The sequence below is a fragment of the Calothrix sp. UHCC 0171 genome (genome assembly GCF_034931845.1).
In the GTDB taxonomy this organism is placed as follows: domain Bacteria; phylum Cyanobacteriota; class Cyanobacteriia; order Cyanobacteriales; family Nostocaceae; genus Brunnivagina.
In genome coordinates, this window is record NZ_JAYGHN010000038.1 from 1 (window position 1) to 50,665 (window position 50,665).

Consider the following 50,665-nt stretch of genomic DNA (forward strand, 5'->3'; position numbering starts at 1 on the left):
CGATAATGGCAAAAAACTTCGGGTTCTAGTTGTCGAAGATGATGATAATCTCGCTCAAATGTTAGCAACACTACTCGAAAGTCGGGGAATTGAAACTGTGATAGCCAAAACTGGCAAAGAAGCGATTCGTCAAAGCCAGGAAATTAACCCCGATTTAATGATTCTCGACTTAATTTTGCCTGAATGTACTGGTTTCGACGTTGTGGAGTGGTTACAGCAACACAATCGTCTCTGTAATATTCCATTATTGGTTTATTCTGCCTGCGATTTAAACGACACTGAACGCACTAAACTGAAATTAGGACATACCGAGTTTCTCACCAAAGGACGGACTACTACCCAAGAATTTGAGCAAAAAGTAATGGAGTTAATCACACGCATTACCCAAAATCGCCAGTCGGGGAATCAGGAATGATATCAGGTTCGCTTGAATAATGACGATAAAACCGAGGCGGAGATGGAGGGATGGGGAGATGGGGAGATGGGGAGACACGGAGACACGGAGATGGGGAGACACGGAGATGGGGAGACGCGGAGATGGGGAGACATGGAGACACGGAGATGGGGAGATGGGGAGACGCGGAGATGGGAAGATGGGAGAAAAATTAATCAATTAATAATAACTGATTAGCTGGACTTGATATGACAAAACGAATTTTAGTTGTTGACAACGAAGAATATATCCAAGAAGTTACCAAAATTTGCTTGGAAACCGTTGCGAATTGGGAAGTATTAACCGCTAGTTCCGGGAGAGAAGGTATAAATAAGGCAACTAACGAACAACCAGATGCAATTCTTTTGGATGTAATGATGCCAGATATGGATGGTATCACTACCTTTGAGAAACTTCAGGCAAATCCCATTACTCAGAATATACCAGTAATATTTTTAACAGCAAAAATCCAATCTAGCGATAGAAAGCGCTATACAGAACTGGGAATCAAAGATGCGATCGCCAAACCGTTCAATCCTACAGAGTTGGCGCATCAAGTTGCAACAGTATTGGGGTGGAGATCATAAATTCTAAGAATTTGAGGTGCCACCACTCAAAACACGATGCAAAGAAGTTAATAATTCCTGTGCTGTAAAAGGCTTTAACAAAAATTGTATGACTCCATTGCGTGCGGCTTTTTCCACCATCTGAGGCGAACCTAATCCACTCATTGCAATAATTTGAACTTGGGGGTTGAGTTTTTGCAAAGTCCGAATCGTATTTTCCCCATCCATAAGCGGCATCATCATATCAATGAGGACAAGATTAATTTCATTTTTATTTTGAACATAAGTGGCGATCGCATCAATTCCGTCACTGGCTTTTAATACTCTATAATTATAGTTTTCCAAAGTAGATTTTGTGGTCTCCGCAATGACAGTTTCATCATCTGCCACGAGAATTAATTCACCTTTTCCTACTGGCAATTTCCACTGTTCTAATGTTGGGCTAATGTAACTGTTACTAGCTGGTAAGTAAACTTGAAATCGGCTACCTTTGCCTAATTGACTGGATACATTCACAAATCCACCGTGATTTTTAACAATTCCAATCGTAGTTGATAATCCTAAACCAGTACCTTTCCCCACCTCTTTGGTGGTAAAAAATGGTTCAAAAATGCGATCAATAATTTCCGGTGCAATCCCCACTCCCGTATCCGCAATTGTCACGACAATGTAGTCACCAACTTTTGCCTCAATATTCATTTTGGCATAGTAATCATCAACATAAAAGTTTTCCGCCGCAATGGTAATTTTGCCCTCATTGAGGATAGCATCACGGGCATTAACAACTAAATTCATAAAGATTTGATGTAACTGAGTGGCATCCGCAATGACGATTCCTAAATCATCAGGTAATTGGGTCTCAATAGTAATTGACTTGGGAAATGTGCCTCTGGCAATACTTTCAATTTCCGTCAGCAAATACTTAATTTGAATCGCGATTCGTTTACCTTCCGCACCACGGGCAAAAGAAAGAATTTGTTTGACTAAATCTGCGGCACGCTTGGCATTTGTTTCCTGCATTTTTAGCAATTCAACCATGCGATCGTCGAGATTTGTCAACTTTAAAGGCAACAGTTGCGAAACTGCTAAAATTGGTGTAAGTATATTGTTTAAATCATGAGCAATCCCACCAGCCAAAGTGCCAAGACTTTCTAAACGTTGGGCACGATAAAATTGTTGTTCCAGTTGTTTTTTCTCAGTAATATTAGTATTGACAGTGAGAATCGATTTGGGATTTCCGGTCTCATCACGCATTAACGTCCAACTACTCGCAACAATGACTTCTTTCCCGTCTTTTCGCAAATTCGTAAATTCACCCTGCCAATAACCAGATGCAACTGTTGTTTGAATTGCCATTGCTAACAAGTTACTATCTTTGTGCAAAAGCTGGTTGGCATTTTTACCAAGTATTTCATCCACAGAAAAACCATATAAATTTTCTGCACCTTGGTTCCAAAATAAAATACGGTTGTCTAAATCACAAACACAAATAGCATCTGTAGCAATATTTAATAATGCTGCTTGCTCATAAATTTTTGCTTCTGACTGCTTACTTTTCGTAATATCAAAAATCACGCCATCGATATGTAATAATTCACCATCAGCATTTTCAATTGGTCTACCCTGTTCCCAGCAATAGTGAATTTTTCCATCTTGATCATACAAACGATATTCGATTTGAAATGGCTGATTGTTCTTGATGGCATCTTGGACAGTAGTGGCAATTTTTTCCCTATCTTCAGGTATGATTAGAGAATTTATTGAACAGATTTCGCCAACACATAAATCATCATTTTTGTAACCAAACATGGTCTCTACCATGTTGTTAAAAAACACCATCGAGTTATTCGCATTTGGAAATTTTCGATAAACAATCGCCGGTAGATTTTCCGCTAAAGTGCGATATGACAATTCACTTTTTTTGAGTGCAACTTCCGCCTCTTTTCGTCTACTAATATCCGAAAATGAAACAACCACAGCATAGGGATTACTTTCTCCGGGTTGAAACAAAGGCTGAGAATTAATTAAAATCCAGCTTAATTCCCCATTCGGCTTATAAACTCCCATCACCACATTTAAACAGGGTGTACCTGTACGCAATGTCACTATTGCGGGGTGACTTTCATTGGCAAAGGGAGAACCATCTTCATGGATTGTCCGCCAGCGCGAATCGTGAGAAGTTCGCCCCATGATTTGCTCTTTTGTTAGCCCCAAAATTCTTTCAGCACTGGCATTACAGGTAATAATCCGACCTTCTGCATTATGAACTACAATTCCCTCTCGTATAGCTTTAATTACAGAACGGTAGCGTTCCTCACTATCTCGCAGGGCGGCTTCTGTACGTTTGCGTTGAGTGATATCCCGACTGAGAAACACGAAAGCCCCAATATCATCATCATTCAAACAGTTAGTTGCTACACACTCCAGCCATACCCAGAAACCATTTTTGTGTCGCAGTCGATATTCCAGAACTAGGGGAATACCTGGATTCGCCAGCATATCTGCCATAATTGCTTGGATGTTGGCTAAGTCGTCTGGATGCACAGACGTTAAAGGTTGTTGCCCCAAAAATTCTGCTGGTAAATATCCCAAAGTTCTCTCTACAGATGGACTTTGGTAGAAAACATTCGCTTGGGGATCGCAGAGAGTGATAATATCAGGCGAAGTTTCGGTAAGTGCCCGGAAACGTGCCTCACTTTGGCGGAGGCTAGCTTCTGTTCGTTTGTGTTCGTGGATTTCCTCTTGCAGATGTGCATTGGTGGCAGCTAGTTCTTCTAATTCTTCGCTTTTCTCTTGTAATTTCGCTGCTAGTTTTTGGCGATCGCTTTTTTCTTGTTGTAATTTTTGATACAGTTGGCTGAGTTCTGTGTTTTGATTGGCGATGTTTTGCTGTAGCTCGGCAATCATGTTTACCATTTCTACGGTGTCAAATAATTGCCAGAAGCTACTCTGAGTCAGAATTCCCAAAAATTCTCCTTGATTGCCAACTATTACTGATTGCCCTAGCTTTCTCACCTGCATTTGCTGATGGGCAAACCATAGGGAATCTACTGGATTTAGACAAAATAGAGGTTTATTAATCACACTTGCGGCGGTAATTTGGGCAAGATTCCAGCCTAAAGCTTGAAATTGCACAATATCTGCTTCTGTAATTATGCCAATGGGGATGAGAGATTCGCCATTCGCGACTTTCTCTCTAACAATGACTACACAACTTGTGAGATTGTCAGCCATTAATCGAGTTACATCTAAGATTGATGTCGTTGGGAAAGCATAAATTACCTGGGTATTCATGACATCACCAACCAGACGCATTTTCAAGATATTTGCTGGTGGCAAAACCTGGAAAATACTACTTTCTGTAACAACTCCCAATAATTCCTGGCGATCGCCTAAAATTGGTAAATGCCGAATTCGCTGCTGTCGCATGAGTATCATTGCAGTCAAGACATTTTGTCTATGAGATGGAGTCAGGGAAATAATTTCTCGTGTCATTACTTCCGCAACCGTAAGTGTCGCTAAATTTAGTTGTTGGGAGCTGAGTCTAACTACATCTTTCTCTGTAATAATGCCTAATAAATTCCCAAACTCGCCCACCAAAATATAATCGCCATGTGGTTTAGCAGACGGATGTGATGCAGGGTTTTGACATTCATTCCCATTGACTTGAGCCATCAAATCAATGACTTTGCTAACTAACGTATTCGGTGTCACGAGCAAAGGGGAATATTCGATAACTTGCTCTAGCTGCGGCAAGCCAATCATGCTGCTGAAGTTGGCATTTGAAGCATTTGCATCTGTCATGCTTGTTGCCTGTAAATATCATGATTTAATGCTTTTGATACTCAGGATAGCGAAACCCAGGTTTGGGTTATGCCTTTCGTAATATACCGAAAGATTCAAGCTGGCACAACAATTTGCCTTCAGGATAATTCTGGGATTAGGAATCATCTAAAAATAAGTAGTGCAAGCGTCTCGCTTGCTATTTCCTAAAGCTGGGCTTTCCGGCTCCGGAGTTTTCCGTGAAGAACATCTCCCCGGAAACTCCTCTCCACACTACTTGTTCAATTACTGTTCAATTTATTTGGGTACGAATACTTAAGCAACTAATCTTGTTTGGCTGCTTATTCTTCGCAACTGATATTGCTGCAATAATTTCGTTGCTTCTTCAGCCGATAAGGCACAACTAAAAAGATATCCCTGCATCATTTCGCAGTTGAGAATCCGCAGTAAATTACGCTGTTCTTCGGTTTCTACCCCTTCGGCAACAACAGTCAGGTTCAATCCATGTGCTAAGGTAATTATCGCAGTAGTGATGGCGGCATCATGGGTACTTGTCGTCAAATCGCGTACAAACGAACGATCTATTTTTAAACTCTGAATTGGGAAATTTTTGAGATAGCTTAATGAGGAATATCCAGTTCCAAAATCATCAATTGAGATGGCAACACCCATTTGATGTAATTCAGTTAAAATCTCCTTGGTAAATTCTACATTTTGCATGGCTGTGCTTTCAGTAACTTCTAACTCCAAACACTCAGGAGATAATCCAGTTTCTGCTAACACTTGCTGTACCATTTCGACTAGGTTTAATTGTTGAAATTGACGTGCAGACAAATTGACTGCAATCGACAGTGAAGGTAATCCTAATAATCTTTGCCAAAACTTCGTTTGCATACAAGCATGACGCAACACCCATTCCCCAATTGGCACAATTAACCCTGTTTCTTCTGCGAGGGGAATAAATTTTGCTGGGGGAATTAGCCCTAATTGTGAATGCTGCCAACGTAGCAGAGCTTCCATTTTGGTAATTTTACCAGTATTAATATTAACTTGGGGTTGATAATAAATTATAAATTCTTCTTTTTCTAAGGCAGAGTACAAACTGTTTTCTAATATGAATAATTCAGTTGTTTGTAATGTTATATCCGAATTATAAAATAAATATCTATTTTTCCCTTGCGATTTTGCACTATACAGTGCTGTATCGGCATGTTTAATTAATGTTTCCGTATCTTCTCCATCGACAGGATAGAGGGCGACTCCAATACTAACACTAATATGTAAACAATAATTTTCAAGATGAAATGGGGCTTTAAAGGCGGCAATTATTTTTTCTTGGATGTTTGCAGCATTATTCACATCCTGAATATTCGGTAAAATGATAGTAAATTCATCACCTCCCCAACGGGCAATAGTGTCTCCTTCCCGCAAACATTGACTAATTCGTTGGGCAACATTTTGTAATAATTGGTCGCCAATTGCATGACCTAATGTATCATTAATAGTCTTGAATCGGTCTAAATCTAAGAAGCATACAGCTAATTTTTCATTATTGTCACTAGCTTGTCTCACCGCTACTTCTAATCTATCCTTAAAGAGGATGCGGTTAGGTAAATCTGTGAGTAAATCATGTGAAGCCTGATGGCGAATTGTGGCTTCTGCGAGTTTAGATGCAGTAATATCGCGGAAACTCCATACCCTACCAACTATTTGCCCACCTACCCATTGGGGTTGGGAATATCGCTCCAGTATCTTACCATTTTTAAATGCGATCGCATCGTGAATTTGCTTGCTCGGCTCCGCGTGCAATGCACGAATAGTTGCAAAATATTCTCGAGGGTATTTGAGTTGGTTAAGTGCTATTTTTAAAGTCTGCTTGTCATTTCTAGTTTTGAGGGCATGTTCCGAAATGCCCCACATTTGGATGAATTTACGGTTATATCCAGTGACTTTTCCTTGAGTATCAACCACTAAAATTCCATCGGCTGTTGATTCTAGAGTTGCTTGTTGTAGCGATCGTGTTTTTTCTAGTTCAATTTGAATTAAACTAAACTGTGAATCAATATCTTGTTGTACTTCCTGTTTCTGCACGTTACTTTGACAGTCTAAATCTTTCCAATTCGTGGTGACAATTTGATTTTCTCTGCTATAGCTATCAATAACATGAGAATTAAAATCTTCTAAATGGGATATTGATGAAGGTGCTACATATCCAATTGAAACATAGTCAGATTGTGATTCTAAAGGTCTAAAATCACTGATAACATCGCTGCTAGCACCCTGTAAATCGAGTCTACTTTTCAAGCTTGTAGTCTCAGAAACCAACTTCTGTCTTGCTCTAGAAAAATTAATTAATCCCCAAACAAAGAGACAGAAAGCGACTATTTTTGCTTTCAAAGAGATGAGTAAAACAACCATTAAATGTATCATGGTAGTCTCGGCGATCGTCAACCATTAGTGTTATGATATTTTTAATTTGAAAGCAATTCTGCAAATCTGATAGTTTTAGTTATTCTAGTTATCAAATTGCCCATATATTCAGAACCGATAATATGCAAATTCTTATCTTTAACTAAGAGATTAACAATATCTTTTGATAATTAGATTTACATTGCCCATGCACTTTATCAACTATCATCCTTGTTCTTATTGTCATATTTTTCGTCATGATATTCATAGATAAATATTGGTGAATAGGTGGCTAATAAATGTTAATTCCATAAAAATATCCCAATATTACTAGTAATTGTCTTCTCTAAGCAGTTATACTCAAAAATTTATTTTTGGGAAGCTTATTGACATACTACCAGAACTGAAACGATGCCAAGGTATTAGACTGCAAATATTAAAGGGAATGAAGCATATTTTTGAAACACTAGCAGAAGTGTAACAAAATACTATACCAGTGTATAGGTAGAAACTACGGATGTCGAGTGTCTTGAGTCTTAGCTAAAAAATTAAAAAATTATTAAATAGGTGCTCAAGTATTCTAACAATAAATATCGGTATTTTTGTCAAAAATTATACAGAAATTACAAAAAAATGTGAATTTATTTACGTCCATCAAGACTCTTGGCAGAGCATTCTATTCTCCATATAATAGTCTTTGTCGCTAATTAACCCAATCACAATCACTGAATTTCTCAGGTGCGTAAGTCCTATTTACAATCAAACTTATGAACACCTTCAGATTGATATTTTCACTGATGAAATATGTTTATTTTAAATAAAAATATATTTCAATAATCCAAATTACTTTTTGAAAACTAGTTATAGATAATACAAGTACAAGTATAAGTGAAGCAATAAATCATCCTTAATTACGCATTTACCGCTACAATAGCTTGGCGTTGTGCAAATGTACAAATAAAAACAATGACAGAAGCTAATATTGGGATTATTGGCGGTAGCGGTCTATACAAGATGGACAGCCTCAAAGATGTTGAAGAAGTGCATATCGAAACACCATTTGGCTCGCCTTCAGATGCATTAATCCTGGGAAATTTGGATGGGGCACGAGTAGCATTTTTAGCACGTCATGGTCGAAATCACACGTTATTGCCCTCAGAGTTGCCTTTTCGCGCCAATATCTACGCGATGAAAAAGCTAGGAGTTGAGTATATTATCTCCGCCAGTGCAGTCGGTTCTCTCAAAGCAGAAGTCAAGCCCTTAGATATGGTGGTTCCAGATCAATTTATTGACAGAACAAGAAACCGAATTTCAACTTTTTTTGGTGAAGGAATAGTCGCACATATTACATTTGGTGACCCTATATGTAAAAATTTAGCTCAAGTAGTTGCTGATGCGATCGCAGAACTAAATCTCCCTGATGTCAGTTTACATCGTGGTGGTACATATGTTTGTATGGAAGGACCAGCATTTTCGACAAAGGCTGAATCGAATTTGTACCGTAGTTGGGGTGCAACGGTTATCGGCATGACGAATTTACAAGAAGCAAAACTGGCGAGGGAAGCGGAAATTGCCTATGCAACAATGGCGTTGGTGACAGATTACGATTGCTGGCATCCTGACCATGATAATGTGACTGTGGAGATGGTAGTTGCGAATTTACATCGTAATGCTGTGAATGCTCAAAAGGTGATTCAACAAGCTGTACGAAGTTTGAATGCGAATCCACCAGAGAGTGAATCTCATTCGGCTTTGAAATATGCAATATTAACTCGCTTGGATAGTGTCCCTGTAGCCACAAAACAGAAGTTGGAAGCGATTTTGCAAAAATATATTTAAGTCATTCTTGACACTCTGCCCTCTGAAGAGAGGCAGATTCTTTAAGACTTGCTTAAAAGGGATAGTCAAATATCCCCCTAGACGCTCAAAACAACTACCTTTAAAGATGCTGCAATTGCGCTTACTTTTTAAATTTCGTTGCGTTCCGAGTCCATCACCATGCCAGTTTGGTACGCTCAACATCCTGCCATTGCTTGTTTACCCAGGGCTGAACTTGTTCAGGAACGAGGTAAATCAGGGATTTCACCTTACTAGGGTGTTTCATCACGTAGATGGTTATTCCTACTTGCTACAAGTAGTTTAGCATTTTTGAATGCAGATAAATCTGCACGAGTCGTTTTTCCTCCCTGGGCTGAAGCCGCAGGGCTTCCAAACTCCCAGGTATTTTACGTGAAGTAATCTCTGGTTTTGCATATCTTTTGGAAAAGTTAGCTTGATACTAATTTCCTTAACACGATATGGAGACGCGGAGATGGCGGGATGCGGAGACGCGGAGACGCGGAGACGCGGAGATGGCGGGATGCGGAGACGCGGAGACACGGAGACGCGGAGACATGGAGACGCGGAGACAAAGAAGTTTCTTTTATTAATCTCCCACTCTCCCACTCTCCCACTCTCCCACTCTCCCACTCCCTCACTCCCTCACTCCACTTGATAAACAAAATTGAAACTTGCCCAATTATTCACATCCCACATGTAAACATCGCTAATATCTTTTTTAGATGTACTTGCATTGTGCAAATCTTGGAGTAATGCCAGGGTGACTTCGCTTGGATTTGCTAAAGCCATAATCCGGGGTTGTTCGACAGGGGTTAGCTTAGTAGTTGTTAGTGCGGCGATGGTTTGGGTAAATGGTGCGGTGCTGAGGATTACTTGAGTTTCACAAAGCTCACTAACTCCCTGTAATACCCATTCAACACTAGGAGTAATTTGGGGAATGGTAATATTTGCACCTGGTTCGATAATAATATTTTGTAATGATGGTTGAGTGGTTGAAGTGGTGGTTTCAGTATTTTTTTCCAGAGGATGGATTTGCCAAGAATATAATGCCAAAGGGTTTTTACTGCTATCTACACCGAATAGCATTAGATAGAGAATTTGTGAAGTTTTATTTTCGACTCGAAATTGTAGGTGAGTACCTGTAGAAATAGAACTGAGGCTGTGGGATTGTCTGTAGGGCTTAGTTTCACGCTGCATAATAATTTGCGGTGTGTTGCTATTGGTAGCCTCTAGTGCCACTTTGACACTCAATTGTGATGATGCTTCGTTGTTGGTAATCCGCCACAATTTTGCTGCTAGTAATGTTTGTAATTTAGGGTTTAACCTTTGTGCTGCCAGTTTTGCGGCTTCTCCCACCTCTCCTGATGTATTGGGGATAAATTCTCCAGTTAGGCTAAATAAACCGTAGCGACTCTGAGATAGTAAATCTTTGGTTTTAGTTTCTGGTAGCTTGCCAAATATGTAATCTGCGGGTTGTTCTCCAACAACGACGCTAGAAACGCGATTCACGGTAGCAAAACCACTGGTGGCATCAACCCGTTCAATACGTTCTAAACTATTATCGATCGCAATATTTAAATTGATATTCCGAGGTATTACCCGTACCACTTCTTGAATTAGTTGTCCGACTTGGGGAGTGAAGGAAGTGTCAAGGATTGTGGCTTTGGCGATTAAACCAGAACGCGATCGCAGTACAATTTCTGGGGAAACTCTATTTTGAGCAATTATATCTTGGGAATTATTAATTGGCGATCGCAAATTCGAGAACTGTAAGTGGGAATTGTCGCTAGGGATAATTCGGAAGCGCGAATTGACACCATAATATTCGAGAATTAGCGGTGAAATTCCTCCCAACCACAATTGCACTGTTTTACCTGTGTCTTCAATGGCTGTAACTGCACCTTCAACACCAATATCACTGTTTGCTAGCAAAGTATCGCTAAAATTCAAGCGCAGAGAGGTTTTCTTGGCATTAAATAAATTTGGTGTTTGGTTACTACCTAACTGGCGTATGGCATTTTCAATTCTTGCCAAGCCAATATTAATTGTAGTTGTAGGGGTGTTTTCCCACAAATATTGCGTTAGGGCATAAGTGAATATACCTGCACTAAACCCTGTCATTTGTATTTCTTGTGCAGACTGCTTGGCATTCGCTGTTGCAGATACAACCAAAGCAGGAGGAGTAGTGGCAATTTTATTTTTAAGTTCTTTTTGTAAATCTATCTCACTGGTGGCGATATTAATATTGGCATCCGTGAGGTGAGTACGAATCGCTAACCCACGATTTTGGAGATTCGCGGTACTCGCAGCATTGTAGCTGGCATCTACCACCGCAAACACCTTTTCAGTCGGCAACGACCTTAACATTAACAATAAAGTATCTTCTAATAAATAATTCGCGACTTGATTATTTTCGACATTGGCAAAACCATCTACAGGAATCAAGGCATTTTCTGACTTGATGCGACTACCATAACCACTAAAGTGGAAAAACACCACATCACCAGGTTTACATTGGCTAGCAAGATGCTCAAAAAAAGCCTTCTCAATTAAATCCCGACTCGCAGCATCATCCGTCAAACACAAAATATCCGATGGTTGAAAACCAAAACGATGAATCAAAAGCTCCCTTTGTAATTCCACATCTGTCAAACAACCAGTTAAAGCTGGGATTTTTAGGTAACTATTCACACCAATCAACAAAGCTAACTTCCGGGGATTCGATTCTGCCAATGCTTGATAGTCGCTACTTCCAGGCAATAGCCACCCAATCTCACTTGCTTTGAAAATAGCAAGTATGCTACCAAATTGCTGCAAAAAAGTCCGCCGTTTCATTCAGTCTATCCCCTAGCCCTTTTTTGGATTAGATATCAGATTAAAGGGCTGAAATCCTGATTGTAAAGCTATTACCATCACTGTTTTGGAAGTCTTTACGAATTTAACAATATTTCTCAATATTAGCGATAATTGTCTGTGAAACTCAAAATACCTATTACTGAATCCACTTCCAGAGAGGATGTGTTTCTCCTTGTTCTCTGATGCGACAAACCGTTTTTTCTAGACGTTGCCTTTCGGATTCTGGTAAACCAAAAATAATATTCCGACTTTGCCAAATTAAAATCGCTAACATTGAGCCAATACAAAAAGCTAAACCAATAGTGGCAAATGGATGGTAGTAAAGCCCATAGCGCACAGCCACCCAAGTAAAATATTGTCTCCACAAACTAATTTCCGAGCGTAAACTCCACAGGGAAACTGGTATAATTAGAACCCATAATAAAGCCACAAATATCCAGCGACCATAAATAGTTAAACGGTGTAATTTTTGCACTTGTTCCACAAACAATTGGTCTTTTTCAAATTCTTCCATAAATCACTTAGCTATGGAAATTGGGATATGGGAATTGGGATATGGGAATTAGGTAATAGACATCTCCAGAAATTAATTATGTGTTGGTGATATCCTTTATACCCCATACACCGATGTCCTATCCCCATATCCAGTTAATTTGCTACCGATTCAGTATTTTCCGGTAAAGTTGGTTGTTCGCTACGTTCTCTCCACCATGCAAGCAACGTACTAGCAACAAAGATACTAGAATAAGCTCCCATTGTGAAACCAATAATTAGCGCCAGGGAGAAATTTTTTAAGGTTTCCCCACCGAATAAGAATATGGCAAACAACGTCAGTAAGGTTGTAAGGGTAGTATTAATCGATCGCCCTAGGGTTTGGTCAACTGCATCGTCTACAATGTCTGTAATGGTGCGATTAGAGTTGCTTTTTAAGGTTTCACGGATGCGATCGTAAATAACTACAGTGTCGTTGACAGAGAAACCAACAATTGTTAATAGTGCCACCACGAATAAGCTATCTGCCTCGATACGTGTCGGTGCTAAACCCAGAATTGAGAAGATTCCCATTGTAATTAAAACATCGTGGAACAATGCAACGATCGCAAAGATGGCATAATCCCATTGAAAGCGAAATCTTAAGTATATTAAGATACCACCTAATGATAAACCTAAGGCGAGCAGACCCTTAGTAAATAGTTCTCTTCCCAGAGTCGGACCAACACTATCAATTGAAGTTTTATTGGGGTCGAAAACGCCAATTTTTTCGCTTAATGTATTCAGAAGTTGATTACGTTGTTCGGGATTTAAATTTTTGGAGCGGATGGAGATACCGTTATCTTGTTGTGTTTCCCTATCTGCCACCAGTTGAATGCTAGCGTCTCCCAGTCCTTGACTTTTGGCAACATCGCGGACAAGGTTAATATCGATCGCTTGATCGCAATTTCCTGGTTTTGTACAGTCTCTTTCCACCTGTAACCTAGTACCACCAATAAAATCCAAACCAGGGCGGAGAGGAGCCTGGATATCCGGGTTCAAAGTGGAAATTACCATCGATATCACACCGATCGCAATAATAACCAAAGAAATAGCCCACCAGAGCGAGCGCTTTTTATTTACAGCTAGTTTCATTGCGCCACCTCCGGTTTTTTGCTCTTGCTCGCTGATAAGTTGGGACAAAAATATTCTGGTTTTTTGAAAGCGGGAATTGCGATCGCTATAAACATTAAGGTACGGCTGGCAGTAATTGCTGTAAACATACTAATTGCCACACCAATACTCAAAGTGACAGCAAAACCCTTAACTAAACCAGAACCAAAGATAAACAGGAAGAAACAAGCAACCCATGTGGTGACGTTGCCATCTAAGATACTGGAAAATGCTCGGTAAAAACCAGATTCAACCGAACGGAAGAGGGTTTTCCCAGCCCGCAGTTCTTCTCTAGTACGCTCAAAAATTAACACATTGGCATCCACTGCCATGCCAATACTGAGAACAAATCCAGCAATACCAGGTAAGGTCATTGTGACTTGCAACAACCCAAATGCTGCCCAGGAAAACAATGCATAAATAATTAAGGAAATATCTGCCAGAACACCTGGTAGCCTGTAATACACAATCATGTAAATAAGCACAAGTGCCAGACCGCCAATCCCTGCATAAATACTGCTTTGAATACTATCTTGACCCAAGGTTGCGCCGACAGTACGATTTTCCACAATCTCCACAGGGACAGGTAAAGCACCACCCCGCAACTGCACGCCTAAATCAATGGCTTCTTGAGCGTCAAAGTTACCAGAAATGGAGACATTCCCCCCTGTAATTCCTGTTGCTGCGTACTCAGGTCTAACTGTGGGATAGCTAATGATTGCATTATCAAGGAAAATACCAGTAGTGCGTCCAGTTCCAGCAACTTCCTTACTCAACTGGGCAAAAAGTTCGCCACCTTGTTTGTCGAAGCGAATATTAACTTCCCAGTTTTGACCTTGAGTGGGGGCACCTTGAGCATCTTGAAGGAATTTACCAATTAAAGGTGGATTGGTACTTTCAAACAATTCCCCTATTTCCTGATTAGATTTTTGTATATCTGCTTGAATTTTGTCAATAGCAGCTTGATCTTTAGCTTTTCGAGCTGTTTTGAGTTGCTCTTTGAGCAGGTTATAGGGAGTAACTAACTCAAAAAATTTGGCTTCTGTACCAGCTTTTTGCTTCTTAAATTCTAACTGTGCTGTACCACCTAATACCCGTTCGGCTTGTTCGGGGTCTTTAACACCAGGAAGTTGCACGAGGATTTTATCCTCACCAGCTTTTTGGATTACGGCTTCCGCAACCCCTAAACCGTTAACCCGTAATTCCACAACCTGCAAAACATCTTCCAGATTGCGCTCGGTAATTTTGGGAATATCCTTAGTGGGTTTGAGTTGAATTGTCAATTGGGAACCACCTTGTAAATCTAAACCAAGGGGTACACGTAATCCAGGAGTAGCAATCACCGCGATGGCGGCGATTACCATGACTAATATTAGAGCTAATAGCGATCGCTGCTTTTGCATACCATAACGGGAGTGCGACAAACGATATAATAACCCTCTTTTGGAGAGTTATGAATTTTGCAGTCACATATATTTGGGTATCTTGAGGATACTTGAGGAGAAAAAGTTAAAATAGAGCATTAAAACAATTCGCAATTCGCAATACTCGCTCCGCGAGAAGCAAGCTACGCAATTCGCAATTGCGTTTTGTGTCGGGGTAAAATCCCCATCACAAAACAAGCTGTCTGTAGAGACAGGGGAATTAAACCTCCAGACTTTATTAAACATGCCTTCCACGAAAAGCCATGATTATGCAATCATCACCCTCGACAGCAGAGGATATCATCTACCCTGAGAGCGATGGACAACCAATGGCAGATAACACCAAGCAGTTTGAGTTGATCGTTCTGATCAAAAAAAACTTGGATTTATTATTTGCTCACGAGCCAAATGTGTTCGTAGCCGGAGATTTGTTCTGGTATCCCGTTCAGGGAGATAATAGTATCCGTCGGGCACCTGATGTGATGGTGGTTTTTGGCAGACCAAAAGGCGATCGCGGTTCCTATTTACAATGGCAGGAAGAAAATATTATTCCCCAAGTTGTGTTTGAAATTCTTTCTCCTGGTAATACCCACCGAGAAATAATTGCCAAATACAAATTTTATCAACGTTACGGAGTCGAAGAATATTATCTGTATGACCCAGAGACGGGAGAATTAACGGGTTGGTTACGTGAAAATAATGAACTACGGGAAATTGGCGAAATAATTGCTTGGGTTAGTCCCCGTTTAGGTATACGCTTGGAAGTTAATAATGGCGAATTACAAATATTTCGTCCAGATGGACAAAAATTTTTGACCTATTTGGAATTAGACCAAATTCGAGAACAGGAACGTCAACGATATGAACAAGAATATCAACGAGCGGAACAGGCAGAAACCCAACTCCAAGCATTACGGGCTTTACTAAAATCAAAGGGAATTAATCCAGAAGAAATTTAGCCACATCGCAATTCAAACAGAGGATAAGAGGGAGGAGACAGCGAGACATATCTTCCTGCTGCCCCTGTCCCCACCTCTCTTACCTAAACCCGCATTGCCACCATTTTTTGCACAGCTTCAACAATTTGTTCGGGTTGGACAATAGTTAATCTTTCCAACGAACCATTGTAGGGAGTGGGAATATCCTGGGAAGATAGCCGCAATACAGGTGCATCGAGTTCATCAAACAGGCGATCGTTAATTGAGGCTGTTAATTCCGCACCAATTCCCCCAGTTCGCATACATTCTTCCACAATAATGACGCGGTGGGTTTTCCGTATGGATGCACCAATGGTATCAAAATCTAATGGTTTCAGCGAAATTAAATCTATAACTTCTGGGTCATAACCCTCTTTCTCTAAACCTTTCATCGCCTGCATCACATGGTGACGCATCCGAGAGTAAGTAAGAATAGTTACATCTTTCCCTGAACGAACAACCTCAGCTTTATCAAGCGGTAATAGGTATTCTTCTTCAGGTAAATTTTCTTTTAAGTTGTACAGCAATACATGTTCAAAGAACAAAACCGGATTATTATCGCGAATAGCAGCCTTTAACAACCCTTTGGCATTGTAAGGAGTCGAACAAGCAACGATTTTTAAACCGGGAACCGCTTGGAAATAGGCTTCCAAACGCTGCGAATGCTCCGCACCCAACTGTCTACCCACACCACCGGGACCACGAATGACCATGGGAATTTTAAAATTACCACCGGAGGTATAGCGCAACATTCCCGCATTATTGGAAATCTGGTTAAACGCTAACAACAAAAATCCCATATTCATACCCTCGATAATTGGTCTTAAACCAGTCATCGCGGCACCGACAGCCATCCCAGTAAAGCTATTTTCGGCAATAGGTGTATCTAGAACCCGAAGTTCACCATACTTTTTGTAGAGGTCTTTAGTCACCTTGTAGGAACCGCCATAATGTCCTACATCCTCTCCCATAACTAGAACCGTAGCATCACGCGCCATTTCCTCATCGATGGCTTCCCGCAGAGCGTTAAAAAATAAAGTTTCTGCCATTAGACCTTGTAATATGCAATATGCGATCGTTGTTCTAGAATCTTATCGTGACTGGGGAGCAAATACGGTAGCAGAAATACGACTTCGCAATGTAGCGTTGAGTAAATCGCATTTTTGACATCAGACTAACACCATACGGATGAATTCAAATAACTGAAATTTTAGAAAATTGGCTTTCTTTACCATACAAAACCCAAATAAGCTCATATTCTCAGGAATATTAGCTTGATATTAGGGAAAATGTTGGGCGAATTAAGTGGTAAAGTTTGATACAGATAGGGAAATATTGAGGCGATCGCGATCGGCAGTACATCAAAATAGTCATGTTGATTTAAAAAGAAACCCGATTTTTGCCAATACGGTTCTATTCAGCTTGAAGGTGTGTTGATTATAGAATTAAGTCACTTATTAAATCAGCGAAATACAGAGTTAAGTATATTTTGCTCAAAATATTCTTGATAAATTTTTCGTTGAAATGCAAATGTAACGCTACAACCAACGCTGTTTTTTAGCGAATGTAATACTACTAAACACAATTAGTATTATTATACTAATAACAGCCGGATAAGCCCAAGATTGCTCTAATTCTGGCATATATTTAAAATTCATGCCATAAAATCCCGTAATAAAAGTGATTGGTAAAAATATAGTCGAAAGAATAGTCAAACGATTAATTCTTTCACTGGTTTTGCTAGCAATATTATCGCGTTGAATTTCCATTAATTCCGACATCCAAGCTCGTAAAGCTTGATATTCTTGCCAGAGATTATCAACTTGATGAACTAACTCTTGGTTGAATAATACTTTTACTGGCTGACTAATCCATTGAAAATCTTCATAATTCATCAGAGCTAAAAGTGACCTGATATTTTGAAAATTACGCCGTCCAGAGCGAGTTGATTGTCTCATTGCGGCAATTTTTCGGTACGTTATTTCATTCCCAGAATTTGCTAAAACTTCGTCTTCCAAATCATCAAGGCATCTAGAAATATAATCAAAAACACTATGATAATTGTTTAAAATACTTTTAAAAATTAGATACAAAATATAATCAACATCCCATTCTTGAATATTGACAATTCGCTTATTAATATTATTAATTAGTATAGTGAGAACTTTAATTTCTGTTATTTCAAAGGTAATGATAAATTTCCTACCTAATACAATACTACCCTGTGCTACTTGAAACTCTCGATTTTTGATTTGATGAGTTAGGATTTCATAGCCATCAAATAGACAATCTTCCATATCGTCATCAATCCCAGTCAGGGAGCGGTTAAATATCATATCAATTCGTGATGGATCGATTTGAAAATGGTTAATAATTTTTGCGGTTCCAGTGCGATCGCGAAAGTTAATACAACGTAACCAAATATTATGAGAAACATCAATCTTTTTTAGCACTGTATCAACATCTCTACTTGAGAATAATTCTAAGTGATTCTGAGAAAATATCAGCAGAATTAGCATATAAGGTAAACTAGTTTGATTTTGAGGTAGACATTTGTATTTGTTAAAACTATAAAACTATAAAAATAAAAATAATACTTCTGATGTCCAATTCGCTATTTTTGCTGAAACGTTGCTGATACAATACTTAACTGTGACGAGAAACCCAGTTTCTTGAGCGTCTCGCTATCCCAGGAAACCCAATTTCTCCCACATAACCGAATCTCAGCGACACCAAAATTCGGTACAGGGAGAAACCCAGCTTTTTGAATATTTAATCAATTACGAATTATCTTGCCCAATTTGCAGCATCAATCCATATTCCAGACCTTCCACTACAGCTTGATAGGATGCCTCAAGTATATTTACTGATACACCAACTGTTGTCCAACGCTGTGTAGAATTGCGCGACTCTACCAAAGCCCTTGTAATTGCATCAGTTCCCGCATGTCCATTGAGAATCCGCACTTTATAATCGCTCAACTCAAATTCGTGGATTTGAGGGTAAAAATTTACTAAAGCCTTACGTAAAGCTGCATCTAAAGCAGCCACAGGACCATTACCTTCAGCAGCTTCTAAAATATCCCTCCCATTGACGGCTATTTTAATTGTCGCTAATGCCGGGTTTTTACATTCCTTCCCTTGTGCCAAATTACTGTGAACTTGAAAACCTTTGATTTCAAAGAACTTTTGCCGAGTTCCCAAAGCATCACGCATTAATAATTCAAAACTCGCTTCGGCGGCTTCAAACTGATAACCCTCACTTTCCAATACCTTGAGACGTTCTAAAATGACTCGCGTGGCGGGGTTTTGTTTGTCGAGTTCGATCCCAAAGGTACGGGCTTTTGCCAGCACATTACTGACACCAGCTTGTTCGGAGATGACAATGCGGCGACTATTTCCCACCTGTTCGGGTTGGATATGTTCGTAAGTCAGGGGGTTGCGTTCAACTGCGGAGACGTGAATACCACCCTTGTGGGCAAAAGCCGATCGCCCAACAAAAGGTGCATGTTCGTCGGGGGCAAGATTAACGACTTCGCTCACAAAACGACTAGTTTCCGTGAGTTGGGAAATTTGCCCATCTTCAATACAACTAAAACCTAATTTCAGTTGCAGATTCGGGATTAATGAGCATAAATTTGCATTTCCGCAGCGTTCCCCATAACCATTGATTGTCCCTTGAACCATTGTCGCACCCGCCATCACAGCTGCGATCGCATTAGCAACGGCGGTATCAGCATCGTTATGGGTATGGATACCCAGTTGGGGCAATGGCTGTTTTTCCCCATTAATTAATAACAAATCTCGATTTAATCCAGATAAATGACTATTTACAGATTGAACAATTTGAGTCACTTCATGGGGTAAAGTTCCACCATTAGTGTCACATAACACTAACCATTCAGCCCCAGCTTCTGCGGCTACTGTCAGGGTTTTCAAGGCATATTCGGGATTATTTTTGTAGCCATCAAACCAATGTTCAGCATCATAAATTACACGCCTACCTTGATTCTTAAGATAGGCGATCGTATCACCGATCATGGCAATATTTTCCGCTAAAGTAGTCTTTAGACCTTCGGTGACGTGTAAATCCCAAGATTTGCCGAAAACTGTCACCCAACGAGTACCAGCAGTAATAATTGCTTGTAACATGGGTTCAGTGGCGGCGGATGTATTCGGACGACGAGTTGAACAAAAAGCAACAACTTCGGCTTGTTCGAGCGGTTCTGCTTGCAACTGCAAAAAAAACTGGACATCCTTGGGATTAGCTCCGGGCCAGCCACCCTCAATAAATGGAATGCCTAACTGATCTAACTTACGGGCGATGCGTAATTTATCTTCTGTCGATACCGATAAGCCTTCACGTTGAGTACCGTCCCGAAGTGTAGTGTCGTAGAGCCAAACATGAGATGGGGAAATTACGGTCATAATACGGGAAAAACAAGACAAGATTTGAGGCGATGTGTCAATATACAGCAAAAGCCAATTGATGATACGACATGCCAAAGGTACTAGCTCAGGGTAAAACAATAGAGTGCAAAGTGGGAGCAAACTTAAGAAAAGTTTTGCTGCAAAATCATGTTGACCTCTACAATGGCGGTGCGTTGGTGATTAACTGTCGAGGAATTGGTAGTTGTGGAACTTGTGCAGTCCTTGTAGAAGGCGAAGTTAACGAGCCTAATTGGCGCGATACGACTCGACGTTCCCTACCACCGCACTCACCTGGCAACAACCTACGTTTAGCCTGTCAAACTCAGGTTCTAGGCGATGTCAAAGTAACAAAATATGATGGTTTTTGGGGACAAAATCCTCAAATAGTTTGGACAAGTGAAGGTTAAATAAGGAGAAAATAATATGGGCAGATGGACACCACTTATTTTGATGGCTGGCGGTTTGGCAATTTTACTAGGTACCCTGATTGGTACTTGGTTCCCTATGAACGGACAGAATGCCCAAGCGCCCAGACAAAACTCGAATCGGGCTTCGAGCGTTTTACCAGCTAATATTAATGTTAATAGTACAGCTACAGGTTCTTCTCCAAACTCTGAAAATCGTGACAAGGTAGCCCAAAACGAAACCACAATCGATAACAGTACCAATGTAGACCAAAGTCAATCCACAAACTCTTCGGGTTCAACAACGACTGATTCTGGAAATTCCTCCGGTTCTACCTCGACTGGTTCTGGTAGCAATGACTCACCAATTCGGGCTTTGTGGTAGTTTTTGGGATTCAGGCAAAAGGGCAAAAGTGGAAAGGGTAATTGATATTTTATATAGCTCTCCCTTTCTTTTTTCCCATCAACCACAAAAATTCATCGCAATTTCTCCAACAAGGAGATAGAGGCGATAAACCCTGACTACATTAAGTCTTTGTTATACTTCGAGCGGTTAGCTATTAACTATTAGCGACTAGCGGTACTCTGCGAGAAGGCTACGCCCATAGCCAAAAGCTAATAAAAGAAAGGCTAAGAGCTATTTGAAAAGTTTAGCTTTTAACCGTTTTTAGGAATGTGAATTAAATAAAGTGCAAAAGTAGGGTGTTGTTAGCGCAGCATAACGCACCATTTCATATTCGTTCAGAATTGCAAGTTATTAAATTCCTGTTCCTGAGTATAGATAGTAATATTCTTTATTTCTCCAAAATCTGGCAACATCTAAAATCTCCGTGTCTCCCCGTCTCCACCTCGCCGCGTCATCAATCTGTTACTTTCTTTTGGAGAACTGGTATAACATGCGATCGCATTGTTTGCAGCTTTGTGAACTTATCGTCATGATTTTAGATGTAGATTAGTCAGTATGGGAACGCTATTAAATTGAAGATGATTAAGCTAATCGCTATTTTTCTGAGTTTGTTTTTAGTATTGGGTTGGGGTGAACCTGTTTTTGCACAGTCGCCACCATCTAATTTGACTCCCGAACAGTTACAAATCCGGGATGAGTTGGGAGATAAGGCTTTTGCCGCAACAGATAGGGGTGATTTTGAGACGGCTGAGAAGTTTTGGACACAGGTTTTGGAAAAAGACCCGACAAATGCAGCAGTATGGAGTAATCGTGGGAATTCGCGGGTAAGTCAAAATAAGTTAAATGAAGCTTTAGCGGATTATAATAAGGCGGTTGAACTGGCTCCGAATGTCACAGACCCTTATTTGAATCGCGGTACCGCTTTGGAGGGTTTGGGAAGATGGGAAGATGCGATTAGTGATTATAACCATGTTCTTGAACTCGACCCCAGTGACGCAATGGCTTATAATAATCGCGGCAACGCGGAAGCTGGTTTAGGAAAATGGCAACAAGCGATCGCAGATTATCAAAAATCAGCAGATATCGCTCCTAACTTTGCCTTTGCCCGTGCTAATTATGCGATCGCACTATACGAAACTGGTGAGAAGGACGAAGCAATTCACCAAATGAAAAATATTCTTCGCAAGTATCCCAAATTTGCCGATGTTCGTGCTTCCTTGACTGCTGCCCTGTGGGCGAAAGGTGAACAGGGAGAAGCTGAAAGTAACTGGGTTGCGGCTGTTGGACTCGACCCACGTTATAAAGATATAAATTGGGTTAAGAATATTCGCCGTTGGTCACCAAGTATGGTAAGTGCGTTGGAGAAATTTTTGAAGTTGCAGTAATAGGGATTTATTTTCATTCTCCGATGGCAAATAATCTCATATTCTAGATATGGAGACGCAATATATTGCGTCTTTTTATTTTTGTCCCAATATCCAGAAATTATCTGGTATAAACAATACCTTCGCCAGATTTCTGAGTCAGAACGTAGTATAAACGCTTGTAGAATTAAGGTTTTTTCGTATAAGAGAAACAATCACTATAATTTCCAGACTAATTAAAAACTCTATCCCGTTATTCCACACCAGGTTTTTAGATTAAAAAGCTTGATGTATAAAGACTCTAGGGTCAACGTCTAGCAGACAGATTCAATATTTTATTTAACTGGAAACCTTGACGGCAAAAGCATTTTTGCCAATCATATTTTTGGCGAAGGTATTGGAACTGGACATGATTTGACAAACCCATGACGAATTGACATGGGCTAATATCTGCTGTTTCGGAGGTTCAGCGATCGCACCCCAACAGCACAGGTAAAATATCTGACAGTGAATTTTGTGAGCAGATTTAGTTTTTAACTAATGGGATTCCATAATAAATTAGATTTGTGATGCGATCGCGATTGTCACTCCCGGAGGTACGCCCACAGATTTTAGGCTTGAAAAGCCATCAAAAGTATTTTCCCAGTCAAAAAATTTATTAATCTTAAGCGATGACAAAACTAGACATAATTTAGTTTTTCTCAGGATTTCTCAGAATATTAAATTATATCAAGTGTGATTGCTGATTCCGGAAAGTATAAATTGAGTACAACGGTGTCAAACCTACAAGATTGACTAAAAAAATTATGCAAGAAACTTTGATGAAACAAAGTCCGACATCCCCTAATAGTCTTCCAGTCCTCTACAAAAGGGATAATTTACAGCCTGTAGATCATAATCCGATTCAAGGAGCTATACAACTATGGGCTACTCTCTCAGATAAAGATACGGGAGTTGTCTATCAACAAGCAGCTGGTAAAACTTGGCTAATTTTTAAACAAGCGATCGCTGTTATCTTATTTTTATTGACTTTAATTATTGCCTTGACTATTTGGGCATTTGGTATTGCTTTTCAAAGTGGTCAGAAGTTCCGGAATTGGTTGGAGATTAAACAACCCAATCTAGATGAGGTTGCGTCTGTATTATTTAAATTTCTTGTGTGGCCACTGGAACGTGCATATGAATGGGCTACCTCATTTATTAAAGAATATTTGGGATGGGAAATTAAATTTGACCTATCGAAATTAGAATCACCACCAGAAGAGACAAATACTACTCATTTATAATTTTAACTAATTGTTAAGGTGACTTCGATGGTAGTTTTTCACACTCCCCTGTCTGTGAGGGTTTAAGGCTATCTTCGATATCTGTTAAAAATCGATAGAGTCGATATTTTCTTGTCGATAACTCTAGATTATCTGCCGATTCTTCCCAGGCTTCACACCTGCTGCCATCTGTCACCAACCAATCTTCACTTAAGTGACTGCTAAAGCTGTTGTTATATAGTTGTTTAAAAATGATTATATCAAAATGTTAATTTTTGTTTATTTTATATAAATTTAAAATAGATAGTTTAAATATTAACTTTTATATAAGTTTGGGAAATTCTTATTGTTTAAATAAAAGCTTGAATTCCTCTATATATAAAGCTTGTAGCGATTAATAGGTGTAAATTACTATTAATTACTACTTCTCTGTAGCAGCAAGTTTTGCGAGAATCAGAAACGTTAATAAAGTGCCGTTATTTGTCATTTGTCATTTATTTGTTTGACTTTTGTTTAACCAATACTCAATGACCAGTAACTAATCAAGAAATTATTTCGCTACATTTCTACTGGAGAATCATTCTTATGAAATTGGCTTATTGGATGTATGCTGGACCCGCACATATTGGTACACTGCGAATTGCGAGTTCTTTTAAAAATGTTCATGCGATTATGCATGCACCATTGGGGGATGATTACTTTAATGTTATGCGCTCGATGTTGGAACGCGATCGCAATTTTACTCCTGTAACTGCTAGTGTTGTCGATCGCAATGTGTTGGCAAGGGGTTCTCAGGAAAAGGTGGTGGACAATATTACCCGTAAGGATACAGAGGAACACCCCGATTTAATTATTCTCACCCCCACTTGTACTTCGAGCATTCTCCAGGAAGATTTAGCCAACTTTGTGGAAAGGGCGCAAATTGATGCCAAATGTGATGTCATGTTGGCAGATGTTAACCATTATCGCGTGAATGAGTTGCAAGCGGGCGATCGCACTCTCCAACAAGTGGTGCAATTTTACATTGAGAAAGCCCGCAAAAAAGGCGAACTCCCTCAAGGAAAGACGGAAAAACCATCGGTAAACATTATTGGGATTTCTACCCTGGGTTTCCACAACCAACATGACTGTACTGAATTGAAGCGGTTAATGGCGGATTTGGGCATTGAAGTTAATGCTGTAATTCCTGAAGGTGCTTCGGTTCATGAGTTGAAAAATTTACCTCGTGCATGGTTTAACTTATGTCCCTACCGCGAACTTGGTTTAATGACTGCGAAGTATCTCCAAGAACAATTCGGGACACCTTACGTAGATATTACACCCATGGGAGTAGTTGAAACTGCTAGATGCATCCGTAAAATTCAGCAGATAGTTAATGCCCAAGGTGCTGATGTTAATTACGAAGACTTCATTAACAATCAAACACTGTATGTATCCCAGGCTGCATGGTTTTCCCGTTCCATTGACTGCCAAAATTTAACTGGGAAAAAAGCGGTTGTATTTGGTGATAGCACCCATGCAGCAGCGATGACGAAGATTTTAGCCAGGGAAATGGGTATTCACGTCGTTTGGGCGGGTACTTACTGCAAGTATGATGCTGAATGGTTCCAGGCTGAGGTGAGCGAATACTGCGATGAAGTGATTATAACTGAAGATCATGGACAAATAGGAGATGCGATCGCACGGGTTGAACCATCGGCTATTTTTGGCACACAGATGGAACGTCATGTTGGTAAGCGGTTGGATATTCCCTGTGGAGTTATTGCTGCTCCAATTCACATTCAGAATTTCCCAATTGGCTATAAACCGTTTATGGGGTATGAAGGTACGAATCAAATTACCGATTTGATTTATAATTCTTTCACCTTGGGAATGGAAGACCATTTGTTAGAAATTTTCGGTGGGCACGATACTAAAGAAGTTATTACTAAAGGGATTTCGGCGGAATCTGATTTGAGTTGGACAAAAGATGGTTTAGCTGAGTTAAATAAAATTCCCGGTTTTGTACGGGGAAAAGTAAAGCGCAATACTGAAAAGTTTGCACGGGAAAGAAGAATCCCAGAAATTAATGCTGAGGTGCTTTATGCTGCCAAGGAAGCTGTAGGTGCTTAGTTGCCCTAGCTGAGTTGCCCAATTTCTGAATTAACTAACAAAAAGCCTTCTGTTTCTATTGGAGCAGAAGGTTTTGAGGTAAATGAACTAGATTCTTATTTACATCACACATACATAGAATTATCGTTTCTCCAATCAATCTCCCCATCTCCCCATCCCCCTGTCATTTTTATTTCTCTATATATACTCCTCTCCTTTGTAACAAAATTAACAATTTACCTGTCTTAATCAGCAAAAATAAGTAAATTAAATAAATACGAGAATTTATATTCAGTAGAAATTCCGAAGCAAAAAAGCGTTACAATTTCTTACAATTCAATCAATCTCATGGTTTACACACGTAATTACTAAGTCCAAATACTCGATTTATTCATGTAGGAATACCATTTTTCTTTGCAGTTCTGGTTTATTCTATATACCTGATTATTTCGACGTAATTTGGGCTTTTTGCTTTTCTATCATCCTGCGAATATTTCGTATCATATTCGGCTAATTACTTAGAATTAAAATTTCTCCATATCCCTGTCTCTTTAAGTCTCCGTGTCAGTCTTAATCATAAGTATTCAAACGGACATCATAGTCAGTCTGAAAAAACATTAGCTAAATCCAAACTCCACCCCGGTAAAACATCCTCTCTCGACAAACTCAACAGAAAAATCAAAACTCAAACAATAAAACTAGCTTCTTCCCCTAGCGAAGCTTGCCAACTACGGGCATCATAATAAAGGTCCGCCAGAGTAATACTATATAGAGCCTCCTTGAGTTTTTGATTCAGCCTTCGCCACAAAGTGATTGTCACCCAATCTTCAGCATGTGTTGGCGTTGAAGAATGTTGAGGTATGTGGGTAATATCTTCTCCCACAGCTTCTAAAATTTCTCCTACCGATATTTGGGCAGGGGATTTTGCCAGTTCATAACCTCCAACACTACCGCGAGTTGATTTTACTAATCCAGCACGACGCATTTCTATTAATAACTTTTCTAAGTATGGTGCGGGAATATCTTGTCGTTCGGCAATAACTTTCACAGACACAGGAGAACCGATCGGTTGTAAGCTTAAATCTAGCAATGCCTTGACACTATAGTGCCCGCGAGTTGTGAGTTTCATGATGGGAACACCAACTATCACTTATTAGTTATTTACTCTTATTTGCGATCGCTTGTCACATTTCTAGGGTGAAACCCTATCTATAGAAGAGTTAGCGATAAATATCGATGAATAATAAAACTGTAACAATAATAATTGGTTGCTTATCATTATTTGTGACGACGATATCAAGTCAATAAGTAGATAACCTTTGCGCCATGCTGTAGATTTCTGAAACAATCTCTAGTATACGCAGCCAAAAACAGTGCGATCGCACTCTCCAACATCTATATATTATCTATATATATAGATAATATATAGATATATGGGGTAGATATATTGATGAACAGAGGCGATATCAACCACAAATGTCACCCCCAAGGATGTAAATTACCTCTCCCCCTTTTACTGATTTACAGCTAGACAGAACTCTTTGAATCGACTCAAACAGAACCAATATTTTCGCGACTGTAATTAGATGCTCACCACTAACCGCCTCAATCCAAATTACCTCAATCCATTTATAAACCTCCGGTTTCGATAGTTTGACAGGATAGAAACAGACATTGGTGACTAGCTCACCTTTGAGTTTTATTCCTTACAAAACTTGATGTACTGCTGTTAGTTCAGATAAACCTACTTATCTCCATTAGCAACATTCTCGCAATAAAATTCTTGTAATAATATCGCCAAAAATGTAACTATTTCATCTACTTATGTAATATACTTGGCTAGGCTGATATAAAAACTAAAAATTGTTTTGCTCTCACAAGCAAATTGTCAGCTAAAATAAAATCGATTCCACCTTTTCAACCATTCATTTTTGCTCTAAGTTGATGGCTAAACAAAAAAAAATTGAACCCCTAGTCGGCGAAGATTTGCTCAAGAAAGTCAAAGAACTCGAAAATCTGAGCAAGGAAGAAAAAGCCAAACAGTGTGGCTACTACACCGTTACCAAAAATGGTATCGAACGTGTCAACATGATGAAATTCCTGAATGCCTTAATTGATGCAGAAGGTATTCAGTTAGATAGTTCACCCAGTGCAAATGGACGCGGTGGGCGCAGTGCCAGCTATCGAATTAGCGTACAGTCTAACGGTAATTTGCTAATAGGTTCGGCTTACACAAAACAAATGGGTCTTCAAGCTGGAGACGAGTTTGTGATTACATTAGGTAAGAAGCATATTCGTCTCAGGCAGGTAGATATGGACGATCGCGAAGAAAGCGAAGTAGTAGAAGCCACAGCCTAAGCTAGATATAGTTTTAGTCATCGGTCATTAATTATTTGGCAATAGCAGACAGTCCGCACAATCACCTTTGGCAAAGCTCACGCCTACACAATTTTCAGTTTGCAATTCGCAGTTAATACCCACGAATAAATTAAAGGATTGAACTCCGTAAAAACCTAAATTTCACGACCTAATTAGATTTTAGGGGTTAGCAACCGGGAATTAGGCATTACGTAGTTTGTTTCCTGTCGGGTATTGCGAATTGTCAATTGTTCGGTCATGTACAGCAAGTTTTGATGCCTACTTCTATAGGCAAGAAGAAAATCCTGTACTCACCAGGAATAGGTGCAGAAAATAGTATTGACGATAGGATTCTGATTCATTTTAGGTTAGATTTACTTCTAATGAGTGATATTTTATGAGTTAAGGCAACTCATGAGTTACTCATTACCTATTCGTCTGCAAAATTTTGACCAAAAAATTGCGGCTGTGGATTACTAAAACTATTAGCCTTTGGCAAAACATCCAAAAATATCTACTTGTTAAGGTGCTGGTAAGCAATTACGAAGTGCCTTATAAGTGACTGCCAAATTGCAAGTTAAGGCAATTTGTTCTCGTTCTAATAAACCGAAAATTTGCTCGCGTTGCTCGCGTGCCACCACTGGTAATTGTTGCACACCTCTTAATGCCATACGATCTAAAGCCTCAGATAAAGGTTCATCGTTATAGGCATAGAGGATATCAGTGGTAGATATATCTTTTAAGGTTTGATTGGATAAATTTAGTGTGAGTTCAGTCGGGGAATTTGGGTATTTTTGCCAACTAGAAAGGGCGCGATTGATATCTCCCAGGGAGATAATACCGACTAAATGTTCATTCTCATCAATAACTAAAGCACAACGAACGCGATCGCGCCACATTTCCAAAGCTGCTTCCAACACATTCATTGTTGCTGGCAGCTTTTTGGGACTACGGAGTATGGCATTCTCCACAACAATTTTTTGTAAAATTTCCGTTTGCTCGTCTCTTAATTCGGAAAGACCTATTTGTTGTAAATTGACATTGGAGTTTTTATTCGGCTTCATTCGTTCCATCAGCCAAAAGCTCAAACCCACAGCAGCCATTAAGGGTAAAACAATCCGATAATCCCGTGTCAATTCAAATAACAATAAAATCGAAGTTAAAGGGGCACGCACACTAGCAGCCAAAACCGCAGCCATCCCCACCATTGCATAGGCAGGGGGTGCAGCCATATACATGGCAATACCTGGTGCTAACAAAGCCAGAATTTTGGCATAGGCAGCCCCCAAAGAAGCACCCAAAAACATCGCTGGTGCAAATAAACCACCAACAAAACCACTGCCAGCACTAATTGCCGTCATCACTAATTTCAGCAGCAGCAGTATAACTAATAGCTGAAGCGGTACTTCCACATCTTGCAGCATTGCTTGAACCGTTTCGTAACCAATACCTAAAATTTGTGGAAATTGCAGCGCCGTCACCCCGACAAAAGCACCACCAATAATTGGGTGAATTGGCTTAGGAATCTTGGCAAACCATTTTAAATAGGGTATCTTACCAGCAAAACAAGTCTTGGCGAATTGCACAGCCTGGGTATAGGTGAGCGAAACAAAACTAGCTCCAACACCCAAGCCCAGATATAAAGGTAACTCTAAAGGACTACGGACTTCATAAACCGGTAAAGCAAAAGCAGGTTGCGAACCTAAGCCAATCTGGGCAACTAATGCCGCCAAAACCGCAGCTAAGAGAACAACGCTGACAGCAGACGTGGCAAAGGAGGTTGCCCCCAGTACCACCTCCAGGGCAAAAAAGACCCCAGCAACAGGAGCATTAAATCCACCCGCTAAACCAGCAGCAGCCCCCGCAGCTAAAAGCAATCTTTGGCGTTCCTGGGACACTTGGAGTACCTGGGACAGCAAAATGCCAAAATTGGCACCAATTTCCACACTGGGACCTTCTGGACCCAAAGAAGCACCGCTCCCTAAAGAAACAGCCGCAGCCAGCATTTTGCTAACGGGACGTAACTGTTGTTGCAATCGCCCGACTTGGGAAGCTGCAATCAGGGAAGATAAACTGGGTCCAAAATCTTGAGTGCGCCAACGCATGAAGCCAACGATTAGTCCACCTAAAATTGGTACACAAGCAAGTGTCCATGCCCCCCAAGCACCGATTTTACCCATGAGACTTTCGAGCATGAGGTGGTGAATCAATTGGATAGAATAGTGGAAAGTCACTATTCCCATACCAGTTCCGCCACCAATGAGGACTGCAAATAGGAGTATGAGGGTTTCTAGAGATGGTTGGAAGCGATTGAGAAGATGATTGAGACGATGGGAAGGTGTAACCAACACGGATTGTTCGTCCGCCTTCCTCAGTTCCACAGGGGGCAGAGTAGTCATTGATAGTTAAATTAAATCTAATAAAAAGTTTAAATTTTAGGCATTTATTTTCATTTTCAGTCATTGTCTCGCAAACAGACAAGTGACATCAAACAATATGCAAAGGTTTGGTAAAAAGTTGGGAGATGACGAAATTTGCTGGATGAAAGTGTTTAAATGATTAATAAAGCAGGAAGCTAGAAGGCTGCTAGTTCAAGTGCGATCGCCATGCCAATGCTTTATTTGTCAAACATTAGTTTGCCAAGCCCTAGGGTGTACAAACATATAGCGATGACGGGTCATTTCTCCTGAATATAGCTATACTCGTGTTGCGGTGATTAAAAACATACTGAAGTGTAATTATCCTTTATGTATAGATTTAAATCTAACTTAAAACCCTATTAGTTAATTTGCGCGGATTTGATGCGGAAATTCACAGAAACTAGAGATGAAAGATTACAGAGCGAGAAACTGGACTAAACGGACAAGGTAGATGAATACACACACCTTTGACAATCATTATGTAACTTGCCCTATTTGCCAAAAGAATACCACGGCAAAACCGATTAAAAATTGCGTGGGACTATTTAGTTGTCCGTATTGTCAAGAACGCTTGGTTGTTTCGCAAAGCGGCAATTACGTTCGTGATCCTTTTGTTTTGAGACAAATGCTCGTGTCCGCAGCATTACGTCGTCAAAGTCGCCCATTGGCAAGGATTCTGCGTGATTTTGTCTTGCTCAAACGTCCAATGCTCGCTTTCTTTTTGGGAAGTACGGTTGTTTTGGGGATAATTGCTATCACTCAACAAGCTACGAATTTAGAGAAATCTGACTTGCAAAAGCTTGAGAAAACAGAAAAATTGGATAATCAGAATCCAGGAGTCAGAATCCAGAGGTCAGAATAAAGAAGTCAAGATTTGAGAGTTAGGAGTCAGTACAATTCTAATCAGTACAATTCTAATATTTATAGCTATAATTTATGGCTATATTTTCTAGCTAGTACAGTATGGCGGAAATGAACCAACCATTCTAAAATGACAAAAAGCTTTATTCCTTCTGCCTTCTTACTCCTGCCTTCACGTACTAGTCGCTAACCCCTCAGAGTAGACAATATTTACAGCCTTATAGCCTTACAGTATCTTTTATTACGAGAATAAAACCTGCGGCGCGGTCAATTATTTTGGCGGCGCTAATTTTTAGTTTTCCCAAGTCGGCTTCTTTGAGTAGTAAATAGGGTTTACTGTTATTTTGCCAATATTGTTCGATTTCGTTGGTATTGAGGGTAGCAATAATCGTGCGATCGCTGTAAAAATCAAGTGATGGACGATGGGCATTACTTAGAGTATAAATCTTTTGAGTGCTGGGGTTAGCTTTTTGAATCATCTCAGCAACTGGTTTAACTGGGTATTGTTCATTGAGTTCCCATATCCAATAATTGGATTTCATAAATAGCAGCAGCGAAATATAACTACCCCAAAGTAAAACTTTTAAAAATTGTCCATCACCTCGTTCTGCCAAAATTCCGGCGAGTGCCATAGTTCCAGCAACTGCGGCAAAAATTAGCTGTAAATCATGTTGGGGTGGTTTGGCAAAACTGTAAAAAATACTACCTCCAGTGGCAACCACTGCCAGGACACCTAAACCGATAGTCCACAAACGCGGGAAGGAGGATAGTATGGGTAAATTTTCGATTTCGGCAAATTTAGCACCAATTGCCAATGCCAAACTGGGATAAATGGGGAAAACATACCAAGGTAATTTGGTACTCATTAGGGAAATGACGACAAGATAAACGCAACTCCACACCAATACAAGTTTCGCCCAGCTAAGATTACGATTATCCCAAGTTAAACGTAAACTCGCAGGTAGAAATAATAGCCAAGGATGGGTATATTTGAGAATTTCGACTAGATAATACCAAGGTGGCTGTTTATGTCCTTCTACGGGTTGCCAAATTCGGCTCAGAGATTGCTCTACCATGCCAATTTGAGTAAAAGTATGACCATAGTGTTCCCATTGGGCGAAATACCAAAAGCCGACAGGCAAACAACCGATAATCAAACCTATCCACATATACTTATTGAGCAGCAATCGGGGAGTATCCCAGTAAAGAAATGTAAAGGCGATCGCTCCTAACAATAACCCCAACATTCCTTTAGTTAGACAAATCAAGCCCAACCCAATCCCTACACCCAGACAGTAGCGCAGATTCCGACGGGAACGTAAAGCACACAGCATCATCACCATGAAGAAAAATACTGATGCCCCATCTAACATTGCTAAACGTCCATGTCGTACCACAGGCAGCATTGTTAAATAAACCAACGCACTATATACGGAAACCATCCGTTGGTGAAATATCTCGCGCCCGACATAGTACAACAAAGGCACAGACATTGCCGTTAAAATTGCTCCTGGCAAACGTGTCGTCCACTCATTCACCCCAGCCAAAGAATAAGCCCAAGCAATTAAAAGATGCATTAAAGGTGGCTTATTGTGATATGGTTCTCCCCCCAAAGTCGGGAATAACCAATGTAAAGAACCAGCAGGGGCACGCCAAATTTCGCGAGCAACTTGTGCTACAGTGCCTTCATCCCAATCCCGTAGCGGCAATTCTCCCAAATTTATGGTAAAAATTATTACTGCTGCCACCAACAGCGCGATCGCCCATATCCAGTCAAGCCGTTTTACAACTGCCTGATATCGTCTTTCCAGACGACTCCAAATAAAACTTCCTTCTTGCATAGTTATGTAGGATACTTGATTGTGCTTGCTGGTTCTTGTACTCAAGAGACGTTTGCAAGTCTCCCATGTTGCCATCCCCAAACTTTAAGTTACCCCAACTTTGAGAAATTAGTCAGAATTGTTTTTGACAAATTATAAATTGTCTTCTAAATTGTTTCAGACTTAATTAGTGAGGAGTCAAAAGCAGTTTCACCTCTATGACTTTTGCAAATAAATCTAGTCATAATCACTTACTTAAATTTCTCATTTTTGCACTTTACTGTGTAATATGAATGCCTTAAAAATACTACTTATTGATAATTAAATATCATGATTAGAAGTTGATATTTTTATGCTATTTATCCGAACACTATATTATGAATATTGCAATTAATATTACAAAATTTTAATGTCAGAGATTAATTTGGGTTTTTATTGTCAAAATTATCAAGAGCTAATTTCCTATTATCGGAGTAGATGAAGATGAATTTACCAGTAATTTTAGATGTATCCCTCGGACTAATTTTCATTTATTTAATCTTGAGTTTATTAGCATCAGAAATACAAGAATTAATCTCAACAGTATTTCAATGGCGTGCCGAACATCTGAGAAAATCAATTGAACTATTTATTGCTGGAGGTTCACAAAATTCAAATGAGACAAATGTCGTTCAGCTTGCTAATCAAATATATAGTAACCCCCTAATCAAAAGTCTTAACCAACAAGCTCAAGGATTTTTTGCGAATATTCCCCGCCAAGCGACATGGTCAGTTGCTAGTGTATACCGCTCCTTCAAACAAAATCCAGAATCAAATCAAAAACAAGAATCAGTATTTGGAGGTAGTAGACACAGTGGACCATCATATATCCCTGCAAGCACTTTTGCTACTACATTAATGGAAACTTTGCAATTACCAACAATTGCTCAAAAGCTATCGGAAACCCGTCTTGACACTTTTAAAAATCAACGATTGTCAGAGATAGAAAGTATAGTTTTAAAATTGCAAGAACAGCTTGGAGATAATGAAGAATTTGCAGATTTTTTCAACTTTATATATCAAGCCTTTGCAGAACTACAAGCAGACTTTGAACAAATTATCTGGAATTTTCAACAAGGTAGATTAGATATAGATGGTGGCATCGATCGCATGACGGCAAGTTATGATCGCTATATTGCCCTATTTCAATCTCAGATTCCCAACGAAGAATCTGCTAATAAAGCATTACAGCAATTACAGTTGTATAAAAATAACTCTTTTGCAGATACTCAACGAACAATATCTTTAGCAGGTTTGAAGCCAAATGTGAGAGAAATTGCCCAAGCAGTTCAACGGGGAACTGATATTTATCAGGAATTGACAACATCTCTTTTAGATAAAGATAATGAGATGTATGAAAATCTCGAAAAAATCATTGATCGATTACCACCATCATTGGCAAATAATATTACAAATTTGGCACAACGGGCTGAATTTAATTTGCAACAGACAACAGAAGGAATTAGTACATTACAAAATGCGATCGCTACTAATTTTGATAATTCGATGGAGCGTGCATCTGGTGTTTATAAGCGTAATGCTAAAGGAGTTGCCTTACTTCTTGGCTTTGCGATTGCAGCTGCCAGTAATGCGGATACATTTCACATGATTAGTAGACTCTCAAAAGATTCGGCATTACGGGAAACAATTGTTCAAAACGCAGGGCAAATAGTTTCACAAAATCGCAATCAATTAAATTATGTTGATATCAATACTTTACGTAGTCAAACTGATGAAGCGTTAACGGAAGTTGCTTTACCAATTGGTTGGACAGATTCTAATTTAGAAAAACAGATATCTTGGAGTACAAAACAGCGTAGACAGTTTCCTTACTGGCGAATTATCACATTAATTCCTGGTTGGATTTTAAGTGGAATTGCAATTTCCATGGGTGCTTCATTTTGGTTTGATTTATTAGGTAAAATTGTGAATGTTCGTAATTCTGGAAAACGACCAGAATCACCAGTCAAGGATGATGCAGTTTAGGGCTGAGAAATATTTTTTTCAAATTTGTTCAAATTTACTCAAGATGAACATCAAGCGCTGATTTTTGCATTTGAATAATGAATTTTGAATTTTGAATTCTATCCTATGCAGATAAAGCAAACAATAAAATCTAAAAAATTAACACTATACCTACTTCCCAATTACTATCTTGTCGCAAAATTTCAATTTTACGGATAAATTCACGTAAATAAAAACGCCGTTCTGATTCTGATAAATCAAACCAAAACTGAGGAATGGAAATCGCTTGTGCAACTGAACTTAAATTAACTGGTGGAAGAGTGGCAAACTTTGCTTGTAATGCTGATATTTCAGTGCGTAGCTTATAAGCCCTTAATTTAGCAGTTTCCGCATCCAATATTCCTGTATCCACTAATTCAGGAATTTGTGCCAATATCTGTTGATGTCGCGAAATTTCATCGCTCAAATTAAGTTTTACAATCTCAATTTCAGGCGAATTTATACCTGCGACAGCCTGTGGTAAGTCACGACAAACTACAGCAATGGTTTTTTCCAGAACTTCGGAATAGGAAATTGCCCCACATTTAGGTTTTTGAGGACAACTAATTGGACGTAAATATAAATATTCCTTATCTTTTTTTCGAGTTGTGACACGGGTAATTGTCATGGGTGACTGGCATTGTTTACACATAACTAAACCAGCCAAAGAACGTGGTGCGCTGGCACTTCGCGAAGGTAAACGGCTATTACGACGCAATAATCGATCAACTTGAGCAGATTCTTCCTTAGTGATGATGGGAGCATGGGTATTAGAAATTATTTCGCCATTTTTGTAAGCCGTGTCACCCCTATATACTGGGTTTGTCAGCCAGCGTTTTCCCGTAGTCACTGATATTTTTTTGTGATATTTTTTTGCCAGATACTTTACTGCACCACGCAAAGAGCCATAAAGCAAGAAATTTTCAAAAAAATCCTTGACAACCGGTGCAGTTGTCCGATCAACTATGTATTTTGATTGACCTCGCTTATAACCGTAAGGGACTTTTCCTGGGGGCGGTGCTATCTCCAAACGGTTAATGGCGTGAGCTTGACGAATGCGGCGACTACGTTGTTGATACTGAAGATTTTGGATTAAATGTATTAACTCAAGACGACTATTAAGTGTATTTTCAGAAGAATTATAACCTTGTTCGATCGCAACCAAAGTAATTCCTAATATCTGTAACTCTACCATTCGCGATCGCACTTCCTCTAAACTATCTCCTAATTCCTCCAATCTGCGAACAAGTACATATTGGGGGTGATGAGTGCGACAGTCAGCCAGTAGTTTTTGTAGTTGCTCCCGTGTAGTTTCCCCTTGAGAGAATTGCGTTCTCAAATCTTCATAAACCCGCTCCACCTCCCACTCTCCCCAAATATCTGATTCGGGCGTAGTTTCCAAAAGCAAGTCAGTGTAAGTATAGGCAAAAACAGACATGATTTAGGCAAAGGGGAAAAGAAATCAAAAAAATAATTTAAATTTGCACCTCTAATTCTGAGCATTCAACTCAATTACATTTCCATCCCAATCTTGTGTAAAAATTGCTGGACGACCGGAAGCGCTTGGTTGAATCGGGAAGTTATAATTTAGTAGCTGCTGTTTAGCGGCATCTAAGTCGGAAACTGAAAAAGCTATGTGGGGGTTGCGTCCCCATTTTTCGTGTTTGGGTTCACTGGCTATTTGTTCTACGAGAATCAAATGAATTTGGTAGTTACCAATTTGATACCAAGCACCTGGGTATTTTAGCGATCGCTCAATTTTTGATAATCCTAATATTTCACCGTAGAAATGTTCGGCTTTTTCTAGGTTAGTAACGTTAATTGCTGTGTGGAGAGATTGGGTAATCTGCATTGGACTTGAGATTTTAGATTCCAGTTATTAATGATATGAGCTACGACAAATTAATCAAGTAATCAACTTTCATACTTGAAGATTACACTATAACCAACATTCTGCACTCTCAGATGTCACAATCTGTAATTCTTAAAATCTTGCTTTCCACTATAAATTATGATTTTTACCCCTTTATAACCGTCAATACAACTGTATTAAGTAGATAAAATCCATAAAATACCTTTATGCACTTCTAAAAACCAGTAAAAGTAATGATTCTGGTAGTTGATATGTGGAATGTAGGCGTGATATTTTGAACTATAGAAAAAATAACTAAAATCAACTTAAACAATGACAAACAAAAATACTATTAATTCGCTGCCATTGCCACCAGGGGATTTTGGTTTACCTTTAATTGGTGAAAGTCTTGATTTTTTACGTGACCCAAATTTTACCAAAAAGCGACAAGAAAAATATGGTTCTGTCTTCAAAACCCATATATTTGGACAACCAACTATTATTGCAAGCGGAGCAGATGCTAATAAGTATATATTTACAAATGAAAATAAGTATTTTACTAATAACTGGCCCAAGAGTACAAAAGAGCTTTTAGGAGCAGCTTCGCTATCGGTTCAAGTAGGTGCAGAACACCAAAAACGACGCAAAATTCTTTCACAAGCATTTCAACCCAGAGCATTATCCAGTTACATTTCCACAATTGAAGCAAATACCTATAAATACTTTGAACACTGGGAAAATCTTGGTAATTTTGCTTGGTATCCCGAAATCAAAAATTATACTTTGGACATAGCTTGTAAGTTACTCGTTGGTACAGAATCTGCGTCACAAACCCAATTAGGTGATTTATATACAACTTGGGTTAATGGCTTGTTTTCACTAGGTATCAAATTACCTTGGACAACTTTTGGAAAAGCTTGGGAAAGTCGCCAACTTTTATTGCAGAAAATTGAAAAAATTATCCAAGAACGTATTAGTTCAAATAATTCTCAAGCAGATGCCTTAGGTTTACTAATACAAGCAGAAGATGAAGAAGGAAATCGTTTGAGTATAGAAGAACTCAAAGACCAAATTTTGACGTTGATATTTGCCGGACACGAAACATTAACTTCTGCGATCGCATGTTTTTGCTTATTAGTAGTACAACACCCACAAGTTCTAGCATCTATTCGTCAAGAACAGGAAGAATTAGGCTTAAATATGCCTATAACTCTGGAAAATCTCAAGCAAATGACTTATTTGGAGCAGGTGTTAAAAGAAACTTTACGTCTGATTCCTCCTGTAGGTGGAGGATTTCGTAAAGTAACCGAAACATGTGAATTTAATGGCTATCAAATTCCTCAAGGATGGTCGCTACTTTACCAAATTGGCTATACACATAAAGATATAAATATATATCCACAGCCAGAACAATTTGACCCTGAAAGGTTTAATTTTGCGAATGCTGAAGAGAAATCTAAAGCATTTAGTTTCGTCCCATTTGGAGGTGGACTCCGCGAATGTATTGGCAAAGAATTTGCAAAACTCGAAATTAAAATTTTTGCAGCACTTTTAGCAAGAAATTATCAATGGGAATTAATCCCTCAACAAAATTTAGATTTGGTGATGGTTCCAACTCCTCGTCCCAAAGATGGATTAAAAGTTAACTTCCACAGAATTCATTAATCTATAATGAATTTGTAATTCCTAAATCATGAATAAATCCAGCTTACTTCACAAATTACTTAAAAATTAAATCCAAACGTTGCTGGGATTCCTTCAATGCTTCTGCGGGGGAAGTCTTACCCAACAAAACTGATTCGATCGCTCGACCTAAATTTTCGGAAACTCGGTTATAACCAGGAAAAATGGGACGACTACGACCAAATTTAGCTTGTTCTAAAAATACCTTTACTGCTGGTTGTTGCTTTGCATATTCCAAATATTTGGGATTTTGTCGGGCTTTCATATTAATTGGTAAATATCCAGTTCCCAAAGCTAATTCTGTCTGAAATTCTTCACTTAATGCATATTCAGCAAACTTAAAGGCAGCTTTTTCCCGTTCCGGTGTTGTTTTAAATAAAAACAAATTTTCACCACCAATACTAGTAGCAGGAAGCTTACCAGCAGGAATTGGGAAGACATCAAAATCAACACCAGTTGCTTGAAACTGTCCCAATGTCCAAGGACCAGTTAATTGCATTGCCACTTTACCCGCCAACAATGCATCAGTTTCATAACCCCGTTCCGGTCCCGATAAAATTACCGAACCATCGGCAATCAAATCACGCCACAATTGTAACCCAGCAATAGCACCTTGATTATTTGCTAATTCCACAGCAGATGGTGTTTGCTTTTCCCCAGCAACTAATTCACCACCACCACTCCACATAAATGGCAACCACACAAATACCGTAAATTCCCCTTTACCTAAAGGTAAAAACATACCATACTGGTCAATTTTGCCATCACCATTGGTATCACGAGTTAGCTTTTTGGCAACTTGTCGTAACTCATCCCAAGTCTTAGGTAATTCAGTTATTCCCGCAGCTTTAAATAAACTCGGACGGTAGAAAACTCCAACATTATTTGTGGCAAACGGAACCGACCAAATTTTACCTTTATATTCCATCGACTCGAATAAAGTTGGGTCAATTTCTCCCTTGATAGGGGATTGATTTAGCATTTCATCAAGGAAAATTACAGCATCAAGTTCAACTAATTGACCACCAATTGTGGGATTATACCAAAGTAAATCAGGTGGCGCATTACCAACTACAGCCGCTAAAATCTTTGGCATTTGTTGATCCTGCTGCCCAATGTATAATGACTCAACTTGGATATCAGGGTGAGTTTGATTGAATTTATTAACGAGCTTTTGCAACACATCCCGGTTTGGTGGTGGATTTACACCTTGCCACAGGGTGATATGAGTTACTGCTGTGTCATTGTTGCTGGGTATAAATATCTGGCAACCTGAAAATATTAGCAGGCTAGTTATTAGTAAAATTAAGAACCGAAATTGCCAGTGGAGATGATTGAAAAAGTTGCTAGATGTATGGTATTGGCGCACAGGTTTGGTGATTACAAGACGGAGTTCCACAGTATATTTTAGAGCTAGAAGAGTCAGATGTTGAAATCTGAATGTTGGAATATGGAATTGAGATTGATAGGAAATAATATAATTCTTAATTATCAAAACCCCCCTGCTGAATTCTGTCTGACTCCTACCTGCTAAATAGTTTGTTATTTTATTTTTGATATAGACATATTGATTTAAGGTTATGGCAGGACATAGTAAATGGGCGAATATTAAACGCCAAAAAGCAGTTGTAGACGCGAAAAAGGGCAAAACCTTCACGCAAATGTCCCGTGCCATTATTATGGCAGCACGTAGCGGCATTCCAGACCCAAACGGTAATTTTCAACTGCGGACTGCGATTGAAAAAGCCAAAGCTGCGGGTATTCCCAATGATAATATTGAACGTGCGATCGCTAAAGGTGCGGGTAATTTAGGAGGAGATAATAATACACTAGAGGAAATTTGCTATGAAGGCTATGGTCCTGGTGGTGTGGCAATTTTAGTCGAAGCGCTAACCGATAACCGCAACCGTACTGCTGCTGATTTGCGCTTGGCTTTTAGCAAAAATGGTGGGAATTTGGGTGAAACTGGTTGTGTGAGTTGGATGTTTTCCCAAAAGGGTGCTTGTGTTGTCGAAAGTGTAGAAGATGAAGAAAAATTATTAGAAGCTTCCTTAGAAGGCGGTGCGGAATCCTATGAAATGACTGATACAGAAACCGCAGATGTGTTTACAGATATTGGAAATTTAGAAATCCTCAGCCAAACCTTAAAAGTACAAGGCTTTAAAGTTACCGATGTTGAATTGCGCTGGATACCTGGGAATTATATCGAAGTCGCAGACTCAGAGCAAGCGCGATCGCTCCTCAAACTAATTGATACTCTCGAGGCTTTAGATGATGTACAAAATGTGACAGCTAATTTTGAAATGGCTGAACAATTGATGGCAGCAATGGCTTAAGTTTCAGTGTCACTTAAAACAATTACACTGCACGGAAAATTGGAAAATACTTCACCTTCTCCGTGCAATGTCATTCAAAAGCGATTCAAAACCAAATTAGAATTTAATTTCCACAAAATTTAATTCCAACAAAATTTGAATTACAAACCTAGCGCAGTCAAAACATCACTCGCGTGAGTAGTAGTATTGACAGTACCGTCAACGTGAATAATCTTACCGTTGCCATCGATAACATAGGTGACACGCTTGGCATAACCACCGCCATCGACATCGTAGGCTTTAATTAGACTTTGATTTGTGTCTGCTAACAGTGGAAAATTCAAATTGTACTTTTGGGTAAAAGCTTGGTGAGAAGCTTCATCATCGGCGCTAACTCCCAAAACAACCACATCTTTGTTTTGATAATTAGATTGAGCATCACGGAAGCTACAAGCTTGCTTGGTGCAACCTGGAGTGTCATCTTTAGGATAAAAGTACAAAACTACTGTCTTCCCTTGAAAATCAGATAAGGAAACGGTATTACCGTTAGTATCTTTGACGGTAAATGCAGGTGCATCAGAACCAACTGCTAAAGCCATAATTAACTCTCCCTGTGTGGCGAATGTTAATGCACTTGAAATTTTACAATAATTTACAATAGATCAGACAAGATTAGGGAAGAAGGGAATGTGGGGATGTGGAGATGGGGAGATGGGGAGACGGGGAGACGGGGGACGGGGAGACGGTGAGACGGGGGACGGGGAGACGGTGAGACGCGGAGATGTGGGGACAATGAGTAGAGTATGAATAGATATGTAGACGATTGATTACGGCGTTATCTCATCTACCTATCTCCGCATCCATATCCAATGCTCAATTTCGCAAATAACTAAAATAAACCAAAATAAAACCAATAAACTATGTCTGCTGCAAATTTTTCTAATCCCACACCGTTTGTATATTCCAGCCAAACCCTGACACGCGCAGAAAGGTCGCTAATTTGCTCACCGTTCAAATATACTTTATTTGCGGCGATGGGTTGCGATCGCGTGGCGATTGGTGAAATTACTGGTAATAAAGGCTTTGAGAAAGGCTACACAAAACGCCTTCTGTCAGAATTAGTTGCAGATAATGAGTTGGTTTGGTTAATTCAAGTTGGTGTATTACGTCGTGAAGTCGATGGACAGGGAATTACAGATAGCTTTCGCCTCACTCCCCTAGGACGTAACCTCGTGGAAGAATATCAAACCAAACCTTGGCGAAATCCTTCATGGAGCGATCGCATTTACGAAACAATTACTCGCTGGTTGAGATTACCCTTCTAGAATAATTAGGTAGTAATGAGTTATCAATAAAGGATAAAAGGGAACAATAAGTACGGAAACGTCAATACCATTCATGAAAACTTTAATGTGGTGTTGGTTATTGGTGAATGGTTATTTGTCGTTGGTTAATCGTTGTATTTCCATGAACTACTAACTATTAACACCGAACTCTGAACACTTAAGCACTAACCATTAACCACTAACATCAAAATTGGTACATCCCCTTTATCCCTAAGACACTGACTCAATCTCAAAATCGAACAATTATGAAAGCAATTATGGTAGTGGGAACTACATCCCACGCAGGGAAATCACTGATAACAGCAGCTATTTGTCGAATTTTGTCACGTAGAGGCTGGCGAGTGGCTCCCTTTAAAGGTCAAAATATGGCTTTAAATGCTTATGTGACAGCTAGCGGTGGCGAAATGGGCTATGCTCAAGCAGTGCAAGCTTGGGCTGCGGGAGTTGTACCTTGGGTGGAAATGAACCCAATTTTGCTTAAGCCTCAAGGCGATATGACTTCCCAGGTAATTATTAAGGGTAAGCCAGTTGGTAAAGTGACGGCATCGGATTATTATGAACAATATTTTGATTTGGGTTGGCGAGCAATTGAAGAATCGTTGCAGCATTTACAAACAGAATTTGATTTATTGATTTGTGAAGGTGCGGGAAGTCCGGCGGAAATCAACCTCAAACACCGCGACTTAACGAATATGCGAGTCGCCAAACATTTAAATGCATCGACAATATTAGTCGTTGATATAGATAGAGGTGGTGCATTTGCCCATGTGATTGGGACATTAGAGTTACTCGAACCCGACGAACGCGCTTTAATTAAAGGGATTGTCATCAACAAATTCCGAGGACAGCGATCGCTACTCGATTCGGGGATTAAATGGTTAGAAGAACGGACGGGAATTCCTGTAATTGGGGTAATTCCTTACATGGAACAAGTATTCCCGGCGGAAGACTCCTTAGATTTGTTGGAGCGGAAGTCTCACAAACAAGGTAGCGAGTTAAATATTGCCGTAATTAGATTACCTCGGATTTCCAACTTTACCGATTTTGACCCATTAGAATCTGAACCCAGTGTTAATATCAGATTCATGAGTCCCAAGCAAGATTTAGGACATCCCGATGCGGTAATTATTCCCGGCACAAAAACAACAATTCCCGACCTGTTAATTATGCAAAAAAGCGGGATGGCGGAAGCAATTCAACATTATGCGGCTTCTGGTGGTACAGTGCTGGGGATTTGTGGCGGGTATCAAATTTTAGGGCAGATGATTGCCGATCCAGAAGGTGTTGAAGGACAAGCAGGTAGATTCCAAGGGTTAGGATTATTACCCATCAAAACCGTAATAACTGGACAAAAAGTTGCCCGTCAGCGTCAAGTTAGTTCCAACTTCCCCCAAGTTGGTTTACCCGTAACTGGATTTGAGATTCACCAAGGGCGATCGCGCGTTGAAATTCCTCCAAACGATCCTCAAGGTTTTCAAGCCCTATTCGATGACCCCAACTTAGGTTTAGTTGATGGCTGTCAGTCTGTTTGGGGTACATATTTACACGGAATTTTTGATAATGGTCCCTGGAGACGTGCTTGGTTAAATCGCCTACGCCAACAACGTGGTTTAAAATCCTTACCTACAGGTGTTGCTAATTATCGCGAACAACGAGAAAATCTTCTAGACTCGCTGGCGACAGAAGTCGAGCGTCACTTAGATTTATCTACATTTTTGTAGTATTTTGTCAAGTCCTGAAAACAAAACTGATCGATCAATTTAGATCAATTAGATCAATAGTTGTTAATAATTAAGAACCAATCCAAAAGCAAATGAGCGTCCACATCCGCTTTTTACCTGATGATATTACTGTTGATGCCGAAATTGGAGAACCCCTGCTTGATGTTGCAGATAGAGCTGGAGTATCTATTCCTACAGGGTGTTTGATGGGTTCATGTCATGCTTGTACGGTTGAATATGAGCATGGCGATGTTGTCCGTGCTTGTATTTCCGCAATTCCACCGGGACGTGATGAATTAATTATTCATTTATTTAGTGACCCAACTTGGTGATTTGTCATTTAATTGCAAAAGTCCTCTATCAAGAGGACTCAATCTTCTGGAAGGGCTGGTGTTAAATCCTACTAAATTCTACTTTCTGGCAAAGTTAGACGGGTCTTGATCTCTTCGATGCTGAGTGGGAATTGGGGCTGGCTGTCCATCACCCACAAGGGCTGCGGTTTTCTCCAGAGATTCCCGCAATCGTTTAGCTGCGTAGATCGACATATCTCTAGGTACATTGATGCGATCGCGCAAATATCGTAGAGCTACATCAGAACCCGATGGAGGTACACAGTCTTCACCGGTCATCATCTGTGTTAAAGCACAACGTAGGGCTTGATCAAATAATTTATCATCGGCAGGGTTGACTCGGATAATATTGACGCGATGCTCGATAACTCTTTGCAGAGCTTCCATACGGGAGTTTTCGGGCTCTGGATAAGTAACATCTGGTAGCCCAAACCAAGGTCCGTTATCTACCCGCGCTTTATTGAGAAGCATCTGGGTTTCGCCGTTTTCCCAACAGCCCCCCATCTGGGGCGGTAAATCATGTGCATGGGTGTGAAAGTCGCTCTGGGTACCGCAGTAAGTCGTTCGGCTTTCCATGGCATCAAACCATGCCCGCAAACGGGGGTTTTCCTCCCGCAGTGAGTAGCCCTTGTAGTAGTAAAGGCTCGCATTCATGCGTTCGACATAGGGCGTAAAGATGACATCAACGATGCCGAAACTATCTAGAAAGTAAGGTCCTGGGGTGCTACCTAGAGCTTCCTCGACTTTAGCCACCACTCCTACAAATTGTTCTCGGTTGCGTTGTTCTTGTTGGGAGGAACCTGTTGGGTAGCACAGCCAAGCACACCAGGCTCTAAATAAAAGTCTTTCTAATTGACGTAGAGGCAGCACTCTGCGGTCTTCCATGCCTTGGTTTAATGAACCAAAAACCTTTTCCAAAGCAATCAAAATGTCGTCGCTTTCCTTAATAATTCGTCCATCTAGCTCGATCGCGGGCAGCATTCCGGATGGTACTTTACGTTTGTACCAACTTTCTTTCTCTCCATAGCAGAACATTGTCACTTTTTCGATGCGGTAGGGTATCTGTTTTTCCTCTAACCATAACCAAACTTTTTGACAGTAAGGACACCAGGCATGGTTATCACGGTACAGCGTTACCCGGACATCAGATTCGGGCTTTCCAAACAAGCGCAACCTGGCTCTAGAGTTGGTGAGACCATTAATGGTATCTATTTGATAGTCTGTGAGGGTTTCTAGTTCTTGCCAACTGAGGGGTGCGGTAGTCATAGGGTAGTTGCTGAGGGCTATTACTGAGGACTTTTCTTGACTCTACAATATTTTTAATAATAGGTTTCAATTACAGGCTGGCTAAATTACGCAAACCGTAGATGTTTGGTGGTGACATCAGTGACTCGATCGCCTAAAAATCGCGGTCAAAATACCAAATTCAGATGACAGCACAAATGTAGCATACATATCTGCGGTACTAATTCCGACACCGCAGAGTTGGGAATCATATCATATTCGGCTAATCACTGACAATTAAAATTTCTCCGCTTCCCCGCGTCTCTCAGTCTCCGTGTCAGTCTTAGTTATTTTTATCCTCTATCCTTGATTATGTATTCTGCCTCTAGTTCTGGGAAATTCTTAAGAATATATTTATTTTTCTGGCATTCTCGGTTGAGTTCAATAGAAGAAGCACAAATCTATCTCTAATGATGCATTGACTGACACAATCTAAATATTTATAAATTGAATTACAAAATCAATTTGATTTTAATTTACTGTAATGATAGTTTTAATACTCCCGTCTCATTGATTAAGGCGTAAGCGAGGAAAAATGAGAGAGCGATCGCAAAAATAAGAAAAGTGAGGTTCTTCTGCAATTGCTTGTAATTCGACCTAGACGAGTATTTATACTTATTTAAAGTCGCAAATAATATTTCCACCGACTTCGATTCATGATATCCAAAGCACCTCTATCTATGACTTTTGAATCTGTACAAACCTCCGGGAAATTCATATAATGAAATTGTAGCTAGTGCTACAAAAAGCTCTATGAAATTGTTGGATAAGCTGCTAAATTATTAAGAATAGTAAAAAAAGTTAACATTAGTAATGTATTAGGAAGTATGCTTCTCATTTATGCAGAACTCTAATTTGCCAGAACCCGAGTTACTCAAGACAGTGTTACAACCCTTATTAGAGGATTTTCAATATTGGTTTGCGCGATCGCATGACTTTTTAGAAAGCGAGCGTGTGGGGTTTATGAGTCAGCAAGAGCAGTCAAATTTGCTTTTGCGAGTCAAGCAAGCGCAAGAAGAGGTAAAAACAGCGAAAATGCTACTTACCGCAACGAATGGACAAGCCGGTATTGAAATGCAGGCTCTTATGCCTTGGCATCATTTAGTTACAGAATGCTGGAATGTGGCGATGCGTTCTCGACAAGAGCGCGAAACTTAAGATTTATGAGATGAAAAGATGAAGATTCTTCTCGTATAGATTTTAGCCAGCTATCAATCAGCAGAATCGCGGCTATGTTTATTTTAAGTATTTCAAAAATTAAAGAAAACCAAATGATCTAAAAATGATAAATAAATAGATTGAATGTATATTATGCTACTCGTAATCCCTTTTGATTTGCAGTAGTCAGAATGTAGGCAAAATATACAGAATTAGCGGCAATCCGCAGACAAGTTTTCTCATACTATTCCATTCAAATTGTTACAGCTTTATTGACCGCTTTGGCATCTCTTTAGAAACAATTTAAAAACACGCTGCTCCTTGAGGAAGACCCTATGTTACACCTTCTTTACATTCTGGCTTTTACAATTCTTGCCGTTATTGCTGTTGCAAATTTAATTCGTAATTTAGTAATGTTTAGTTTTGATCGGGAGCGGACATACTCGCCCAAGTCTTCGCTAGCTAGTAACGGTTATTCTGGTTCCAGAAAGCAGTTTGTACCTCATCCCGAATTATTAGACGATTCTGGTAAGTTAATCAAAGAACCTTTGTTAGTAATGCGATCGATTAATGTTGAAGATGCTCGTCAACAACTAGATGCCCTGTTTGAAGCATCTCCAGGACAAAAAAGTGATGTTCAGGAGGAGAAGTAGGAATTAAGAGTTAGGAGTTAGGAATAATCTTGGTTCCAGTCTCCATAACTACATAATTCCGGGTTTATTTCTCCTCACTTAAATTTATTTTCGTCCGAATTTAAGCCTCAATGACAACGCGGAGATTGCCGCGTTTTTTCGCGACACGACAAGCAGTTGTATTTCCAGAACGCTCAAATTCCAAATCGAGAATTGTTGGACCAACGCGCAAATTATGTAAAGATAGGCGGTTAATTGACTCTGGTAATGCGGGGTCAATAATTCTTAAGCAGTTATTGGGTGCATCTGGGACTAAATTAACCATCATTTGTAATAGTTGGAAAATGCTACCAGTTGCCCAAGCTTGGGGAGTGCAAGCTACAGGGTATTGAACAGGGGCATTATCTCCATCACGCTCGTAGCCGCAGAATAATTCGGGCGGACGTTGATAGGGTTGCACATTAGTCATATCAAACAAACCTTGGAAAACTTCCATTGCTTGATCGATTAAACCGAGCGATCGCAATCCCATCGCAATCATTGAGTTATCATGGGGCCATACTGAGCCAATATGGTATCCCATGGGATTGTATGCCGGAGATAAGCTACTCAGGGTACGAATTCCCCAACCGTTGAACATATCCGGAGCGCGTAATCGTTCCGCAACACTGTAGGCTTTTTCCGGTGTAAAAATACCGAGTTGCAGACAGTGTCCGGGGTTAGAAGTAATACTATCAACCTGTTTCCCTTCCCCATCCAAAGCCAAAGCGCAGAAATCCTGGTCTTCTATCCAAAAATCGCGATTAAAGCGCAATTTCAGGTTCCTAGCTTCCTCCATCCATCTGTCAGCTAAATCTAAACGCTTTTTCATCCGGGCAATTTCAGCCAAGCGTATTTTTGCCGAATAGACGTAAGCCTGAACCTCACAAAGTGCGATCGCCCCATTTGCCAATTCTCCTTTACGATTGACAATACAATCACCAGAATCTTTCCAACCCTGGTTAGCTAAACCCCGCTTCGATTTCCGGTAATAGCTGAGATAACCAGTATCCTTCATATTGCGATCAATCCAATCCATCGCCGCTAAGGCATGATTCCAGAGATTCTCTAGGGTTTCGCCATCATGTGTCCAAGCGTAATATTCCGCATACAACATCAACCATAATGGAGTCGCATCAACGGTTCCGTAGTAGGGAGTATGGGGAATTTCCTGACAGCGTGAAAGTTCACCACTGCGTAACTCGTGTAGTATTTTCCCTGGTTCTTCTTCGCGCCACTCGTCGTCAATTTTCCCTTGGTATTTTGCCAGGAGGGTAAGCGTCTCTTTGGCAATTTCGGGATTTAACATCAAGGTTTGGGAAGCGGTAATAATTGAATCCCGTCCAAACAATGTCGAGAACCAAGGAACACCAGCAGATACAGTCTTATGCTTGCCAAAGGATTGGCGCAATAAATACATATCCTGTTCTGCGCGCTCAATTGCCCGGTTAAAAATGCTTTTATCCGCATGAATCCGGGTAATTTGCTGTACCCAGTTTTGCTCCTCCATTACCTCGGCAGCCTTAGCTTGTCCTAAGGTGGCAGGAGCGCTGACTGTAGAGCTTGATTTATTATTCGTAATTGGATTAATTCGATAACCCAATTTTTGCTTTTCATGGGGGGCTAATTCAAACCGCCACAGTGCCGTATAACCTTTAAAATAATCTGGTTGACGATGCTGGAATTTAATTCGTGATTCCATCACCATCCCATCCAAACCTTGATAGGCGAGGGTTAAAAATTGTTCGCGCTTTTCTGAGTTTTGCTCGTCTGGGACTAAGCCATTACTTTCACTATGGGAAAGGACAACTTCCTCCGATATTGGCTCGACTAAACGTAATAATCTACCCCGCTTTTCACGATAGTGCCCGCGAACTTCAAATAAATCAGCAAAATCACCATCAAAGCTGAGGCTAAGTTCAAAGTTAATATTACTGGTACTGTAATTACAGACTTCAATTTCTTCAAATAAAGCCCCATTCAACACCAGTTCCCGCCGCATCCCAATTGTATCGGGTTGGAGATGGTCTTCAATCCGGGGATTGGTACACAAAACCGATAACGAAAAACCTTTATCGGCTGTGCTGCTTAACAACACCGGAGAATGTCCATCAATTTGCAGTTCTAATCGGCTCAAAAATCTGGTATCAGCGCAAAATAAACCCATACTGGGGTTGCCATCATTCAGGGAACACCCAGAAATATTACCTAAAGTATCTGTAACTAAAAATAAATCGTCATCTTTAATAGTTAATGTTGGCTGCGGTCTTTGACTGACTACGCAGGGCCATTCGGGAATTGGTATATCTTCCGCCGGAACAAAGGCTTTGCCGTCTAGCAGTATTTTTTCCGGTGTTAGGATTGTATCCGGTGTCATCAGCAAATTTCCAGGTGTAACGAGTCTAGATTTTCTTTGTCGATTTTCTTTGTTCGATTCGCGTCAACAGGAAAAAATGACGCAGCATCAAACAATTTTTCAGCCACTCATGCAAAAAAATAAACTCATACAGATGCTTTCGACATAAGTATAAATCTATGTGTTGAATTTATGTGTTGAACTTATTTTCAGCCAACAAAACTAGTTTAAAGTTTTGTAAACAATGTTTTTTGACACTCCCCAGCCTAAAGGTGTGAGGATTCTTCATTCATAGACCCAACTTGCTCATACAAGATTTCTCCAGCATAAGTAGAGGTTGAATTTCCTGAAGCGTTCGAGTCTAAGACCCAAGTTCCCGTATGCCCTACGGTACTCAAGGCTAATTTCAGAATATTAATAGCAGCATTCCAGTCTCTATGCAGCACAAATCCACATTCACAAACATGAGTTCTTGTTGATAGAGATTTTTTCACTACTGCGCCACAGTTAGAGCATTTTTGGGAAGTATAGGCGGG

Annotated in this window: 41 protein-coding genes; 22 read left to right on the plus strand and 19 right to left on the minus strand. The window is 39.9% G+C overall.

The window, feature by feature from the left end; translation table 11 throughout:
- The 3 genes from VB733_RS22295 to VB733_RS22305 form a co-directional block, all read left to right on the plus strand.
- Nucleotides 1–415, plus strand: a 415-nt coding sequence (locus VB733_RS22295) for a response regulator (RefSeq protein ID WP_323342250.1), incomplete at its 5' end; no start/stop codon positions are given.
- A gap of 19 nt (nucleotides 416–434) precedes the next feature.
- On the plus strand, nucleotides 435–617 hold the full coding sequence (locus VB733_RS22300) for a hypothetical protein (RefSeq protein WP_323342251.1): 183 nt from the start codon (nucleotides 435–437) through the stop codon (nucleotides 615–617).
- A 25-nt stretch (nucleotides 618–642) separates the two neighbouring features.
- Nucleotides 643–1,020: a response regulator gene (locus VB733_RS22305; protein ID WP_323342252.1), complete on the plus strand. Its 378-nt coding sequence runs from the start codon at nucleotides 643–645 to the stop codon at nucleotides 1,018–1,020.
- Nucleotides 1,021–1,023: 3 nt separating this feature from the next.
- On the opposite strand, the gene VB733_RS22310 is transcribed toward VB733_RS22305, so the two are convergent.
- Both VB733_RS22310 and VB733_RS22315 read right to left on the minus strand, forming a co-directional pair.
- Entirely contained in the window at nucleotides 1,024–4,803 is a 3,780-nt protein-coding gene (locus tag VB733_RS22310) for a PAS domain S-box protein (RefSeq protein WP_323342253.1), read from the minus strand.
- A 294-nt stretch (nucleotides 4,804–5,097) separates the two neighbouring features.
- Nucleotides 5,098–7,212, minus strand: a complete 2,115-nt coding sequence (locus tag VB733_RS22315) for a putative bifunctional diguanylate cyclase/phosphodiesterase (RefSeq protein ID WP_323342254.1) — start codon at nucleotides 7,210–7,212, stop codon at nucleotides 5,098–5,100.
- Between the two features lie 945 nt (nucleotides 7,213–8,157).
- Here VB733_RS22315 and VB733_RS22320 point away from each other — a divergent pair.
- A complete protein-coding gene (locus tag VB733_RS22320) occupies nucleotides 8,158–9,030 on the plus strand; it encodes an S-methyl-5'-thioadenosine phosphorylase (protein ID WP_323342255.1) in 873 nt (290 codons plus the stop codon).
- Between the two features lie 458 nt (nucleotides 9,031–9,488).
- Entirely contained in the window at nucleotides 9,489–9,620 is a 132-nt protein-coding gene (locus VB733_RS22325) for a hypothetical protein (protein ID WP_323342256.1), read from the plus strand.
- A 52-nt stretch (nucleotides 9,621–9,672) separates the two neighbouring features.
- Here the strand turns inward: VB733_RS22325 and VB733_RS22330 are convergent, their stop codons facing one another.
- From VB733_RS22330 to secD, 4 genes are all read right to left on the minus strand, one after another.
- Nucleotides 9,673–11,865: a caspase family protein gene (locus VB733_RS22330; protein WP_323342257.1), complete on the minus strand. Its 2,193-nt coding sequence runs from the start codon at nucleotides 11,863–11,865 to the stop codon at nucleotides 9,673–9,675.
- Between the two features lie 157 nt (nucleotides 11,866–12,022).
- On the minus strand, nucleotides 12,023–12,400 hold the full coding sequence (locus VB733_RS22335; RefSeq protein ID WP_323342258.1) for a hypothetical protein: 378 nt from the start codon (nucleotides 12,398–12,400) through the stop codon (nucleotides 12,023–12,025).
- 134 nt (nucleotides 12,401–12,534) lie between these two features.
- A complete protein-coding gene (gene secF, locus VB733_RS22340; protein ID WP_323342259.1) occupies nucleotides 12,535–13,512 on the minus strand; it encodes a protein translocase subunit SecF in 978 nt (325 codons plus the stop codon).
- Nucleotides 13,509–14,933: a protein translocase subunit SecD gene (secD, locus tag VB733_RS22345; protein ID WP_323342285.1), complete on the minus strand. Its 1,425-nt coding sequence runs from the start codon at nucleotides 14,931–14,933 to the stop codon at nucleotides 13,509–13,511. Before secD ends, secF begins: the two co-directional genes overlap by 4 nt.
- 284 nt (nucleotides 14,934–15,217) lie before the next feature.
- Here secD and VB733_RS22350 point away from each other — a divergent pair, with 284 nt between their 5' ends.
- Nucleotides 15,218–15,913, plus strand: a complete 696-nt coding sequence (locus VB733_RS22350; RefSeq protein WP_323342260.1) for a Uma2 family endonuclease — start codon at nucleotides 15,218–15,220, stop codon at nucleotides 15,911–15,913.
- 83 nt (nucleotides 15,914–15,996) lie between these two features.
- On the opposite strand, the gene VB733_RS22355 is transcribed toward VB733_RS22350, so the two are convergent.
- Nucleotides 15,997–16,980 (minus strand): alpha-ketoacid dehydrogenase subunit beta, encoded by a 984-nt coding sequence (locus VB733_RS22355; protein ID WP_096612849.1) that lies wholly within the window; start codon nucleotides 16,978–16,980, stop codon nucleotides 15,997–15,999.
- Nucleotides 16,981–17,236: 256 nt separating this feature from the next.
- Here VB733_RS22355 and VB733_RS22360 point away from each other — a divergent pair, with 256 nt between their 5' ends.
- The gene (locus VB733_RS22360; RefSeq protein ID WP_323342261.1) at nucleotides 17,237–17,368 is read left to right on the plus strand and encodes a hypothetical protein; all 132 of its coding nucleotides are present in this window, start codon (nucleotides 17,237–17,239) and stop codon (nucleotides 17,366–17,368) included.
- Between the two features lie 101 nt (nucleotides 17,369–17,469).
- Here the strand turns inward: VB733_RS22360 and VB733_RS22365 are convergent, their stop codons facing one another.
- A complete protein-coding gene (locus VB733_RS22365; RefSeq protein WP_323342262.1) occupies nucleotides 17,470–18,450 on the minus strand; it encodes a magnesium transporter CorA family protein in 981 nt (326 codons plus the stop codon).
- A 261-nt stretch (nucleotides 18,451–18,711) separates the two neighbouring features.
- On the minus strand, nucleotides 18,712–20,358 hold the full coding sequence (gene cimA, locus VB733_RS22370; protein WP_323342263.1) for a citramalate synthase: 1,647 nt from the start codon (nucleotides 20,356–20,358) through the stop codon (nucleotides 18,712–18,714).
- A 71-nt stretch (nucleotides 20,359–20,429) separates the two neighbouring features.
- On the opposite strand from cimA, the gene VB733_RS22375 reads away from it, so the two are divergent.
- From VB733_RS22375 to bchB, 5 genes are all read left to right on the plus strand, one after another.
- Nucleotides 20,430–20,768 (plus strand): 2Fe-2S iron-sulfur cluster-binding protein, encoded by a 339-nt coding sequence (locus VB733_RS22375; RefSeq protein WP_323342264.1) that lies wholly within the window; start codon nucleotides 20,430–20,432, stop codon nucleotides 20,766–20,768.
- Nucleotides 20,769–20,784: 16 nt separating this feature from the next.
- Complete coding sequence (locus VB733_RS22380) at nucleotides 20,785–21,150, plus strand: hypothetical protein (RefSeq protein WP_323342265.1); 366 nt, start codon at nucleotides 20,785–20,787, stop codon at nucleotides 21,148–21,150.
- 599 nt (nucleotides 21,151–21,749) lie between these two features.
- Nucleotides 21,750–22,556 carry a tetratricopeptide repeat protein gene (locus tag VB733_RS22385; RefSeq protein WP_323342266.1) on the plus strand — a complete coding sequence of 269 codons (807 nt, stop codon included), beginning with the start codon at nucleotides 21,750–21,752 and terminating at the stop codon, nucleotides 22,554–22,556.
- Between the two features lie 785 nt (nucleotides 22,557–23,341).
- A complete protein-coding gene (locus tag VB733_RS22390) occupies nucleotides 23,342–23,821 on the plus strand; it encodes a hypothetical protein (protein ID WP_323342267.1) in 480 nt (159 codons plus the stop codon).
- 564 nt (nucleotides 23,822–24,385) lie between these two features.
- Nucleotides 24,386–25,912: a ferredoxin:protochlorophyllide reductase (ATP-dependent) subunit B gene (bchB, locus tag VB733_RS22395; RefSeq protein ID WP_323342268.1), complete on the plus strand. Its 1,527-nt coding sequence runs from the start codon at nucleotides 24,386–24,388 to the stop codon at nucleotides 25,910–25,912.
- Between the two features lie 664 nt (nucleotides 25,913–26,576).
- Here bchB and VB733_RS22400 read toward each other — a convergent pair.
- A complete protein-coding gene (locus tag VB733_RS22400; RefSeq protein ID WP_323342269.1) occupies nucleotides 26,577–27,020 on the minus strand; it encodes an Rrf2 family transcriptional regulator in 444 nt (147 codons plus the stop codon).
- Nucleotides 27,021–27,835: 815 nt separating this feature from the next.
- On the opposite strand from VB733_RS22400, the gene VB733_RS22405 reads away from it, so the two are divergent.
- The gene (locus tag VB733_RS22405; protein WP_096615002.1) at nucleotides 27,836–28,249 is read left to right on the plus strand and encodes an AbrB family transcriptional regulator; all 414 of its coding nucleotides are present in this window, start codon (nucleotides 27,836–27,838) and stop codon (nucleotides 28,247–28,249) included.
- A 521-nt stretch (nucleotides 28,250–28,770) separates the two neighbouring features.
- Here the strand turns inward: VB733_RS22405 and VB733_RS22410 are convergent.
- Nucleotides 28,771–30,648 (minus strand): chloride channel protein, encoded by a 1,878-nt coding sequence (locus VB733_RS22410; protein WP_323342270.1) that lies wholly within the window; start codon nucleotides 30,646–30,648, stop codon nucleotides 28,771–28,773.
- A gap of 472 nt (nucleotides 30,649–31,120) precedes the next feature.
- Between VB733_RS22410 and VB733_RS22415 the strand changes: the two genes are divergently transcribed.
- On the plus strand, nucleotides 31,121–31,531 hold the full coding sequence (locus tag VB733_RS22415; protein ID WP_323342271.1) for a hypothetical protein: 411 nt from the start codon (nucleotides 31,121–31,123) through the stop codon (nucleotides 31,529–31,531).
- 217 nt (nucleotides 31,532–31,748) lie between these two features.
- Here VB733_RS22415 and VB733_RS22420 read toward each other — a convergent pair whose 3' ends face one another.
- Nucleotides 31,749–33,371, minus strand: a complete 1,623-nt coding sequence (locus VB733_RS22420) for a glycosyltransferase family 39 protein (protein WP_323342272.1) — start codon at nucleotides 33,369–33,371, stop codon at nucleotides 31,749–31,751.
- Between the two features lie 462 nt (nucleotides 33,372–33,833).
- Between VB733_RS22420 and VB733_RS22425 the strand changes: the two genes are divergently transcribed.
- Entirely contained in the window at nucleotides 33,834–35,375 is a 1,542-nt protein-coding gene (locus VB733_RS22425; RefSeq protein WP_323342273.1) for a hypothetical protein, read from the plus strand.
- Nucleotides 35,376–35,505: 130 nt separating this feature from the next.
- Here VB733_RS22425 and VB733_RS22430 read toward each other — a convergent pair whose 3' ends face one another.
- On the minus strand, nucleotides 35,506–36,831 hold the full coding sequence (locus tag VB733_RS22430) for a recombinase family protein (protein WP_323342274.1): 1,326 nt from the start codon (nucleotides 36,829–36,831) through the stop codon (nucleotides 35,506–35,508).
- A gap of 51 nt (nucleotides 36,832–36,882) precedes the next feature.
- Complete coding sequence (locus tag VB733_RS22435) at nucleotides 36,883–37,245, minus strand: VOC family protein (protein WP_096614996.1); 363 nt, start codon at nucleotides 37,243–37,245, stop codon at nucleotides 36,883–36,885.
- 333 nt (nucleotides 37,246–37,578) lie between these two features.
- On the opposite strand from VB733_RS22435, the gene VB733_RS22440 reads away from it, so the two are divergent.
- On the plus strand, nucleotides 37,579–38,910 hold the full coding sequence (locus VB733_RS22440; protein ID WP_323342275.1) for a cytochrome P450: 1,332 nt from the start codon (nucleotides 37,579–37,581) through the stop codon (nucleotides 38,908–38,910).
- 55 nt (nucleotides 38,911–38,965) lie between these two features.
- On the opposite strand, the gene VB733_RS22445 is transcribed toward VB733_RS22440, so the two are convergent.
- Nucleotides 38,966–40,210, minus strand: a complete 1,245-nt coding sequence (locus VB733_RS22445; RefSeq protein ID WP_416336344.1) for an ABC transporter substrate-binding protein — start codon at nucleotides 40,208–40,210, stop codon at nucleotides 38,966–38,968.
- A 298-nt stretch (nucleotides 40,211–40,508) separates the two neighbouring features.
- Here VB733_RS22445 and VB733_RS22450 point away from each other — a divergent pair, with 298 nt between their 5' ends.
- On the plus strand, nucleotides 40,509–41,264 hold the full coding sequence (locus tag VB733_RS22450; protein ID WP_323342276.1) for a YebC/PmpR family DNA-binding transcriptional regulator: 756 nt from the start codon (nucleotides 40,509–40,511) through the stop codon (nucleotides 41,262–41,264).
- 140 nt (nucleotides 41,265–41,404) lie between these two features.
- Here the strand turns inward: VB733_RS22450 and VB733_RS22455 are convergent, their stop codons facing one another.
- Entirely contained in the window at nucleotides 41,405–41,842 is a 438-nt protein-coding gene (locus VB733_RS22455; protein WP_323342277.1) for a peroxiredoxin, read from the minus strand.
- A gap of 321 nt (nucleotides 41,843–42,163) precedes the next feature.
- Between VB733_RS22455 and VB733_RS22460 the strand changes: the two genes are divergently transcribed.
- From VB733_RS22460 to VB733_RS22470, 3 genes are all read left to right on the plus strand, one after another.
- Nucleotides 42,164–42,568 (plus strand): Npun_F0494 family protein, encoded by a 405-nt coding sequence (locus VB733_RS22460; protein WP_323342278.1) that lies wholly within the window; start codon nucleotides 42,164–42,166, stop codon nucleotides 42,566–42,568.
- A 266-nt stretch (nucleotides 42,569–42,834) separates the two neighbouring features.
- Nucleotides 42,835–44,310: a cobyric acid synthase CobQ gene (gene cobQ / locus VB733_RS22465; protein ID WP_323342279.1), complete on the plus strand. Its 1,476-nt coding sequence runs from the start codon at nucleotides 42,835–42,837 to the stop codon at nucleotides 44,308–44,310.
- 92 nt (nucleotides 44,311–44,402) lie between these two features.
- Nucleotides 44,403–44,642 (plus strand): 2Fe-2S iron-sulfur cluster binding domain-containing protein, encoded by a 240-nt coding sequence (locus VB733_RS22470; protein ID WP_323342280.1) that lies wholly within the window; start codon nucleotides 44,403–44,405, stop codon nucleotides 44,640–44,642.
- A 78-nt stretch (nucleotides 44,643–44,720) separates the two neighbouring features.
- On the opposite strand, the gene VB733_RS22475 is transcribed toward VB733_RS22470, so the two are convergent.
- Nucleotides 44,721–45,926, minus strand: coding sequence for a glutathione S-transferase family protein (locus VB733_RS22475; protein ID WP_323342281.1), 1,206 nt, complete (start codon nucleotides 45,924–45,926; stop codon nucleotides 44,721–44,723).
- Between the two features lie 858 nt (nucleotides 45,927–46,784).
- On the opposite strand from VB733_RS22475, the gene VB733_RS22480 reads away from it, so the two are divergent.
- Together VB733_RS22480 and VB733_RS22485 are read left to right on the plus strand one after the other, a co-directional pair.
- Nucleotides 46,785–47,102: a DUF2605 domain-containing protein gene (locus VB733_RS22480; RefSeq protein WP_096614987.1), complete on the plus strand. Its 318-nt coding sequence runs from the start codon at nucleotides 46,785–46,787 to the stop codon at nucleotides 47,100–47,102.
- Between the two features lie 335 nt (nucleotides 47,103–47,437).
- Complete coding sequence (locus VB733_RS22485; protein WP_323342282.1) at nucleotides 47,438–47,755, plus strand: DUF2973 domain-containing protein; 318 nt, start codon at nucleotides 47,438–47,440, stop codon at nucleotides 47,753–47,755.
- A gap of 100 nt (nucleotides 47,756–47,855) precedes the next feature.
- On the opposite strand, the gene VB733_RS22490 is transcribed toward VB733_RS22485, so the two are convergent.
- Nucleotides 47,856–50,150, minus strand: a complete 2,295-nt coding sequence (locus tag VB733_RS22490) for an amylo-alpha-1,6-glucosidase (RefSeq protein ID WP_323342283.1) — start codon at nucleotides 50,148–50,150, stop codon at nucleotides 47,856–47,858.
- Nucleotides 50,151–50,395: 245 nt separating this feature from the next.
- Nucleotides 50,396–50,665: transposase (locus VB733_RS22495; protein WP_323342284.1), on the minus strand; the 270-nt coding region annotated here is incomplete at its 5' end.

Bases quoted from the DNA above. Each gene is read 5' to 3' on its own strand.
- VB733_RS22300 (WP_323342251.1), top strand. From the start codon at position 435: ATGACGATAAAACCGAGGCGGAGATGGAGGGATGGGGAGATGGGGAGA.
- VB733_RS22305 (WP_323342252.1), top strand. From the start codon at position 643: ATGACAAAACGAATTTTAGTTGTTGACAACGAAGAATATATCCAAGAA.
- VB733_RS22310 (WP_323342253.1), bottom strand. From the start codon at position 4,803: ATGACAGATGCAAATGCTTCAAATGCCAACTTCAGCAGCATGATTGGC.
- VB733_RS22315 (WP_323342254.1), bottom strand. From the start codon at position 7,212: ATGATACATTTAATGGTTGTTTTACTCATCTCTTTGAAAGCAAAAATA.
- VB733_RS22320 (WP_323342255.1), top strand. From the start codon at position 8,158: ATGACAGAAGCTAATATTGGGATTATTGGCGGTAGCGGTCTATACAAG.
- VB733_RS22325 (WP_323342256.1), top strand. From the start codon at position 9,489: ATGGAGACGCGGAGATGGCGGGATGCGGAGACGCGGAGACGCGGAGAC.
- VB733_RS22330 (WP_323342257.1), bottom strand. From the start codon at position 11,865: ATGAAACGGCGGACTTTTTTGCAGCAATTTGGTAGCATACTTGCTATT.
- VB733_RS22335 (WP_323342258.1), bottom strand. From the start codon at position 12,400: ATGGAAGAATTTGAAAAAGACCAATTGTTTGTGGAACAAGTGCAAAAA.
- secF (WP_323342259.1), bottom strand. From the start codon at position 13,512: ATGAAACTAGCTGTAAATAAAAAGCGCTCGCTCTGGTGGGCTATTTCT.
- secD (WP_323342285.1), bottom strand. From the start codon at position 14,933: ATGCAAAAGCAGCGATCGCTATTAGCTCTAATATTAGTCATGGTAATC.
- VB733_RS22350 (WP_323342260.1), top strand. From the start codon at position 15,218: ATGATTATGCAATCATCACCCTCGACAGCAGAGGATATCATCTACCCT.
- VB733_RS22355 (WP_096612849.1), bottom strand. From the start codon at position 16,980: ATGGCAGAAACTTTATTTTTTAACGCTCTGCGGGAAGCCATCGATGAG.
- VB733_RS22365 (WP_323342262.1), bottom strand. From the start codon at position 18,450: ATGCTAATTCTGCTGATATTTTCTCAGAATCACTTAGAATTATTCTCA.
- cimA (WP_323342263.1), bottom strand. From the start codon at position 20,358: ATGACCGTAATTTCCCCATCTCATGTTTGGCTCTACGACACTACACTT.
- VB733_RS22375 (WP_323342264.1), top strand. From the start codon at position 20,430: ATGCCAAAGGTACTAGCTCAGGGTAAAACAATAGAGTGCAAAGTGGGA.
- VB733_RS22380 (WP_323342265.1), top strand. From the start codon at position 20,785: ATGGGCAGATGGACACCACTTATTTTGATGGCTGGCGGTTTGGCAATT.
- VB733_RS22385 (WP_323342266.1), top strand. From the start codon at position 21,750: ATGATTAAGCTAATCGCTATTTTTCTGAGTTTGTTTTTAGTATTGGGT.
- VB733_RS22390 (WP_323342267.1), top strand. From the start codon at position 23,342: ATGCAAGAAACTTTGATGAAACAAAGTCCGACATCCCCTAATAGTCTT.
- bchB (WP_323342268.1), top strand. From the start codon at position 24,386: ATGAAATTGGCTTATTGGATGTATGCTGGACCCGCACATATTGGTACA.
- VB733_RS22400 (WP_323342269.1), bottom strand. From the start codon at position 27,020: ATGAAACTCACAACTCGCGGGCACTATAGTGTCAAGGCATTGCTAGAT.
- VB733_RS22405 (WP_096615002.1), top strand. From the start codon at position 27,836: ATGGCTAAACAAAAAAAAATTGAACCCCTAGTCGGCGAAGATTTGCTC.
- VB733_RS22410 (WP_323342270.1), bottom strand. From the start codon at position 30,648: ATGACTACTCTGCCCCCTGTGGAACTGAGGAAGGCGGACGAACAATCC.
- VB733_RS22415 (WP_323342271.1), top strand. From the start codon at position 31,121: ATGAATACACACACCTTTGACAATCATTATGTAACTTGCCCTATTTGC.
- VB733_RS22420 (WP_323342272.1), bottom strand. From the start codon at position 33,371: ATGCAAGAAGGAAGTTTTATTTGGAGTCGTCTGGAAAGACGATATCAG.
- VB733_RS22425 (WP_323342273.1), top strand. From the start codon at position 33,834: ATGAATTTACCAGTAATTTTAGATGTATCCCTCGGACTAATTTTCATT.
- VB733_RS22430 (WP_323342274.1), bottom strand. From the start codon at position 36,831: ATGTCTGTTTTTGCCTATACTTACACTGACTTGCTTTTGGAAACTACG.
- VB733_RS22435 (WP_096614996.1), bottom strand. From the start codon at position 37,245: ATGCAGATTACCCAATCTCTCCACACAGCAATTAACGTTACTAACCTA.
- VB733_RS22440 (WP_323342275.1), top strand. From the start codon at position 37,579: ATGACAAACAAAAATACTATTAATTCGCTGCCATTGCCACCAGGGGAT.
- VB733_RS22450 (WP_323342276.1), top strand. From the start codon at position 40,509: ATGGCAGGACATAGTAAATGGGCGAATATTAAACGCCAAAAAGCAGTT.
- VB733_RS22455 (WP_323342277.1), bottom strand. From the start codon at position 41,842: ATGGCTTTAGCAGTTGGTTCTGATGCACCTGCATTTACCGTCAAAGAT.
- VB733_RS22460 (WP_323342278.1), top strand. From the start codon at position 42,164: ATGTCTGCTGCAAATTTTTCTAATCCCACACCGTTTGTATATTCCAGC.
- cobQ (WP_323342279.1), top strand. From the start codon at position 42,835: ATGAAAGCAATTATGGTAGTGGGAACTACATCCCACGCAGGGAAATCA.
- VB733_RS22470 (WP_323342280.1), top strand. From the start codon at position 44,403: ATGAGCGTCCACATCCGCTTTTTACCTGATGATATTACTGTTGATGCC.
- VB733_RS22475 (WP_323342281.1), bottom strand. From the start codon at position 45,926: ATGACTACCGCACCCCTCAGTTGGCAAGAACTAGAAACCCTCACAGAC.
- VB733_RS22480 (WP_096614987.1), top strand. From the start codon at position 46,785: ATGCAGAACTCTAATTTGCCAGAACCCGAGTTACTCAAGACAGTGTTA.
- VB733_RS22485 (WP_323342282.1), top strand. From the start codon at position 47,438: ATGTTACACCTTCTTTACATTCTGGCTTTTACAATTCTTGCCGTTATT.
- VB733_RS22490 (WP_323342283.1), bottom strand. From the start codon at position 50,150: ATGACACCGGATACAATCCTAACACCGGAAAAAATACTGCTAGACGGC.